This is a genomic window from Rhodobacter flavimaris (assembly GCF_021378075.1).
In the GTDB taxonomy this organism is placed as follows: Bacteria; Pseudomonadota; Alphaproteobacteria; order Rhodobacterales; family Rhodobacteraceae; genus Rhodobacter; species Rhodobacter flavimaris.
In genome coordinates, this window is the sequence record NZ_JAJUOS010000003.1 from 223,281 (window position 1) to 278,955 (window position 55,675).

Consider the following 55,675-nt stretch of genomic DNA (forward strand, 5'->3'; position numbering starts at 1 on the left):
GTGCGGGTCCACCGATCAGAACCGCTTCATCTGCCATGGCGACGTGGCGCGCCCGGAGATCGGCCTCGGAATAGACCGCCACAGTCGCCACGCCCATGCGGCGCGCGGTATCGATCACGCGGCAGGCAATCTCGCCACGGTTGGCGATCAGGATCTTGCGGAACATGGGCTCCTCCCTGTGTCCAATTTCGGAGGGGACGCTGCCCCCGCTCCTGCGGAGCCCCCTGAGGTATTTTCGCCAAGAAGAAACAGCCCTTTCTTCTTGGTCCAAATACCTCCGCCGGAGGCAAGAAATTTACATGCGGAACACGCCAAAGCGCGTCGGTTCGATCGGGGCGCAGAGACTTGCCGAAAGCGAAAGCGCCAGCACCTGCCGCGAGTGGCGGGGGTCGATGACGCCATCGTCCCACAGGCGCGCGGAGGCGTAGAGCGGATGGCTCTGGCGTTCGAACATCTCGATGGTGGGGCGCTTGAACTCGGCCTCTTCCGCGGCGGACCAGCTGCCGCCCTTGCGCTCGATCCCGTCGCGGCGCACGGTTGCCAGAACGCCCGCGGCCTGTTCGCCACCCATCACCGAGATGCGCGAGTTGGGCCAGGTCCAGAGGAAGCGGGGCGAATAGGCGCGGCCCGCCATACCGTAGTTGCCAGCCCCGAAGGAGCCGCCGACCAACATGGTAATCTTGGGCACCGAGGTCGTGGCCACGGCGGTCACCATCTTGGCGCCGTGGCGCGCGATGCCTTCGTTCTCGTATTTACGGCCCACCATGAACCCGGTGATGTTTTGCAAGAATACCAGCGGGATGGAGCGCTGCGAGCACAGCTCGATGAAATGCGCGGCCTTTTGCGCGGCCTCGGAGAAGAGCACGCCGTTATTGGCGATGATCCCGACGGGGCATCCCATCACATGGGCAAAGCCTGTGACGATTGTCTCGCCGAAGCGCGGCTTGAACTCATCAAAGCGCGAGCCATCGACGAGGCGGGCGATCACCTCGCGGATATCGTAGGGCGTGCGCAGGTCGGCCGGAACGACGCCGAGGATCTCTTCGGGGTCATAGGCCGGGTCTTCGGGCGACTGCCACTGCACCGTCGTGGGTTTGGCGCGGTTGAGATGGCTGACGGCACGGCGCGCGAGCGCAAGAGCATGAGCATCGTCTTCGGCCAGGTAATCGGCCACGCCTGAAAGGCGCGTGTGCACATCGCCACCGCCCAGATCCTCGGCCGTGACGACCTCGCCCGTGGCGGCCTTTACCAGCGGCGGACCAGCGAGGAAGATCGTCCCCTGTTCTTTGACGATGATCGTCACATCCGACATCGCGGGCACATAGGCGCCGCCCGCGGTGCAAGAGCCCATTACAACGGCGATCTGGGGAATGCCCTTCGCGCTCATCCGGGCCTGGTTGAAGAAGATACGGCCGAAATGGTCGCGATCGGGGAAAACCTCATCCTGGTTGGGCAGGTTCGCACCGCCCGAGTCTACAAGGTAGATGCAAGGCAGCGCGCATTCCTCGGCGATTTCCTGGGCGCGCAGGTGCTTTTTCACCGTCATCGGGTAATAGGTGCCCCCCTTCACGGTGGCATCGTTGGCGACGACCATCACCTCTTGCCCGTGCACACGACCGATCCCGGCGATCACGCCCGCGCAAGGGGCCGCGCCATCATACATGCCATGCGCGGCCGTCGCGCCGACCTCGAGGAAGGGTGAGCCGGGGTCGAGCAGACCTGCCACGCGCTCACGCGGGGCCATCTTGCCGCGTGACACATGGCGCGCGGTAGCCTCGGGGCCGCCACCGGCGGCGGCGCGCTCGGCCGCCTCGCGCACGGTGGACAGCATCGCCAGATGCGCCTCGCGGTTCTGCCGCGCCGCATCCGAACCGGCGACAAAGGATGATACGAGTTTCATGTTTGATCTCCGTCCCTTACCGGGCCTTCTCGTCAAGTCGCGCCATCAGTTCCAGCACCTGGAGGGCGGTCATGCGCATGGTGCAGGCCGATCCAGCCGGCCCCGCGCCCGAGCCTCCGCCCCATTGCGTCATCTCGTAAAAGCAGCTCGCATCGCGGAAGGCGATCCAGGCGCGCTGCATCTCTTGCAGCGCGGGCGCCATCGGCGCCGCGGCGCTGCCGATTTCCGCCATCTCGGCGTCCGCCGCCGTCTCGGCCGCCATCAGCTCCTGATAGGCGGTGTTCAGGCGGGCATCCCAGTCGGCCCGCTCGGCGCCATAGCAAAAGCCCATGCCCGCGTTAGAACTGCCGCCATCGCTGGTGAGCATGCAATGCGCGGCGCCCACGCCGATGCACTCGTCCCGAGACTCGGTCGATTTCGCGCTCAGGCAGGCCTCGATCACGGTGGGGTCATAGTCCACCGGCAAAGCCCCCTGCGCCAGGACCGGCGCAGGCAGCAAAAGCGCCAGGGCCAGCGCGCGCATCACGCGCCTGCCAGCAGTTCGCGGCCGATCAGCATCCGGCGGATCTCGCTGGTGCCTGCGCCGATCTCCATCAGCTTGGCATCGCGGAAGAGACGCGAGACCACGCTGTCTTGCAGGAAACCCGCACCGCCAAGCGCCTGAACCGCCTGATGCGCCTGCACCATCGCCTGCTCGGAGGCGTAAAGCACCGTCGCGGCTGCGTCCTGACGCGTCACGGCGCCGCGATCGCAGGCCTTGGCGACCTCGTAGGTATAGGCGCGGGCCGTGTTCATCGCGACATACATGTCGGCAATCTTGGCCTGCATCAGCTGGAAATTCCCGATTGGCTGGCCGAATTGCTGACGCTCTTGCGAATAGGGCACGACCTCGTCGAGGCAGGCCGCCATGATGCCAGTGCCGATGCCCGAAAGCACCACGCGTTCATAATCCAGACCCGACATCAGAACGCGCACGCCCTTGCCCTCGGCGCCCAGCACGTTTTCCTCGGGCACTTCGCAATTATCGAAGAACAGCTGCGCCGTGTTCGAGCCGCGCATCCCAAGCTTGTCGAAATGCTGGCTGGTCGAGAAGCCCTTGAACGATTTTTCGATAATGAAAGCGGTGATGCCTTTCGAGCCTGCCTCCGGGTTGGTCTTGGCATAGACGACCAGCGTATCGGCGTCGGGGCCGTTGGTGATCCAGTATTTATGGCCGTTCAGGACGTAGTAGCCGTCCTTCTTCTCGGCGCGAAGCTTCATGCCGACGACGTCCGAACCCGCACCCGATTCCGACATTGCGAGCGCGCCGACCTTCGCCCCCGACACGAGATCGGGCAGATACTTGGCCTTTTGCGCCGCGCTGCCGTTCAGCTTGAGCTGGTTGACGCACAGGTTGGAATGCGCCCCGTAGCTGAGCGAGATCGAGGCCGAGGCCCGCGCGATCTCTTCGGTGGCGATCACATGGGCCAGATAGCCCATGCCCGAGCCGCCGTATTCCTCGGCCACGGTGATGCCAAGCAGACCCAGCTCACCCATTTCGGCCCAAAGCTCATGTGGGAAAATGTTGTCGCGATCCACCTGCGCCGCGATCGGCTTGACCCGCTCCTGCGCCCAAGCGTGCACCATATCGCGCAGCGCATTCACATCTTCGCCCAGATCGAACGTCATAGAACCCGCGAACATAACCATCCTCCCCGTTATTGAACGCTTGTTCATTTAATGCCGCGATATCCGATTCGCGTCAAGCCCTGTTCGCAGGGCCTTGCACCGGCGGCGGCGATGCCCATGTTTGTTCGCAGATTGCAGGAGGCATTCATGCGCAAATTTCTGACCGCAGCCCTGATAGCCGCGCCGCTTCTGGCGACCGCCGCTGGCGCCGAGCTGGTTGGCGAGGTCGGCGTCGATTGGGTCGGCAACGATATCCTGATCGAGGCGATTGAAGACCCCAAGGTACAGGGCGTGACCTGCCACATTGCCTATTTCGACCGCTCGCTTTTTGATCGGCTCACCCAGGGAAACTGGTTCGAAGACCCCTCGAACGCCTCCATCGCCTGCCGCCAGACCGGGCCGATCAAGATCGGCGATATCGACCGCAGTCCGAGCGGCGAGAAGGTCTTCTCGGAAAGTCGATCGCTGATCTTCAAATCGCTCAAGGTCACCCGGATCTTCGACGAGGCGCACCAGACACTGATCTACCTGACCCACGCGACCGAGGTCACCCAGGGTTCGGCCAAGATGTCGATCTCGACCGTGCCGCTTTACGGCTCCGACTAAGATCGGGGGCTGACCGCCTGCCCTTCCCCGTGCATCATGGGGCCAAAGGGAGGCGCATATGAGCAAGACAATCGACGGCCCCGACGGGCGCCCGCGCTGCGCCTGGTGTGCGGCGGCGCCCGAGTTTTTCGACTACCACGACCGGGAATGGGGCTTTCCCGTGGGCGAGGACATCCGCCTGTTCGAAAAGCTCTGCCTCGAAAGTTTCCAGTCGGGCCTGAGCTGGCGCACCATCCTGGCCAAGCGCGAGGGGTTCCGCGCGGCCTTCGCGGGGTTCGACTTCCGCAAAGTCGCCACCTTCGGCCCCGAGGATGTCGAGCGCTTGCTGGCTGACGCCGCCATCGTGCGCCATCGCGGCAAGATCGAGGCCGTGATCAACAATGCCGCGCGCGCCTGCGAGATGGTCGCGGCCGAAGGCTCTCTGGCAGCCTTCCTATGGCGTTACGAGCCGCGCCCCGAGGGTCTGGCCACCCCGCAAAGCGCCTCGACCTCGGCGGCCTCGGTCGCGCTGTCGAAGGAGCTGAAGAAACGCGGCTGGAAATTCGTTGGGCCTACGACGGTCTATGCCTTCATGCAGGCGATGGGGCTGATCAACGACCATGCCGAGGGCTGCGCGCTGCGCCTCGAGGCCGAGGCCGCCCGCGCCCGCTTCCCCCGCCCCTAAACGCGGTTGCGCCGGAAGTGCGGCCAGAACATGGCCAGCGCCACCAGCAGCGTCACGGCGGCCGCGAAATAGGCCATATCGGGGCTACGGAACGGGGCCGCGTCCGACAGGAAATAGCCAAAGACCTGCGTGAAGAACAGCGTGCCCAGAAGCATCGCAAGGTTCATCGCGGCCGAGATCCCGCCTTGCAGCGCGCCCTGCTCATCCTCGGGCACCGCGCGCGACATCAGCGCGGCCAGCATCGGGTTCACGAACCCCTCGGGGCCGTGGAAGACCAATAGCGCCACCACCGCGACGATGCCATTGGCAAAGCCATAGCCCGCGCAGGCCAGCACCGCGACGATCAGGCCAACCATCGCCACCCGCCACTCACCCCAAAGCCGCACGGCGGGGCCGGTCAGCACGCCCTGGAACACCGCCCAGACGATGCCGAAAGCGGCCAGAGAGATGCCGACCATCGCCTCGGACCAGCCGAATTTGGCAATCCCCCAGAACGACCAGATCGCAGGATAGACCGCCGAGCCGAAGAAATAGACCGCCAGCACCGCGCCAAGCGGCAGCACGCCCTTGTGGCGGGCAAACACTGCTAGAACCCCAAGCGGGTTCGCCTCGCGCCAGCGGAAGGCACGGCGCTTTTCAGGCGGCAGAGTCTCGGGCAGGACAAAATAGCCATAGACGAGGTTCGCCAGCGAAATGGCGGCTGCCACCCAGAAGGGAACGCGCGGACCAAGCTCGCCCAACAGCCCGCCGATGGCTGGGCCAAGCACGAAGCCCATCCCGAAGGCTGCACCCAGCATCCCAAAGGCCTTGGCTCGGGCCTCGGGCGCGGTCACATCGGCCAGGAAGGCGTTGGCGATGACATAGGATGACCCGCAGGCCCCGGCGAGGATGCGCCCGACGAACAGCCACAGCACTGAGGGCGCAAGCGCGTGAAAGATGTAATCCGCCCCAAGCCCCGCAATCGCCAGAAGCAGCAATGGCCGCCGCCCGAACCGGTCCGACAGCGCCCCCGCCAGCGGCGAAAACGCAAATTGCGCAAGGCTGAAGGCCGCGAACATGCCGCCCCCGATGCGCGAGGCCTCGGCCAGGTTCATATGCCCCACCGTCTCGATCAGCTTGGGCAGAACGGGCAGGATCAGCCCAAGCCCGACCATGTCGAGAAAGACGACAAGCAGGACGAAGCTCACCGCGTGGCGGCCGGGGGCTTTGGTCATTGCAAACCTGAGGGCGAAAATCAGTCGGGCAGAAAGCGTCCCGCCAACGCGGGAAGATCACCGTAATGCTCCAACAGGGCCTCGGGTGCAAGGCGCTCGATCCCGCGCCCCTCGGGGCCGAAGGTCACCAACGCGCAGGGCACGCCTGCGGCGCGCGCGGTCTCTCGGTCGGTTACCGTGTCGCCGATCAGGATCGAACGCGCGGCATCGCCCCCCACCCCCGCCACGGCGGCGCGGTAAGGCGCGGGGTCGGGCTTGCGCACCGGAAGCGTGTCGGCCCCGATCAGCGCGCCAAACAACTCGGCCACACCCAGTTGAGCGACCAACTCGCGCGCCAGCCCCTCGGGTTTGTTGGTGCAGATGGCGGTGGCGTAACCCTGCCCGCGCAGCGCCTCGACCGCCTCGGCGGCACCGGGGTAAAGCCGCGTTTCGACGCAGATATGCGCGGCGTAATGGTCCAGCAGCGGGCGGTAATCGGCCTCGATCAGATCCTCCGCCCGTGCCTCATTGAGCCGCGCATAACCCGCGCGCAGCATCGCGCGCCCGCCATGAAAGGCGATCAGCGCATCGCCAACCGGGTCCAGAGGGCGCCCCAGCCCCCGCGCCTCGAAGCAGGCATTCGCCGCGGCGATCAGGTCAGCCGAGGTATCGGCCAGCGTGCCGTCGAGATCAAACACCACCGTGCGCATGGAATTCCCCTGTTACGAACCCGAAAGATAGCGTGAATGCGCGCCCCTTGCGGCCAGATATGGTATGGGTAAAACGGGTCCGAGCAGAAGAAAAGGCATTCCCATGACGATCGCGTTGATTGTTCTGGCCGCTGGCCAAGGCACCCGCATGAACTCGGACCTCCCCAAGGTGCTGCACCGCATCGGCGCGGCGCCGCTTGTGGCCCATGCTTTGGCGGCGGGCCGCGCGCTGGAACCCGAGCAGGTGATCGTCGTCGCGGGCCATGGCGCCGAGGCGGTTACCAAGGCCGTCGGCAAGATCGACCCCGAGGCCACCGTGGTCCTGCAAGCCGAGCAGCTTGGCACCGGCCATGCCGTCGCGCAGGCGCTGCCAACGCTGGAAGGTTTCGACGGTCGCGTGATCGTGCTGTATGGCGACACGCCCTTCATCCGCCCTGAAACCCTTGAAGGTCTGGCCGAAAGCACTGCCGCGGTCGCTGTTCTGGGCTTTGAGGCTGCCGATCCGGGCCGTTACGGGCGGCTGGTTGCGCAGGGCAACGCCCTCGACCGGATCGTCGAGTTCAAGGATGCGTCAGACGAAGAGCGCGCCATAACTCTCTGCAATTCCGGCGTTATCGCCTGCGATGCCGTGCTGCTGACCGAGCTGGTGGCGGGGCTCAACAATGACAACGCATCGGGCGAGTACTACCTGACAGACATCGTCGCCGCCGCCCGCGCCAAGGGCCTTAGCGCCGAGGTCGTGACCTGCCCCGAGGAGGAAACCCTCGGCATCAACACCCGCGCCGAGCTGGCCCGCGCCGAGGCCCTCTTTCAGGCCCGGATGCGCGCCGAAGCGATGGAGAACGGCGTGACCATGGTGGACCCGGACACCGTCTGGTTCGCGCTGGATACCTATATCGGGCGCGACGTGGTGGTCGGCCCGAACGTGGTCTTTGGCCCCGATGTCACCATCGAAAGCGGCGCGCAGATCGAGGCGTTTTGCCATCTCGAGGGCTGCCATATCTCGCGCGGCGCAACCGTCGGGCCGTTCGCGCGCCTGCGCCCCGGCGCCGAACTGGCCGAGGATGTACATATCGGCAACTTCGTCGAGGTGAAGAACTCGATCCTGGCCGAGGGCGTCAAGGTCGGTCACCTGACCTATCTGGGCGACGCGGACATCGGCGAGGGCACCAATATCGGCGCGGGCACGGTGACCTGCAACTATGACGGCGTATTCAAGCATCGCACCACCGTAGGCGCGAATGCGTTCATCGGCTCGGACACGATGCTGGTGGCGCCGGTCACGGTGGGCGACGGCGCGCTGACCGGCTCGGGTTCGGTCATCACCGAGGATGTTCCGGCGGGCGCCATCGCCCTTGGCCGCGCCAAGCAAATGAACCGCCCCGGCCTTGCCACGAAGCTGTTCGAGATGCTGCGCGCCAAGAAGGCAAACATGAAAAAGGGTTCGTAAATGTGCGGGATTATTGGGGTTCTTGGAAACCATGAAGTCGCACCCCTGCTTGTGGAAAGCCTCAAGCGGCTGGAATATCGCGGCTATGACTCGGCCGGGATCGCGACGATCAACAGCGGTCGGCTGGATCGCCGTCGCGCGGTCGGCAAGCTGGTGAACCTGTCTGATCTGCTGGTGCATGAGCCGCTGGCGGGCAAGTCGGGCATCGGTCACACCCGTTGGGCCACGCATGGCGCCGCGACGACCGTCAACGCCCACCCGCATATGTCGGGCAAGGTCGCCGTGGTCCACAACGGCATCATCGAAAACTTCCGCGAGCTGCGCGCCGAGCTGGCCGAGGCCGGGATCGCCCCGCAGACCCAGACCGACACCGAAACCGTCGCGCTGCTGACGCGCATGTTCATGGATCGCGGCATGACCCCGCGCGAGGCGGCCGTGGCGACACTGAAAAAGCTCGACGGGGCCTTCGCACTCTTGTGGCTGTTCGACGGCGAGATTGACCTGATGATCGCCGCCCGCAAGGGCTCGCCGCTCGCCATCGGCCATGGCGAGGGCGAGATGTTCGTGGGCTCGGACGCCATAGCGCTGGCGCCGATGACCGACCGGATCACCTATCTCGCCGAGGGCGACTATGCCTTTGTCACCCGCGCGGGCGCCGAGATCTTCGACGCCGAGGGCCGCCGCGCCAACCGTGACGAGCAGCGCATCGACCTCGGCGCCGCCCGGGTCGAGAAGGCGGGCTACAAGCACTTCATGGCCAAGGAAATCGCCGAACAGCCGGTGGTCTTGGGCGACGCGCTGCGCCACTACCTGCCGAACGGACAGTTGAACCTGCCCGAGGGCCTCGATTTCGCCGATCTCGACCGGCTGACGCTGGTCGCCTGCGGCACGGCCTTCTATGCCTGCTCGGTCGCGAAATACTGGTTCGAGCAACTCGCCGGCCTGCCCTGCGAGATCGACGTGGCCTCCGAGTTCCGCTACCGCGAGCCGCCGCTGCCCAAGCGCAGCTTTGCCATCTTCGTCAGCCAGTCGGGCGAGACCGCCGACACGCTGGCTGCCCTGCGCTACTGTCACGAAAAGGTCGCCAAGACCGTCGCCGTCGTAAACGTGCCGACATCCTCGATCGCGCGCGAATGCGACATTGCCCTGCCGATCCTGGCGGGGGTCGAGGTCGGCGTGGCCTCGACTAAGGCTTTCACCTGCCAGCTTCTGGTTCTGGCGGCGATGGCGCTCAAGGCCGGGGTCGACCGGGGCCATATCGCGCCTGCGGATCTGGACGAACACCTGACCACGTTGCGCGCGCTGCCGGGGCTGATGAATACGACGCTTGGCTGTTCCGAACAGATCGAGAAGCTGGCCGAGCGTCTGGCCGAGGCGCAGGATATTCTTTTCCTTGGTCGCGGACCGATGTTCCCGCTGGCCCTGGAAGGCGCACTCAAACTAAAGGAAATCAGCTACATACACGCCGAAGGTTATGCATCCGGCGAACTCAAGCACGGGCCGATCGCGCTGATTGACCGCTCGGTTCCGGTGATCGTTCTGGCGCCGCACGACCGGCTCTTCGACAAGACCGTGTCGAACATGCAAGAGGTCATGGCGCGCCATGGCGAGGTGCTTCTGATCTCGGACGGCAAGGGGCTCGCGGCGGCCTCCGAGGGCACCTGGGCCACGCTCAAGATGCCTGCCGTGGCTGAGCCCTGGGCGCCGATCCTTTATGCCGTGCCCGCGCAGCTGCTGGCCTATTACACCGCCGTGGCCAAGGGAACCGATGTGGACCAGCCGCGCAACCTCGCGAAATCGGTGACGGTCGAGTAATGGGTCGCAAGCGCAAATCCCGCACTATCGCCGCCGAGGATCGCCCGCTGACCGAGGAAGAGGCGCAGTTGGACGCCGAGGCGCGGGCCTACGCGGCCTCGGACGCGGCCTATGAGCAGTATCACGAGGGCGAGGACGACGACGATCTGGGCGCCCCACCCTCGGTCGCGGATGCCATCGCCGCGCTGGAAACCTGTGGTGACGCGGACAAGGCCGCCGGGGCCGAGGCCTATCACAAGGCCCCGCGCCGCTATCTGGGCGTGGCCGTTCCGCTGATCGAGGACATGGCGCGGCTTTGGCGGGCGCAATGCTCGCTTGACGAACGCATCGCTCTGGCCGCGGGCCTCTGGGATAGCGACATCCACGAGGCGATGATCGCCGCGACCAAGTTGCTGACGCAGGCAAGGATGCGCCCGGATGACGCGGCCTGGGATCTGATCGCCTCCTGGGTGCCGGGTTTTGATGCTTGGGCCATTGCCGATCACGCCTGCAATGCAGGCAGCCGGCGCCTTGTGGCCGACCCGACCCGCGTCGATCAGGTCGTGGGCTGGCTCGACGCCGACAACATGTGGACCCGCCGCGCGGCGCTGGTGATCACTCTGCCCTGGACCAAGCAAAACCACCCCACCGCCGAGGAAGCCGCGATCCGGGCGCGTGTGCTCGGCTGGTGCGTGCGTCTCTCCGAAGACCGCGACTGGTTCATCCAGAAGGCCATCGCCTGGTGGCTGCGCGAGTTGTCCAAGCACGACGCGCAGGCGGTGTGCGAATGGCTGGAGGCGCATGGGTCCGCGCTCAAGCCCTTCGCGCGCAAGGAAGCCGCGAAATACCTTCAGCCAAGCCAGGCGTCGTAATCACTGACCAGAAGGTGACGCGGGGCCTCGTCCTCCTCGATCTCGGCGAAGCGCCCGATAGGCTCACGGAAGATATTGTCGCGTAAATCGTCATTGACGGTCGAGACTTCGCCGATCAGCACATCGCCGCCCTCGCCCCAGAAAGCGTGCCAGTCGCCGGGGCGCAGGGTGATGCTTTCGCCGGGTTGCAGAACGATAACCTCACCCGGCGCGAAGATGCGCGGGACGCCATCGCAAAACACGATCCCGCCTGCCGTTTCGTCGAACGCCCCCGCGCGGTCTGATCCATAAAGCTGCACCGCCAGCCCGGCCCCGCCGCGGTTGATGATGTCCTCGGCCTTGACGATATGGCGGTGCATCGGGCTGATCTGGTCGCGGCGCGAGATCAGCAGCTTTTCGGCATAGGCCATGCCGCCGCCGCTGCGCAGATCCACCAGCTCGCCATTACGCAGGGTGAACAGGAAGAGCCCCAGCCGATCGAAATCGCCCTGCCCGTAATCGGTGATGTCCCACCCCATGCGGGCCGAGATCACCCGTCGCGCGCCGGGTAGGGCCGCGCGGAACTCATCCACGCTCCACCATGCGAAGGGCGGCAGGCGAAAGCCGAACTGCGCGATCATCTCCTCGGCCTCGGCCATGATGGCATTGACGCGAGAGCGCTTCATCTCAGACCGCCTTCGCCGCGGCCCATTGCCGGACCGCATCACCAAAGGCGTGGAAGAGCGGGCGCGATACCGGGTCATCCTCGGCATTCCATTCGGGGTGCCATTGCACCGAGAGCGTGAAGCCGGGCGCGTCCTTGACATAGATCGCCTCGGGCGTGCCGTCCTCGGCCCGGCCCTCGATCACGATACGCTCGCCCGGTGTGGCAATCCCCTGCCCGTGCAGCGTATTGGTCACCACCTCTTCGGCACCGAAAAGCGCGGCAAACCGCCCGCCGGGTTGCAAGATCACCTTGTGGCGCAGGGCGAATGCCTCTTCGAGCGTGCCCTCGGGGGGCATGCGGTGGTTCATCCGGCCGGGTAGCTCGCGGATCTCGGGGTGCAGCGTGCCGCCCATGGCGACGTTGACCTCTTGGAAGCCGCGGCAGATGCCAAAGAAGGGCTGACCCCGCTCGACGCAGGCGCGCACCAGCGGCAGGGTGATCGCGTCGCGCGCCCGGTCAAAGGTGCCGTGCTTGTCGGTTTCGATCTCGCCATATTCCTCGGGGTGGACGTTCGGGCGCCCGCCGGTCAGAAGGAAGCCGTCGCAGACCTCCATCAACTCCTCGATCGACAGGAACTCGGGATCGGCCGGGATCAGCAGGGGAATGCAGCCCGCGACATGGCTGACCGCGCAGGAGTTCATCTGCCCGCCCTCGTGGACGGGATAGCGGTCGTTCACCAATCCGCGGTTACCGATGATACCTACGACGGGTCTGGTCATTGCACGCTCCTTTCGGATCAAGCTAACCCTCTGCCATCGTGTTGAAAAGCTCGAAGAATGCGCAACCCCTGTGCGGAGGTGCGCCTGCCCGTGCTATAGGCGCTTAGCGCACAAGCGCCTTCACCTGTGCCCGGCGCTGATGCAGAACCGGCTCGGTATAGCCCGAGGGCTGCACACGCCCCAAGAAGACCAGATCGCAAGCCGCCTGGAAGGCAAGCCCGTCGTAGCCCGGCGCCATCGGGGTGTAGTTCCGGTCGCCCGCGTTCTGGCGATCCACCACCTTGGCCATCTTGCGCAGTGCCTCCATCACGCGGCCCTCGCTGACCACGCCATGATGCAGCCAGTTCGCCAACGCCTGCGAGCTGATCCGGCAGGTCGCGCGGTCCTCCATCAGGCCGACGTCGTGGATGTCGGGCACAGTCGAGCACCCCACCCCCTGATCGACCCACCGCACGACATAACCAAGAATGCCCTGTGCATTGTTTTCGATCTCGGCGGTGATATCGGCATCCGAGTAGTTGCGCCCCGCTGCCAGCGGGATCGTTAGCAGATCGTCTAGCCGCGAGGGGCGCTTCATCGCCGCGATCTCGCGCTGGCGGGCCTTCACATCGACCCGGTGGTAATGCGTGGCGTGCAACGTGGCCGCCGTGGGGCTGGGAACCCAGGCACAGTTCGCGCCGGCCATCGGATGAGCCAGCTTCTGCTCCAGCATGTCGGCCATGCGGTCGGGCATCGCCCACATCCCCTTGCCGATCTGCGCCTTGCCCGCCAGCCCGCATTTCAGGCCAATATCGACGTTGCGATCCTCATAGGCCTGGATCCAGGGCTGGGATTTCATCTCGCCCTTGCGCAGCATCGGCCCGGCCTCCATCGAGCTGTGGATCTCGTCGCCCGTGCGGTCGAGGAAGCCCGTGTTGATGAAGGCCACGCGGTGCTTGGCGGCACGGATGCATTCCTTGAGGTTGACCGAGGTCCGGCGCTCCTCATCCATGATGCCCAGCTTCACGGTATGGCGCGGCAGGCCAAGGCAGTCCTCGACCCGGTCGAATATCTCGCAGGCGAAGGCGACCTCTTCCGGGCCGTGCATCTTGGGCTTCACCACATAGACCGAACCGGTGACCGAGTTGCGCGCGCCCGCGTCCTTTTGCAGGTCGTGCAGCGCGCAAAGCGTGGTGACCATCGCATCCATCAGCCCCTCGAAGACCTCATCGCCATCGCGCGTCAGGATCGCGGGGTTGGTCATCAGGTGGCCCACATTGCGCACCAGCATCAGGGCACGGCCCTTCAACGTGACCTCGCCCCCCTCTGGGGCAGTGAAGCTCAGATCCGGGTTCAGCGCGCGAACAAAGCTGCACTCGCCCTTGCTGACAACTTCGGTCAGATCGCCGCGCATCAGGCCAAGCCAGTTGGAATAGGCCTGCACCTTGTCGTCCGCATCGACGCAGGCCACCGAATCCTCGCAATCCATGATCGACGAGAGCGCGGATTCAAGCCGCACATCGCTGATCCCCGCCGGATCGCCGCAGCCGATGGGGTGCTCGGGGTCGATGTCCACGATCACATGCAGCCCGTTGTTCTTCAGCACGACCGAGGTTGGCGCGACCGCCGCGCCGGCATAGCCCGCGAATTGAGCCGGATCGCGCAGGCCGGTTTCCTCCTCGCCCTCTGCGAAAAGCCCGCCATCCTGCACCCAAAGCCGCGTGACCGAGGCCCAGCTGCCCCCCACCAAGGGCGCGGCCTTGTCCAGAAACGCCTTCGCCCGCGCGATCACCCGCGCGCCACGCGCCGCATCGAACCCTGCCCCCTCAGCGCGGTCACCCAACGCATCGGTGCCGTAAAGCGCATCATAAAGGCTACCCCAGCGCGCATTGGCGGCGTTGAGCGCATAGCGCGCATTAGTGATCGGCACGACAAGCTGCGGCCCGCAAACATCGGCGAATTCAGGGTCGGTCGCAGGGGTCTCGATGTCGAAATCCGGCCCCTCGGGCAGCAGATAGCCGATCTCGACCAGAAATTCCTTGTAGGCGACCGGGTCATGCCCCTTGCCACGGTTATGCAGGTGCCAGTCGTCGATCCGCGCCTGAATCGCCTCGCGCTTGTCCAGCAGGGCCCGGTTCGTCGGCCCGAGGTCATGCAGCAGGGCCGACAGCCCCTTCCAGAACTTCGCGGTATCGACGCCCGTGCCAGGCAGCGCCCGTTCCTCGATGAAGGCAGCCAGTTCGGCTGCAACCTCAAGACCTTCGCGCTCCACTCGTTCCATCTTCTGCCTCCCCTGACATGCAGACCTAATCTTGGGCAGTCGTGCCGCCCTGTCCAGAGATTTGCAGCATTCTGATACAATTTTGGTGAGCCGCCCTAACCAATTTCGGCAATTTGAGCGATTTTCGGCCCAACATGTCCTGAAAAACCGGCACCCGCCTGCCAGCCTGCCTACGCCGCAAGCTGTGACCCGCCATCGGCTTGAACCCCCGCGAACCGCGCCCTAGGCTCCGCCCGAAAACGTTTGCAGGAGCAGTCATGGACGGCACCACCTACCTGGCCGATTACACCCCCCACCCGTTCAGCATCGACAAGGTCTCGCTCTGCTTCCGGCTGGCCCCGGGCGCGACGCGCGTTCAGACGCGCATCGAAATGACGCCGCTTTCCCCCGGTGCCGCCCTGCGCCTCGACGGCGAGCAACTGCGCCTGATCTCGGCGGCCATCGACGGGGTGGCGCTGACGCCGTCGGACTACCTCATCACCCCGAGCGGCATGACGATCCACCCCGCAGCCCTGCCCGAAGCGCCCTTTACCCTGGAGACCGAGGTCGAGATCGCCCCCGAGGGCAACACCGCGCTTGAGGGCCTATACATGTCCAACGGCATGTATTGCACCCAATGCGAGGCCGAGGGCTTTCGCAAGATCACCTATTACCCCGACCGCCCCGACGTGATGGCCCCCTTCCACGTGCGGATCGAGGGCGATCTGCCCGTCCTTCTGTCGAACGGCAACCCGGTCGCCTCGGGGCCCGGCTGGGCCGAATGGGACGACCCCTGGCCCAAACCCGCCTATCTCTTCGCCCTCGTCGCGGGCGATCTGGTCGCGCATTCGGGCAGCTTCACCACCGCCTCGGGCCGCGCGGTCGCGCTGAATATCTACGTGCGCCCGGGCGACGAGGACCGCTGCGCCTTCGCCCTTGGCGCGCTGCAACGCTCGATGAAATGGGACGAAGAGGCCTACGGGCGCGAATACGATCTCGACATCTTCAACATCGTTGCGGTCGATGACTTCAACATGGGCGCGATGGAGAACAAGGGGCTGAATATCTTCAACTCCAAGCTGGTGCTGGCGTCGCCCGAGACCGCGACGGACACCGATTACGAGCGGATCGAGGCGGTCATCGCGCATGAGTATTTCCACAACTGGACCGGCAACCGCATCACCTGCCGCGACTGGTTCCAGCTGTGCCTGAAAGAGGGGCTGACCGTCTTCCGCGACCAGTCCTTCACCGCCGACATGCGCCTTGGCCCGGTCAAGCGGATCGAGGATGTAATCGCCCTGCGCGCCCGCCAGTTCCGCGAGGATCAAGGCCCGCTCGCCCATCCCCCGCGCCCCGACCACTACCGCGAGATCAACAATTTTTACACCGCGACCGTCTATGAAAAAGGGGCCGAGGTTGTGGGAATGCTGCGCACGCTGGTGGGCGATGACGGCTACCGCAAGGCGCTCGACCTATATTTCGACCGCCACGACGGGCAGGCCTGCACGATTGAGGACTGGATTGCGGTGTTTCAGGACAGCTCGGGCCGCGATCTGAGCCAGTTCAAGCACTGGTACACCGACGCGGGCACCCCGCGCCTGAGCGTGACCGACGATTACGCCGATGGCAACTACACCCTGACTTTCGAGCAACACACCCCCCCTACCCCCGGCCAGCCGCTGAAGGCCTCCCGCCATATGCCGATCGCCGTGGGGCTGCTGTCGCCCAACGGCGACGAGGTGGTGCCGACGACCGTCCTTGAGATGACCGAGGCACGGCAGAGCTTTACCTTCCCCGGCCTCTCCTCGCGCCCGGTGCCCTCGATCCTGCGCAACTTCTCTGCCCCCGTCGTGCTGGAGCGCGCCGCAAGCCCCGCCGAACAGGCCTTTCTGCTGGCGCATGACACCGACCCCTTCAACCGGTGGGAGGCCGCCCGCAGCCTCGCCCGCCAAACCCTCATGGATATGACCAAGGGCGCCCCGCCCAAGGCCGAATATCTTGACGCCATCGGCCGCCTTCTGACCGATGACAGCGCCGACCCGGCCTTCCGCGCCCTGATCCTTCGCCTACCCGGCGAGGATGAGATTGCTCAGGCCCTCCACGCAAGCGGCACCACCCCCGACCCGGAGGCGATCCACACCGCCCGGGGCGCGCTGATGACCACGCTGGCCCACCGCCACGAGGCCGCGCTGAGCGCAACCTACGAAGCCATGGCCGTCCCCGGCGCCTATACCCCCGACGCCGCCCCGGCGGGTCGCCGCGCCCTGCGCCTTGCGGCACTGGCGCTGTTGACGCAAATCGACGGCGCCAGACGAGCAGCAGCCCTCTTTGCATCGGCCGACAACATGACCGAAAGCCTCGGCGCCCTGTCGAATCTGATTACCGCAGGCAAAGCCGAAGACGCGCTCGAACAGTTCCGCAGCCGCTGGCAAGATGTGCGGCTGGTGATGGACAAGTGGTTCCTGGTGCAAGCCTCACTCTGCCCGCCCGAAACCGCCGCCGAGCGCGTCACTGCCCTCGCAGCCGACCCGGCATTCGAGTGGAAAAACCCCAATCGTTTCCGAAGCTTGCTCGGCGGCTTCTCCGCCAACCACGCGGGCTTCCATCGGGCGGATGGCGCGGGCTACCGTTTCTATGGCGACTGGCTGCTCCGCCTCGACCCGCTCAACCCGCAAACGGCAGCGCGCATGTCCACGGCCTTCGAAACCTGGCCGCGCTATGACAAGACGCGCCAAACGCTGGTCCGCGCGGAACTCGAACGCATCGCCTCGACCGAAGGCCTCAGCCGAGACCTGTCGGAAATGACTGCGCGGCTTCTGGGGTAACCGGCAAGAAGGGGGCAGCGCCCCCTTCTGCCTCCGCCGCCAGCGCAGCAAGGCTTGCCCCTCGCGCGCCCCTGTCCTAGAAGGCAGGTAACCTACGGATGACGGAAGCGGACCATGCTCGACCACCTTTCCTATAAAGCCCCCGAACCCAAAGTCATTGCTGGCGCGAAATCCGACTGGGAGCTGGTGATCGGCCTTGAGGTTCACGCCCAGGTCAGCTCGAACGCCAAGCTCTTCTCGGGCGCCTCGACGACCTTCGGAGCGGAACCCAACTCGAACGTGGCCTTCGTGGACGCGGCAATGCCGGGGATGCTTCCGGTGATCAACGAGTTCTGCGTGGCCCAAGCCGTGCGCACCGGGCTTGGCCTGAAGGCCGAGATAAACCTGCGTTCCGCCTTCGACCGCAAGAACTACTTCTACCCGGACCTCCCGCAGGGCTACCAGATCAGCCAGCTTTACCACCCCATCGTGGGTGAGGGTGAGATCATCGTCGACATGGGGCCGGGCGTTGCCCGCCGCGTGCGGATTGAGCGCATCCACCTTGAACAGGACGCTGGTAAGTCGATCCACGACATGGACCCGAACATGTCCTTCGTCGATCTCAATCGCACCGGCGTCGCGCTGATGGAAATAGTCTCGCGCCCCGACATCCGCGGACCCGAGGAAGCAGCCGCCTATGTCGGCAAGCTGCGCCAGATCCTGCGTTACCTAGGCACCTGCGACGGCAACATGCAAAACGGCAACCTGCGCTGCGACGTGAACGTCTCGGTCTGCAAGCCGGGCGCCTATGAGAAATTCCAGGAAGGCGGCGATTTCTCGCATCTTGGCACGCGCTGCGAGATCAAGAACATGAACTCGATGCGCTTCATTCAGCAGGCCATCGAATTCGAGGCCCGCCGCCAGATCGCCATCGTCGAGGATGGCGGCAAGGTCGTACAGGAAACCCGCCTGTATGATCCGGACAAGGGCGAGACGCGCTCGATGCGTTCCAAGGAAGAGGCGCATGACTATCGCTACTTCCCCTGCCCCGACCTGCTGCCGCTGGAAATCGAGCAGGGCTGGGTGGACGACATCGCCGCAACCATGCCGGAATTGCCCGATGAGAAGAAGGCACGTTTCGTCACGGATCTCGGCCTGTCGGAATACGACGCCTCGGTGCTGACTGCCGAGGTCGAGAACGCGGATTACTTCGAGGCAGTGGTAGCCGAGGCGGGCGACGGCAAGCTGGCGGCCAACTGGGTCATCAACGAGCTTTTCGGTCGCCTCAAGAAGGAAGGGCACGAGATCACCGACAGCCCGGTCAACCCGGCGCAGCTTGGCGGCATCATCAAGCTGATCAAGGCGGGCGACATCTCGGGCAAGATCGGCAAGGACGTGTTCGAGATCGTCTACACCGAGGGCGGCGACCCGGCACAGATCGTCGAGGCGCGCGGCATGAAGCAGGTCACCGACCTCGGCGCGATCGAGAAGGCGGTGGACGAGATCATCGCCGCCAACCCGGCGCAGGTCGAGAAGGCCCAGCAGAACCCGAAGCTTGCGGGCTGGTTCACCGGACAGGTCATCAAGGCCTCGGGCGGCAAGGCAAACCCGGCGGCGGTGAACGAGATCGTGGCGAAGAAACTCGGCCTCTGATACAACTAAAAAGGGCGCCTGCGGGCGCCCTTTGCAGTTCCGGCCGGCCCTTAGGCTAGCGTCACATCCAGGAACATCATCAGGATCAGGCCGAACAGCATGCCCGCCGTTGCGCGGTTCTGATGCCCGTTGCGGTGCGTCTCGGGCAGGATCTCGTGGCTGATGATATAGAGCATCGCGCCCGCCGCGAAGGTCAGCCCCCACGGCAACAGCGTGCCCGAGATCGACACGGCCGTCGCTCCGACCAGCGAGCCGACCGGCTCGACAAGTCCGGTCAGCATGGTGACGAAGAAGGCGCGGGTTCGGGTGTAGCCCTGCCCCACCAGTGCGACCGCGACAGCCAGCCCCTCGGGGATGTCTTGCAGTGATATGCCGGTCATCACCGAAAGCCCCTTGGCGCGATCGGCGCCGAAGGCCACGCCGATCGACAGGCCTTCGGGTATATTGTGGATGGTAATCGCCAGCACAAACAGCCAGATCCGCGCTAGGCGCGCGGCATCCGCACCTTCACGCCCCGAGGTGAAATGCTCATGCGGCAGGATATGGTTGAGCCATGCCACGAAACCCGCCCCAAGCGCGATTCCGACCGCCGCCACCGCTGCCGCGATCCAGACCGCGCCGAACATCTGCTCGGCCACCGCGATGCCAGGCAGGATCAGCGAGAAATAGGAGGCCGAGAGCATCACCCCCGCCGCGAACCCCAGCATCGTGTCGGCCGTGCGCTGCGACATTGACTTGCCGATCAGAGCCGGAATGGCCCCCGCCGTGGTTGCCGCGGCCGCCACGAGGCCGCCCGCCACCCCGTAAAGAATATTGTCCATCGCATGCTCCGTTTGGGGGCAATCCACCCGAGCCTCCCGCAAAGTGCAAGATGCTAAAGTTCAGGATTGCCTCAAACGCGCAAAATTGGTAAACCCAACTAACCAATCAGCGGAGGGACCATGCCAGTCATCACCTGCATCGACGACCTGAAGCGCCTGCACAAGCGCCGCACCCCCAAGATGTTTTACGATTACGCGGAAAGCGGATCGTATTCCGAACAGACCTTCCGCGAAAATACCTCTGATTTCGCGCAGATCCGCCTGCGCCAGAAAGTGGCCGTGGATATGTCGGGGCGCTCGACCGAAAGCGCGATGGTCGGGCAGAAGGTGGCCATGCCGGTGGCGCTGGCGCCGGTCGGGCTGACGGGGATGCAGCGCGCCGATGGCGAGATAAAGGCCGCGCGCGCCGCCGCCAAGTTCGGGGTTCCCTTCACCCTTTCGACCATGTCGATCTGCTCGATCGAGGACGTGGCCGAGGCGACGCAGGCGCCCTTCTGGTTCCAGATCTACACGCTCAACGACGACAAGTTTAACCGCGACGTGCTGAACCGCGCCAAGGCGGCGGGCTGTTCGGCGCTGGTGATCACGGTTGACCTGCAAATCCTTGGCCAGCGCCACAAAGACCTCAAGAACGGCCTGACCGCGCCGCCGAAATTCACCCTGCCCGTGCTGATGGACCTGGCCACCAAGTGGCAATGGGGCCTTGAGATGCTGGGCACCAAGCGGCGCTTCTTCGGCAATATCGTGGGCCATGTCGAGGGCGTCTCCGACCCCTCTTCGCTGTCCACCTGGACGGCCGAGAAATTCGACCCGACGCTGAACTGGGACAAGATCAAGAAGCTGATGGATATGTGGGGCGGCAAGGTCATCCTGAAGGGCATTTTGGACGTCGAGGATGCCGAGATGGCGGCCTCGGTGGGCGCCGATGCCATCGTGGTGTCGAACCATGGCGGGCGTCAGCTCGATGGCGCGCTGTCCTCGATCCGCGTGCTGCCCGAGATCGTCTCGGCAGTCGGCAACAAGACCGAGGTCTGGCTTGATAGCGGCATCCGCTCGGGTCAGGACGTACTCAAGGCGCTGGCGCTTGGTGCGAAGGGCACAATGATCGGGCGCGCCTTCGTCTATGGACTTGGCGCCATGGGCGAGCCGGGCGTGACCAAGGCGCTCGAGGTGATCCAGAAGGAACTCGACATCTCGATGGCACTATGCGGCGAGCGCAACGTGCATGACCTCAAGCGCGAGAACCTGCTGATCCCGCACGGGTTCCTGAACGCCTATAGCTGAGCGGCGCGGGCCTCGGGCTGCCTCAGCGGCCCGAGTGCCAGCACGATACTGCCCATCAGCACCGCGATCAGGCCAAAGCCCCAATACAGCCCCACGGTCTGGGCAATCAGCCCCATGACCACTGGCCCGATGAAGAAGCCGGTGAAGCCCACCATCCAGGTCAGCGAGATCGCGCGCGCCCGTGCCTGCGGCGGGGCCGCATGCCCGATCAGCGACGAGGCCGACGGCACCACCACCGCAGCCCCCAGCCCGATCAGCGCCACGCCCAAGATCGAGAGGCCAAGCGCGCCGCTCAGCGCCACGATCAGCGCGCCAAAGACACCCAACCCCGCCGACAGAATCAAGAGCCGCACAGAACCCAGCACCCGTGCCAGCGCCTGCCCAAAGAGCCGCCCCACCCCCATCATGAAGGCAAACATCGCCGGGCCAAAGGCGCCCTCGCCCGGTGCCGCGCCCAGGTTGCGCTCGAAATGGAACGTGGCCCAGGTCTCGACCGAGTTCTCGGCCACGAAGGCCGCAAACAAAACCGTGCCGCCCGCGATCACCAGCGCCAGCGGAACGAAACCGCCGCGCGGTCGGGCCTCCTCGCCCGCTGACGCCTGATGGACCGCGTCGCGCGGGCCAAGGAAGATAACCGCCATAACCGCCAGCACAACCGCAACGACCGGCAAGGCCAGTTCGGGCGGCGCCCCGGCCCGCCGCGCCAACCCGTTACCCACCGCCGAAACCGCGAAGGCCAGCGAGAACAGCGCGTGGTTGAGGTTCATCAGGTGCAGCCCCTCGCGCTCTTCCGCCTCGGAGACATGCACATTCGCTGCGATATCGAGCGAGGACATCGCCGCCCCCATCGCCAAGAGCGCCGCCACCATCCCCCATGGTCCGCCGACCGCCAGCGGTAACAGATGCGCCAACGCCAGCACGAGCCCCAGCGGCAGCATCGCCCGCCCGCCAAGCCGCGCCTCAAGCCAGCGCCCCACACGCGGCGCCACCGCCATCGCCAGCATCCCGCCCGCCGCCGAGGCCAGCAGGATCTGCCCCAGAACGGCGTCACTCACACCCATCCGCGCCTTGTATTCCGGCAGCCAGGGAACAAACCCGCCCCAATAGGCGCCCAGCATCGCCAGCGCCGCACCCGTGGCCCGGCTTGCGCGTATCTCGGCCGCAAAGCTCATCCGTATCCCCTTCTCACTTGCGTTGGCGCTACCACGACCGACACGCCCCCGAAAGCCCCGCCCAAGGCCCGATTGGCAAAGCCCCGCGCAAGCTGTTACCAAAGCGTGATGAAACACGGCCCCGCGCAACAAATGCGCCGCGCCCCCTTGCCATCCAAGCCATTTGCGCGTATGCGCGCACGCTCATGGGCCCACACCCTTGGAGGGGGCCTGAAACGCCAATTGGAGAATTGCAAAATGGCTAAAGAGATCGAAACGATCGAAGCCGTCGTGCGCACGGGGACGGGCAAGGGGGCCGCTCGCGCAGCACGTCGTGAGGGCTATGTGCCCGGCATCGTCTATGGTGACGGCAAAGACCCGCTCGCCATCAACCTCGACTACAACAAGCTGCTGACCCGCCTGCGCAAGGGCCGCTTCATGTCGACCCTGTTCAACCTTCAGGTTGCCGGTCAGGACGACGTGCGCGTGATCTGCCGCGGCGTGCAGAAAGACGTGGTCAAGGACCTGCCGACGCATATCGACTTCATGCGTACCCACCGCGCCTCGCGCATCAACCTGTTCATCCACGTGACCTTCGAGAACCACGAAGCGGCGCCCGGCCTCAAGCGCGGCGGCACCCTGACCGTGGTTCGCCCGGAAGTCGAACTGGAAGTTCAGGCCGGTGACATTCCGGACCACATCACCGTGGACCTGACCGGCAAGCAGATCGGCGACGTCATCCACATCAACGACATCGCCCTGCCGGAAGGCTGCAAGCCGACCATCGATCGCAACTTCGTCATCGCCAACATCGCTGCCCCCTCGGGCCTGCGCTCGTCGGACAACGAAGAAGAATCTGCCGAAGAGTAATTCGTTACTCTCCGAAATGCGAAACGCCGGGCCTTGGCCCGGCGTTTTTCTTTGTGTCGCACGGTGTCAGGCGCCGTGGGCAAATGCGTAGCCCTCGAATTCCCAGCCCATGATGCCGCCCAGCATGATTTTCACGGGCCGCGCCAACTTGGCCAGCGCGAGCGCCGCCTGTTCTGCCGCGTTGCAATGCGGCCCCGAGCAATAGACCACGAACAGCGTCCCTTCGGGCCACTCGGCCATACGCTCTTCGGTGATGAAGCGATGCGGCAAGAAGACCGACTTGGGCACATGGCGGCGCGCATAGGTCTCGGGCGTGCCCATCGTGTGCAGCAGCACGAACCCCGGATCGCCCCCCGCCGCGAAGACGGCATGGACATCCGAGCAATCGGTATGCAGCGCGCATTGCACCTCAAGCGGCGCGATAATTGCTTCGGCGCCGGGCGCGGGGCGTTTCAGGACGGCATTCATTGGTCTCTCCATTGCTTCGATGGACCTATCTTGCCGCAGCAGGGAAACCCGCGTAAGCTGGCATAATGACAACGAACGAAAACATTCTGCCATTTCTCGATTTGCCGCCGATCCCCAACAACCGGGTCGTGGCGCTGGCCTATGACGGGCTCTGCACCTTCGAGTTCGGCATCGTGGCCGAGATCTTCGGCCTCTCCCGCCCCGAGATGGGACCGAACTGGTATCGCTTCGCCACCGCCGCAATCGAACCCGGCCCGCTACGCGCGCAAGGCGGCCTCAGCGTCACGGCGAACGGAGGAACAGAGCTCTTGGCCGACGCAGGCCTGATCGTCGTTCCCGGCTGGAAAGGCGCTGAATCCCCGGTGCCGCCCGAACTCACCCAGGCCCTGCGCGCGGCCCATGCCCGCGGCGCCCGCCTCGCCTCGATCTGCTCGGGCGCCTTCGTCCTGGCGGCCACGGGGCTGCTCGATCACCGCGCCGCCACCACCCATTGGCGCTACGCCGAGGCCTTCTCCCGCCGCCACCCCAACGTCGATCTGCGCCCCGAGGTGCTCTATATCGACGAAGGCCAGATCCTGACCTCGGCCGGCTCCGCCGCAGGCATGGACCTCGGCCTCCACATCATCCGCCGCGACTTCGGCGCCGAGGCCGCCAATTCCGTCGCCCGCCGCCTCGTCATGCCCGCCCACCGCGAGGGCGGCCAGGCCCAGTTCCTACCCCGCCCCGTCCCCCGCAATCACGAGGCTGCCCGCCTCTCCCCCCTGATCGAGAGCATCCGCACTAACCTCACCGAAACCCCCTCGGTCAAGTCGCTGGCCACCCGCGCGGGCCTCTCCGAACGCACCTTCCTGCGCCGCTTCAACGAGGCCACCGGCACCACCCCCATCCGCTTCCTGGCAGAGGCCCGCCTGACCCGCGCCGCCGAACTCCTCGAAAGCGGCACCGACAGCATCGACGCCGTGGCCGAGGCCTCGGGCTTTTCTTCCGCAGCCCTCTTGCGCCACCATTTCCACGCCCGCTACGGCCTCTCCCCCTCGGCCTGGCGCCGCCGCTTCTCCCGCTCCAGCGCCTGACCCTTCTTCTTGGATAAAATACCTCGGGGGTGAATTTGCGCGGCACGCGCAAAGAGGGGGCTGGCCCCCTGCCCCCGCCACCGCTAAAACCCGGACGAAAGGAGATGCGCCATGCAGCTTTGGGTCGGCCTCGGGAATCCGGGCGCGAAATACGCCGCCAACCGGCACAATATCGGCTTCATGGCGCTCGATCGCATCGCCGCCGATCACGGCTTCGGCCCCTGGCGCAAGGCCTTCCAGGGCCTCGTCTCCGAGGGACGCTTCGGCTCCGCCCGCATCATCCTGCTCAAACCCGAAACCTTCATGAACCTCTCGGGTCAGTCGGTGCGCGCCGCCGCCGATTTCTACAAGATCCCACCCGAGGCCATCACCGTCTTCCATGACGAGCTGGACCTCGCCCCCGGCAAGATCCGCCTGAAATCGGGCGGCGGACACGCGGGTCACAACGGGCTGCGCTCGATCCACCAGCACTTGGGAGAGACTTACGCGCGCGTCCGCCTCGGTATCGGTCACCCCGGCCACAAGGACCGCGTCGCGCCCTATGTGCTCTCGGATTTCGCCAAGGCCGACCAGAACTGGCTCGATGACCTGCTGCGCGGCATCTCGGACGGCGCCGCCGCGCTCGCCGCAGGCGACGGGCCGCGCTTTCTCAACGCCGTCAGCCTGCGCACCGCGCCACCGCGCACCTCGACCGGCACCAAACCGCCCGAGCCGAAACCCGCCGCCCCCACGCAAACGGCGCCCGAGGATACCCGGACGCCGCTGCAAAAACTCGCGGATCGCTTCAAGCCCTGATCACCAGTGGCCGGTGTTCTCCATGCTGACCCAAGGCTCGGCCGGGGCAAGCGCCCCACCCGCCTGCAGCAGCTCGATCGAGACATTGTCCGGCGAGCGCACAAAGGCCATGCGCCCGTCGCGCGGCGGGCGGTTGATCGTCACGCCATTGTCCATCAGGTGCTGGCACATCGCGTAAATGTCCTCGACCTCATAGGCCAGATGCCCGAAGTGACGGCTGTCAGAGGGCAAGCCCGCATCGCCATCCCAGTTCCAGGTCAGCTCGACCGGGCAGTCCTCCTGCCCCTCCGGCGCCATGAAAATTAGCGTGAAGCGGCCCTGCTCGCTCTCGTAGCGCCGCGTCTCCTTCAGCCCCAAGAGCGCGTAAAACGCCATGCTCTTGTCCAGGTCGAGAACCCGGACCATCGTGTGCAGATATCTGATTTTCATCGCAGCCTCCTTCGCCTGATCCGAACCTAGCCCGACCAGTCAGGGACGCAAGGCTCAGAAGTTCGAGCGCAGCCCCACAGCCAGGGACATTTCCGAGCGCGTGAAGCGGCTGACATTACTGTCCACCCGCAGCGCCTGCACGCGCAACTCCGGGGTGAACCCCGCATAGCCGTAGTCAGGCGCCCACATCCCGACCTCGCCAAAGACGGTCTGATCCTGTCGTCCGCCATCGGGATGCATCCACAGCACGCTGTAATCGGGATAGACCGTGCGCCCGATCCCCGCACTCAGCGCATAGGCCAACGGCCCAAGCCGCGCCTCGGGCTCATACCGCAACGATCCCGACACCGACCACGACCGCGCCTGCCCGTTGTTCGAGGCAACATCGAGTAGCCGCATCGACCCGCTAAGATCGCCACCCGGCACGGACCGCGTCAGTCCAAAGGTCAAATCGCGTCGCGTGTCGCTCTGCACCGAGTCATTCCACTCGCGCCGCTCGACACCCAGCCCCAGACTTAGCCGCGTCGCGTCCGGGGCGCCGCCCAGCCTGCGATCGCCGCGCAGATGAACTCCGGCATAACCATATCCCGGTTCGCCGCCGTCCCACAGCTGCCCGGCCTCGACCGTCCCCGACAGCTGCGTCAGCGGATCGAGCATGTAGCGCTGTTTGAGGCTCACCCCAAGCGCTGCCATCGAATAGTCCGAGTTTGAAATCTCGACCGGGTCAGGCACCGGGTCGCCCGGCAGATAAGAGGGGGTCATCGTGGGTGAACCGGACAACTCCACTCCGCGCAGGTAGAAACTGCCGCCCAGACGGGTCTCGGCCCGCGCGCTGCCGGCGATCCGGTAGCTCGCGTCAAAATTCAGCGTCCCCACCAACCCCGACAAGGCCAGCGCATCGTCGCTCAGGACACCGACCGCGTCGTAGCCGTCGATCACGTTCAGACGACTGTCCGCCCCGCCATTGACATTGCTTGAGGGGCGCAGCCCAAGCCGGAGCGACCAGTTCAACGGGCTTTCACCGCGCAAGCGGTAATAGTCCTGCACAGCGACATCCTTGAGCGCGGCGTCGGGGGCATATTGGATCGAATGGCGCGCCCAATATTGCGCTGAAATCCAGCGCTTGTCTGTCACCGCGACCTTGGCAGCCAAGACAGCAGCCTCATAGCGCTGCCGGTCGGTGCCCGCCCCCGCAAAGCTGCGCGCAGCAGCTTCGCGGGCGATGTCGGTCTTGCCCTCCGCCAGCATTTCGCGCGCGACGATAAAATGCGCCAAAGCGTTTTCCGGATCGCGCAGCAGTATCTTTTCGGCAAGCGAAAGGGCTTCGTACCGGTGACCTACCTGCGCCATCGCCGCAGCAGCGACCTCAAGCTGCGCGACGGGCGCTTGCGCGACAGGCACGGCCCCGGCGACTTCAGCACTCGCCGCCCGCCCTATCAAGAGCAAGAGGGCGACGAGAGCCAGTCGCAGGCGATGCGAAGGCATCTCTTACGGCACGCCGCAGCCCGGCGTGAGCGGCTCGCACTGACCGATCGCGAAGATACCGTGCTCCTGCTCGTTCTCGACACCTTCGATATGCTCTTGAAGATGCACCGCACCGGCGACCGAGCTGGAACCCGTCCCGCCGAAGATACCACCATAGGAACCGATGACGGTCTGATCCGGGTCTTCGGCCGCTCCGGCAAAGGTGCCATCCGTAGCGATGTCCGTCGAAACTAGGATCACGTCACCGATCGACACCGGGGTGTCGGTCACATCAAGCAGCACGCGGTCGTAGATCGCGCCGTTCACGAGGTTGTCGCTAAAGTTCGCATCGAGGAAAATCTTGCCCTCGATGCGCGCCGCCTGCCTGGGCCAAAGTGCCGGATCCGCCGCGCCAGGATCAATCAACTTGTTCGTTGGCAAGCTCGGATCGGCCGAAATATTGGTCACGGCGGCATAGGACCCAGCATACGAGACCTGACCCGAGGCCGGATCGTAATCCCCGTCTCGTCCGTAGATGCCGCCTGCGAAATACTTGTTGAATTGGCCACCATCGGCCACGGTAACGGCCGTCACCGCACCATCATCCGAGGTCTTCGCCAGCGCAATGAACAACCGGTCCAGCGCATCCTCCTGGACGCGATAGGCCTCGTAGCCCGCAACATCCAGATCAGGGTCGCGCACATAGGGCACCAGCGAGGGCGAGGAATCGAGACCGACGATCTCAACCTGCAGCGTCTCGTTCGACGGATCGTAAGTCACCGACTTTAGGTTCACCAGCAGATCGGTCGGGGTATCCAGATCCGCGCCGTTCAACGTGCCGCCATCGCCCGAGCTATCCGTCGAACCATCCGGAGCCGAACCGTCCGCCGCATCGACGATCGCCGGCCCGCTGCACGCCGCCAGCGCCAGCACTGCCACCAAGGGGAAAAGATGCTTGCTCATTATGTTTTCTTTCTGTGTTCCTGCCTTAAGGGCAAGGGTGCCGAAACCGCCTTCAAAAGTCAATTCTTCAACACTTTTGCGCGAGGGCCGTGCCCCTGCTGCGACACCTCGCGCGCGAGCCACAGCATCTCGCGGTTTCGTGAAGCGCATATCGCATATATAGTCGTCCCGATTCTATTCGCCGGAGGACCCCCATGTCGCTTACCCCCGAACAGCGCGCCGAGATCGAGGCCCAGCGGGCCCAGCCCCACACCACGCTGCGCGCCACCTCGCCCGGCATGGAGGCCCGCCTCTACACCGCCCATGAGGTGCTCGACCACGGCCTCGTGCGGGTCATCGACTACATGGGCGACGACGCCGCCATCTGCCAGGCCGCCCGCGTCTCCTACGGCCGCGGCACCAAGGCCGTGTCCGACGACAAGGGCCTGATCCGCTACCTCATGCGGCACTGGCACTCGACCCCGTTCGAGATGTGCGAGGTCAAGTTCCACATCAAGCTCCCGGTTTTCGTGGCCCGCCAGTGGATCCGCCACCGCACCGCCAACGTCAACGAATACTCGGCCCGCTACTCGATCCTCGACCGCGAGTTCTACATCCCCGCCCCCGAAGCCCTCGCCGCCCAGTCGAAGGTCAACAACCAGGGCCGCGGCCAGGTGCTTGAGGGCGCCGAGGCCGCCCGCGTCCTCGACCTGCTGCGCGAGGACGCGATGCGCAGCTATGACCATTACGAGGACATGCTCACCCCCGACGAGGACACCGGCAAGCTCGGCCTCGCGCGCGAACTCGCGCGCATGAACCTGCCCGCCAACATCTACACCCAGTGGTACTGGAAGATCGACCTGCACAACCTCTTCCACTTCCTGCGCCTGCGCGCCGACAGCCACGCCCAATACGAGATCCGCGTCTATGCCGAGACGATGTGCGACATCGTCCGCGACTGGGTGCCCCAGGCCTACGCGGCCTTCGAGGACTACCGCCTCGGCGGGGTGAACCTGTCAGGCAAGGCCGTCGAAGTGCTCAAGCGCCGTCTGGGTGGCGAGGCCGTCACGCAGGAAACCTCGGGCATGTCCAAGGGCGAGTGGCGGGAGTTTGTGGAGGTTTGGGGGTGAGCCCCCCCCAAGAAACAAATAATACAACGACGAGTGTTCACTTGAACGACAATATTGAGATTCAGAAATTCTCTGAAACGCTACTGCCTGAAGTAAGTTATTTATATTATCGCGCTGCTCATGAAGTTAAGGAGTTCGATGAGGGTCTTCCTGCCGGAGGAATATCTGCGAAAGAGGTGCTGCGGGCGCATTTCTGCGTAGTTGACTACTTTCTAAGGGAAGGTGAAGGGGAGGGTGTCGGCGGATTTGGCCCCAAGAACATTGGGCTACTGCTCTCTGCAGTAGCACGACCGCATACCGAATTCTCGGGCGAGGCAAAATGGAAAACAGTCCCAGAAAAAGCGGCGACCCTGCTTTACGGTCTAATTATGAATCATCCATTTCATGACGCAAATAAGCGCACCGCATACCTAAGCACTGTGCACTATCTTGTGACTAGTGGCTACCATATCACGGCTACAGCGAATGAACTGGAAGATCTTACGGTTCTCGTCGCAGAAAAGAGCCTCTCTAAATTTCCGAGATACCGCGAATTACGAAAGACGAGTAGTGATCCTGAGATTGAGTATCTCGCGTGGTATCTTAGAAAAAACACACACCTCATTGATCGCACACAGTATCTAGTTACTTACCGTGAACTTGAGAAAATACTAAAACGTTACAATGTGATGATGCTAAACCCCGACAATGGCTCTATTGACATCATGAGATGGGAAGATGTCGAAGCGCCCAGACGGACCCTATTCTCGCCTAGAAAAAAGACCCCGGAATTACGAAAAGTCTGCTCTCTAGGGTTCCCCGGCTGGTCTAAAGTGGTTGGCAAGGGGCGCGTGCGTCATCTTCGCGAACAGTTAGGACTGATGCCAAGCGACGGCGTTGTCTCCAAGGCGTTCTTTCAAGACGTCGATGATATGCGTGTTTTGATTGGTATTTACGAAGATGCTCTTCGGCGTCTCGCTTATCGGTGAATCCGAAATCGCTTACTGTTAGCAACTTCTTATCTCGAACTCTCGCCCGTAGCTTCGAATTAATGACCCAACGCTTCCACGCCCCCCAGACCAGAGACTACCCGCTCGCCCTGCGCGAACTTCGGCAGGGGCGCAAGCTGACGCATTGGATCTGGTGGATCTTCCCGCAACTGGCCTCGCTTGGGCGCAGTGCGCGGGCGGTGGAATACGGGCTGCGTGATCTGGATGAGGCGCGCGACTATCTGGCCGACCCGCTCCTGCGCGCCCGGCTGATCGAGGCGGCGCAGGCCGTCCTTTCCCACCCCGGCACGCCCATTGAGCAGATCATGGGCCCCGTCGATGCGCTCAAGCTGCGCTCCTGCGCGACGCTGTTCGAGGCAGCCAGCCCCGACGCCGCCACCCGCGTGCCCTTCACCGCACTGATCGACACCTTCTACGGCGGCACCCGCTGCCCCCTGACCCTGGCCGAGATCGCCCGGTCAGAGGGCTGACGCGCATATGCATGACTTCTGCATGCTTTCTGCATGGGTTCTGCATCGCGGTTTCGGGCGCCTCAGGCCGCGATCATCTCCAGCCAGCGCGTGATCGCCGCAACCGCCTCTGGCTCGTCAAGGAACGGCACATGCGCCCGGTCCGGCACCTCGGCAAAGATCATGTCGGGCCGCCGCGCGCGCATGTCCAGCGCCGCCGCGTGGCTCAGAAGGTCGGAATTCTGCCCTCGGATCAGGCACAGCGGCAGATCCGCGCAGGCATCGAACAGTGGCCAGGCCTCAGGCAGCGCATCGCCTTGGAACGCCGCAAGGAAAGACTCGCGCAGTTCCGGGTCGTAGTTGATCTTCACCCCGTCCTCGACTTGGAGATAGTGGTGCGAGACCTCCTCGGCCCAACGGCTGGGGGGCACATTGGCAAAGCCCGGCATCACCTTCGGCAGCTTTTCCGCCAGTTCCGCCAGGGACTTGGCAAACGGGTTGCGGCCGACGTAGTCAAAGATCCGCTCCAGCCCGCCCCGCTCCAGCACCGGCCCGACGTCATTGAGACACACCCCCAACAGCCGGTCCTTCGCCACCGCCGCCAGGAACATCCCGATCAACCCGCCGCGCGAGGTTCCCAGAATCGCAACCTTTTCCAGTCCAAGGTGATCCAGCAACCGCAGCGCATCCCCGCCCTCCTGCGGCACCGTATAGGTCTGCGCTCCGGTCCACTGGCTTTCGCCGCGACCCCGGTAATCCATTCTGATAAAACGATAATTCATCAGGAAGGGCGCGACGTAGTCGAAATCCCGACCCGTCCGGGTCAACCCCGCCAGCGCCAGAACCGGCAGCCCCTCGCCCTCGTCGCGATAGGCGATCTGCGCCCCGTCTTCCGCCGTAAAATATTGGATCTCCGACATTTTCCCCTCTTGGAACCAAGCTGTTTGCGGCTACCTTAGCGACAAAGACGGAGGTCGTCATGTCCGACACGCTGGAAAAGCTACAGGCCCGGCTGGCCGAGTTGGAAACGCAAATCGAGCAGGAATGGGACGCCCGGCGCGAGCAGATGCGCTACCATATGGAGCGCGGGAAAATCGTTTTCGAAGAAGGCGTTAGGGACGCGCACCGCAGGGCACGCGTGCGTCTGTGGCTGTTCCTGCGCTACTCGCGTCCGCTGGTGATCCTGACGGTGCCGGTAATCTATTCCGTCGCCATTCCGTTTGCTCTGCTGGATCTCTTCGTAACCATCTACCAGTGGCTTTGCTTTCCGGTTTATGGAATCGAGAAGGTACGCCGTCGCGATCACATAGTCATCGACCGCCAGCACCTCGGCTATCTGAATGCGATTCAGAAGCTGAACTGCATGTATTGCGGCTATGGCAATGGGGTCATCTCCTACGCCCGCGAGATTTCGGCCCGCACCGAGAAATACTGGTGCCCGATTAAACACGCCCGCCGGGTAAAGGGCGCACATGCCTATTACGGCGAGTTCTGCGACTTCGGCGATGCGGAGGGGTTCGAGCAGAACTCCCCCCGCTTCCGGCGCGAGTTGCGCAAGGTCACGAAAAAGGACTGATAAGGTCGGGAACCCCACTCAGATCCTTGAGCATGTCGGCGGGCTTCCAGGGTAGCCGCTCGCGCGGGAAACCGGCGCGGTTGACCCAGGCCACCCGGAACCCGGCCCGCGCGGCGCCAGCTGCATCCCAGCCGTTGGACGAGACGAACAGAACCTCATGCGGTCGCACGCCCATCTGCTCCTCGACAAGGTCATAGACCGCCTGCGCGGGCTTGAACCGGCGGATGCTGTCGACCGAGAGTACCTCGTCGATCAGTCCCTCGATCCCTGCCGCCTGGACCGCGGCGTCCAGCATCGCAGGCGTGCCGTTCGACAAGATCGCCCGCCCCACCCCGCGCGCCTTGAGCGCCGCGAGCATCGCGGGCACTTCCTTATAGGCGGGCAGTTCACGATAAAGCGCCATTAGCGCTTCGGCCAGATCGGCGTCCTGCACGCTTTGCGCGGCCATCGCCCAGTCGAGCCCGTCGCGTGTGAGCTGCCAGAAATCGACATATTCACCCATTACCTCGCGCAGCCAGCTGTATTCCAATTGCTTGCGGCGCCAGTCGAAGGCAAGCTGCGGCCAGATCGGCGTCAGCCTCGGATCGCGCATGGCCAGCTCTCGCGCGGCGGCATCCACGTCGAATAGCGTTCCATAGGCATCGAAAACGGCAAGCTTGATGGTCATGGCAGTTCCTCCCTGCACTGATGCTGGCATGAAAAAAGGGGCCTCGAAAGGCCCCTTTGCTGCATCTTCGTGCTTGCGTCAGATGTTCTCGGACTGGGGCATGCCCAAGACGTGGTAGCCGCTGTCCACCATGATGATATCACCGGTGGTGCAGGCCCCGTAGTCTGAGCACAGGAACACGGCCGCGCCACCGACCGATTCCAGCGTCGCATTGTGGCGCAGGGGCGCGTTCGCCTCGGTGTGGCGGTAGGTCTTGCGCGCGCCGCCGATGGCCGCACCCGCCAGCGTCTTCATCGGACCGGGCGAGACCGCATTCACGCGGATGCCCTGCGGCCCCAGATCGTTCGCCAGATAGCGCACGGCGCTTTCCAGCGCAGCCTTGGCCACGCCCATCACGTTGTAGAACGGCGTCACCCGGTTCGAGCCGCCATAGGTCAGCGTGATCAGCGAGCCGCCCTCGGGCATCAGCTCGGAGGCACGACGTGCTACGTCGATGAACGAGTAGCACGAGATCGCCAGCGAGTTCTTGAAGTTGTCGCGCGAGGTATTGATGAAACGCCCGGCCAGCTCGTTCTTGTCGGAATAGGCGATGGCATGGACCACGAAATCGAGGCTGCCCCATTCGTCCTTGATCCGCGCAAAGGCCGCATCCATCGAGGCGTCGTCATTCACGTCCACATCGACCAGGAAGGACGAGCCGACCGAGGCCGCCAGCGGCTCGACGCGCTTGCCGAAGGCCTCACCCTGGTAGGAAAACGCCAGTTCCGCGCCCTCTGCGGCCAGCGCCGAGGCGATGCCCCAGGCGATGGAACGCTCGTTGGCGACGCCCATGACCAGCCCGCGCTTGCCCTTCATCAGATCGGCCATCGCCTCAGTCCTTCAGCTTGCTCATGACCAGGGTGGCGTTGGTGCCACCGAAGCCGAAGCTGTTCGACAGGATCGAGTCGAACTCGACATTCTCGCGCAGCGTGGTGGCGATTTCCTCGGGGTTGATCGCCGGATCAAGCTGGGTGACGTTGGCCGAGGCCGCGATGAAGCGGTTCTCCATCATCAGGAGCGAATAGATCGCCTCATGCACGCCGGTCGCGCCGAGCGAGTGGCCGGTGAGCGACTTGGTGGACGAGATCGGCGGCACGTTGCCCTCGCCGAAGACGCGGCGGACGGCCTGCACCTCGGTCACGTCGCCTGCGGGGGTCGAGGTGCCGTGGGCGTTGATGTAGCTGATCTTGCGGCCTTCGGGCAGCGTGGACAGCGCCAGACGCATCGACCGCTCGCCGCCCTCACCGGAGGGGGCAACCATGTCGTAGCCATCCGAGGTTGCGCCGTAGCCGGTCAGTTCGGCATAGATCTTGGCGCCGCGGGCCTTGGCGTGCTCGTATTCCTCGAGCACGACGACACCACCACCACCGGCGATAACGAAGCCATCGCGGGTCGCATCGAACGCACGCGAGGCCGTGGTCGGCGCGTCGTTGTATTTCGAGCTCATGGCGCCCATCGCGTCGAACAGGCACGACAGCGTCCAGTCCAGTTCCTCGCCGCCGCCGGCGAAGACGATGTCCTGCTTACCCATCTGGATCAGTTCCGCGCCGTTGCCGATGCAATGCGCCGAGGTCGAGCAGGCCGAGGTGATCGAGTAGTTCACGCCCTTGATCTTGAACGGCGTGGCAAGGCAGGCCGAGTTGGTCGAGGACATGCAGCGCGTCACCATGAACGGGCCCATGCGCTTGGGGCTGCCCTTTTCCAGAACGATCCGGTGCGCCTCGAAGACGTTATGGGTGGACGGACCGCCCGAACCCATCACGAGGCCCGTGCGCGGGTTCGAGATATCGCCCTCCTCAAGGCCAGAGTCGGCGATCGCCTGCTCCATGGCGAGGAAGTTATAGGCCGCGCCCGCACCCATGAAGCGCAGGTTGCGCTTGTCGATATGGTCTTCCAGCACGATCTGCGGCATGCCGTGGACCTGGCTGCGGAAGCCATGCTCGGCGTATTCGGGGGCGAAAACGATGCCCGAGCGGCCCGCGCGCAGGCTGTCGGTGACTTCGGCGGCATTGTTGCCGATGGGCGAGACGATCCCCAGCCCGGTAATGACGACGCGGCGCATGTGCGGCCTCCTGTAGTAAGAAAGGGATCAGCTCTCGGAGAGAGCCACCTTCATGTCCTTGACCTGGTAGATAACCTCGCCATCGGCTTCGACGATGCCGTCGGCCACGCCCATGGTCAGGCGGCGGGTCTGAATGGCCTTGGTGAAATCGACCTTGTAGGTCAGCATCTTGCGGTCGGGGCGCACCATGCCGGTCAGCTTGACCTCCCCCACGCCGAGCGCATAGCCGCGCCCCTGCCATCCACGCCAGCCGAGGTTGAAGCCGGTCAGCTGCCACAGGCCGTCAAGACCAAGGCAGCCGGGCATGATCGGGTTGCCGGGGAAATGGCACTCGAAAAACCACAGGTCGGGGGTGATGTCGAACTCGGCCACGACGTGACCCTTGCCATGCAGACCGCCATCGCCCGAGATCTCGGTGATACGGTCCATCATCAGCATCGGCGGCGCGGGAAGCTGGGCATTACCCGGCCCGAACAACTCGCCGCGCGCGCATTTCAAAAGGTCTTCTTTACCGAAGCTTGTCGGAAAGCCTGTCATCGGCTTTTTCCCCCCATTGCTCTTTCCTCATCCCTCTAGCACCCGCAAAGCTGCGCGCGCAAGGGCCGTGGACGCGCAGCGATAACGCTCACATAACGAAAAGTCATTGAAATAAGGGCGCGTGGCAACATATAAACCGGCAAGGGAGACATGACCTTGATGACGACAATCGCGATGCAACGTGGCCAGAAATGGCTGACCGAAGGCGGGCTGCGCCCGACACGCCAGCGCCTGTCGCTTGCCTCACTTCTGGTGGGCGATGGCCATGACCGCCACGTCACCGCCGAGGGCCTTTATGCCGCGGCCCTCGAGTCCGGAGAGAAGGTGTCGCTTGCCACGGTCTACAACACGCTGCGCGCCTTCTGTGACGCCGGGTTGATGCATGAAATCACCGTGGACGGCACGCGTTCCTACTTCGACACGCGCATGGACGACCATCCGCATTTCTTCTGGGAAGACGAGAACCTGCTCTCGGACGCCCCGGCGGAGGAACTGGAACTGGCCCGCATCCCGGCCCCGCCCGCGGGCGCCGAGATCACCCGCGTCGATGTGATCATCCGCGTCCGCAAGGCCTGACGCCCCCCAACACCCTCAGTAAATGTGCTGGATCGCCGCGAGTTTCGCGACGGCCTTCGCCGGACCTTCGACATAGGCCCTGTGCGCGGGACTGGCGAGGTAGCGGCGAAACGCTGCCTCATCTTCGAAATCAGCGACCATAACGAAATCGTGGTGGTTCGGGCCGCTGCCGACATTCTCGCCGCAGATCAGCGACCGCACCTCGGGCACCTGGGTCGCGAACCCGCGCACGGCATCCATGACCGCTGCACGCTCTTCATCACTTGCCTCGGGTTTGAAACAAACCATCACGACATGACGGAACAAGGGCGCCTCCTGCAATTCATGCCTCGGCCGATATTAACACCCCGCGCCGGGCGCGGTCTGCTATCTTCGGCGCTGAAATGAAAAAGGCGCCCAAGCGGGCGCCTTCCCAATGCGATACTGCGCGCGGATCAGTCTTTCGCGCGCTCGACATAAGAGTTGTCGGTCGTGTTGATCACGATGCGGGTGCCCACGCCGATATGCGGCGGAACCATGACGCGGATGCCGCCCGTGCAGGTGGCCGGCTTGTAGGACGACGAGGCGGTCTGCCCCTTGACGACCGGCTCGGTTTCTTCGACTTCGACGGTGACTTTCTGCGGCAGTTCGATCGACAGCGCCACGCCTTCATGGGTCAGCATCCACACGCGGATACCGTCGCGCAGGTGAACCTTGGCGTCGCCCACCACGTCTTCCGACACGGTGATCTGGTCGTAGGTCTCGGGGTTCATGAAGTGGTAGCCTTCGCCATCCTCGTAAAGGAAGTCGAATTCGTTCTCGTCCACATGGGCCTTCTCGACCGAGTCAACGGTGCGCCAACGCTCCGAGACCTTCACGCCGTCCGAAATGCGACGCATCTCGACCTGGGTCACCGAGTTGCCTTTGCCCGGATGGACGTTTTCAGCGGTGAGAACGATGTAGAGAACGCCATCCATGTCGATGACGTTGCCCTTGCGGATCGAGGAGGCGATCACTTTTGCCATGGGTAGTGTCCTTGATGAGTTTAGACAGGCTCTGGCGCCCGGATGGCGAAGCGCCTAAACCATCCCGGACCAGATTTCCAGCGAAAAGCCTGTTTCATGAGCCAGACCCCGTGGTGGAGCCCTGAACGTCACGCCGACCGCCGCCCGGCGCTGTTGGCGCGCAACCGTATCCAGAACGCGATCCGGGGCTGGTTGGCGCAGCAGGACTTCCTTGAGGTCGACCCCGTCGCGCTGCAAATCAGCCCCGGCAACGAGGCGCACCTGCATGGCTTCGAGACCCGCGCCATCGGCAATGACGGCGTCGCCCATCCGATGTATCTGCACACCAGCCCCGAATTCGCGATGAAAAAGCTGCTGGCCGCGGGCGAGCAGCGCATCTTCGCCTTCACCCATGTCTGGCGCAACCGCGAGCGTGGCGCGCTGCACAGCCCCGAGTTCGCCATGCTCGAATGGTATCGCGTGGGCGAGGATTACACCGTTCTGATGCAGGACTGCGCGGCGATGCTGCGACTGGCAGCGCAGGCGGCGGGCAGCACCGTCCTGCGCTTTCGCGGCATCGAATGCGACCCTTTCGCCGAACCCGAGCGGCTAAGCGTGGCCGAGGCGTTCGCGCGCTACGCGGGCCTCGACCTGCTGGCGACCTGCGACGGCGCCGAGACCGATGCCGCAGCCCTGCGCGCGCAATGCCGCGCGGCGGGTATCAAGGTGCGTGAGGATGACACCTGGTCTTTCCTGCTCGCGAAGGTTCTGGTCGGGAAGGTCGAGCCGCATCTGGGCCATGGCCGCCCGACCGTGCTTGACCGCTACCCCGCCGCCGAGGCCGCGCTGGCCCGCCCTGCCCCCGATGATGCCCGCGTGGCCGAACGGTTCGAACTTTACGCCTGCGGGGTCGAGCTCGCGAACGGCTTTGGCGAGCTGACCAACCCCGTTGAACAACGCCGCCGCTTCGCGCTGGAGATGGACGAGAAGCAGGCGATCTATGGCGAGCGTTACCCGATCGACGAGGATTTCCTGTCCGCGCTGGCGCTGATGCCACCCGCCTCGGGGATCGCGCTTGGATTTGACCGGTTGGCGATGCTGGCGACCTCGGCGCCGAAGATCGACGATGTGATCTGGACCCCGGTGGCCGAGCCTCAGTCGAAGGGCGACAGCAGCCGGTAAAGCTGCAACACCTCAAGCGGCACGACCTCGAGCGTGCGGCGATGCGTGGCCTCCAGTAAGACCTGGGGCGCGCAGCCCTCGTCATGCGCCTCGAGGAACCGGCCCGCGCAGAGGCACCAGCGATCGCCGGGTTTCAGCCCTGGAAAGGCGAACTCGGGGCGTGGGGTGGTCAGGTCATTGCCGACATAGCTCGACCAGGCCAGGAACTCCGGGTTCACCACCACGCAGACGGTATGCGCGCCAGCATCCTCCCAACAGGTGTTGCAGTGGCCGTCGCGGAAAAAGCCGGTGCGCGGCTCCATCGAGCAGGGCTCGAGCGGGCCACCCAGCACGTTCACCGAAGGCTCCATTTCCATCCGCACACCCCGTCTGGCTTCCTTGCCCGAGCGTCTCGCCCCGCTCCGGCAAAGTCAACGCTCAGTTCACCCCGGCAATGCGGCGGAACATGGCGAGGTTTTCGGCATCCGCGCCGGAATCCTCGAAATTGCGATCCGCCATATTGACGGCGATGACAACGCGGGCGGCCGGATTGACGTAGATATGCTGGCCATAAATCCCGCGCGCCATGTAGTCGTTGCCGTGCGCGGCATTATCCACCGGCACCCACCACTGATAGCCATAGCCCGCCCCACCCGGAGCCTGATGCGCGGTCGAAGCCCGTACCCAGTCGGCGGGCACGATCTGCCGACCGTTCCAGAACCCCTCTTGCAGGAACATCTGCCCAACCCGCGCATAATCCCGCGTGCGCAGGTTCAGCCCGCCCAACACGAAGGCCGTGCCCTCGCCATCGGTCAGCATCTCGGGCGCGGCCTCCAACCCCATCGGGCGGATGATGCGCTCGACCATCAGATCGGTCGGGTCGCGCCCGGTCGCCCCCGCGATCACCATCCCCAGCACATGCGTGTCGATCGAGACGTAATGCATCCGCGCGCCGGGCGCCGCGGCCCGCACCGCCAGTGACGCCGCGAATTCGTTCATCGAGCCGCCAAGCGCAAGAACGCGCCCCATCCGGTTGATATCGCTGTTGAAGTCCAGATAATCCTCGTCGAAGGCCACGCCCGAGGACATGGTCAGCACATCGCGGATCGTCGCGCCATCATAGGCCGAACCCTTCAGCGAGGGCACGTAATCCACCACCTGCCGATCCAGATCGGGGATCGTGCCATCGGCCTGCAAGGTGCCAAACACCGCCGAAAGCACCGATTTCGCCATCGACCAGCTGATCCGCAGATCCTCGGGCGCGGTGCTGCGATGATAGCTTTCATGCACCATGCGCCCGTCGCGCAAAACGACCAGAGCGGTGACCCATCGCCGCTCGATCCAGTCGCCCGCATCGGACGGCAGCGCCTCGGGGGTGCCCGGTTCAAGCGCCGACACGGGCCCGTCGCCGCGATCCAGCACGCGGTAATGGAACAGCTGATCCATATGCGAGAAATTCTGAACGATGCGCTCCGCCTCGAACAGGCTGTTCACCGCCATGAGCCGCGCGATCTCTTCGCGTTTCCAGACGGCCATCGCGGCGGTCAAAGCCACGACAACCACGATGACCTTTAGCCCGATCCGCAGAACCCGCCGCATCTGTCCCTCCCCCATGCGCTATGCCGCAAGGCAACCACGCCAAGGCCGCGTCGGGCAAGCAAAACGCAGGGTCACGCGCCGCTAATAGATGTAGCGGATCTGCTCGGACCAGTAGCGCTCCATCCGGCGCAGAGTGCGGTTCATATCGGTCATCGCCTCGGCGGTGATGACGGATTGATCCTGCATCCCGGTCGCGTGGCGCTCGAACAGATCGCCCACCGCCGCGCGCATCTCGCGCCCCTTCTCGGTCAGCCGCACCCGGACCGAGCGGCGGTCGATCTCGCTGCGCTGGTGATGCATGTAGCCCGCATCGACCAGCTTCTTGAGGTTATAGGAGACGTTCGAGCCCTGATAGTAACCGCGCGTCTTAAGCTCGCCCGCCGTCACCTCGTTGTCGCCGATGTTGAACAGCAAGAGCGCCTGAACCGGGTTGATCTCCAGCAGGTTCAACCGCTCGAATTCGTCCTTAATCACGTCGAGCAGCAAGCGATGCAGCCGCTCGACCAGCGCGAGGCTGTCTAGGTAGCCCGCCACCAGGCCCGGCGCGACGGGCAAAGGGGTCTGAAATGTCATGCGTTTCTCCGCCAGTCTCGGAAGCTGGACCGAGACTGGACGAAAAACGCAAATGATCGGTTAAGCGTTCCCGACCGGCGTGTGGCGCGTCTTGGCGAAACCCGCAATCTCAGTCAGCAGGTCGAGATATTGCGGCGGGCAAGGCTGCGCGCCCGACACCCAAGGGTAAAGATCCTGATCGTTCTCTTCGAGCAGCGCATCGTAAAGTTCGAGCGTGGCAGCATCCATCCCGGCCAGCTTCTCGTCCGCCCAGGGGCCGAGGATCAGGTCCATCTCCTTGGTGCCGCGGCGCCAGCTCCGCATCCGCATCCGCTTGAGACGCGCCTCTGCCGTTTCGCTCATTCCAGCTCTCCCGCTGCCAGTTTCCGCTCAAGCCGCCCCAGACGCGCATCGAGTTCCTCGATGACATCGCGGATAGCGCGGATTTCGCGCACAAGCGCGCGTTCCTGCCCTGCCTCTGCCATTGCCTCGGGCGGGCCGTCAAGCCCATCTCCCTCACCCGTCAACAACCACATCAGCGAGACATTCAGCATCCCCGCCAGCATCTGCAGCCGGTTGGCGCGTGGATCGGCCGCGTCATCCTCCCAGCTTTGCAGCGTTTCGTGGCGCACGCCAAGGCGCGCGGCCAGTTGCTCGACACTCATGCCGGCGGCTTCGCGCGCGCCTGCCAGCCGGTCGCCAAACGTCGCATGTTCGGCCCCATACCAATCGTCGCTCATCTCGCCTCCTGTTTCGCTTGAACGGCTTCGGGCGCAAGCGTAAGACATGCACCCGGCAGATACAAACCGGAGTTCCCCTCATGGCCTTCCTTTCCGACACGCTGGCGCGCGTCAAACCCTCGCCCACCATCGCGGTGACCAACAAGGCGCGTGAACTCAAGGAGGCAGGGCGCGATGTGATCGGTCTAGGCGCGGGCGAGCCCGATTTCGACACGCCCGAGAACATCAAGGCCGCCGCCATCGCCGCGATCAACTCGGGCAAGACCAAATACACCGCCGTGGACGGCATCCCCGAACTGAAGAAAGCCATCTGCGCCAAGTTCGAGCGCGAGAACGGCCTGAAATACAGCCCCTCGCAGATCACCGTGGGGTCGGGCGGCAAGCAGGTGCTTTACAACGCGCTGGTGGCCACGCTGAACCCCGGCGACGAGGTCATCATCCCCGCGCCCTACTGGGTCAGCTATCCCGACATGGTGCTGCTGGCAGGCGGCACGCCGGTCTTCGTGACCGGCCCGATGGAGACCGGCTACAAGATCACCGCCGAACAGCTTGAGGCGGCGATCACCCCAAAAACCAAGTGGTTCATCTTCAACTCGCCCTCGAACCCTTCGGGCGCGGGCTACAGCCATGACGAACTGAAGGCGCTGACCGACGTGCTGATGCGCCACCCGCAGGTCTGGATCATGTCCGACGACATGTATGAGCACCTCGTCTTCGGCGACTTCAAATTCGTCACCCCGGCGCAGGTCGAGCCCGGCCTTTACGACCGCACGCTGACCTGCAACGGCGTGTCGAAGGCCTATGCGATGACCGGCTGGCGCATCGGCTATGCCGGCGGCCCCGAGTCGATCATCAAGGCAATCGGCAAGGTGCAGTCGCAATCGACGTCGAACCCCTGCTCGGTCAGCCAATATGCGGCGGTCGAGGCGCTGAACGGCCCGCAGGACTACATCCGCGACAGCCGCGTGGCCTTCGAGCGTCGCCGCGACCTGGTGGTCAAGGCGCTGAACGAATGCCCTGGCATCAACTGCCCGACGCCCGAGGGCGCGTTCTACGTTTATCCCTCGATCGCAGGCTGCATCGGCAAGACCTCGGCGGGCGGCGCGGCAATCGCCGATGACGAGGCCTTCGCCACGGCGCTTCTGGAAGAGACCGGCGTGGCCGTCGTCTTCGGCTCGGCCTTCGGCCTCTCGCCCAACTTCCGCATCAGCTACGCGACCTCGGACGCGCAACTGGCCGAGGCCTGCGCGCGCATCAAGACCTTCTGCGAAGGCCTGAAATAAGTTCAGATACTGGAACAGGAAAGGCGCGCAACCGGTTGGTTGCGCGCCATTTTCATGAGATCAGCGACAGGAAGGCCTCGATCTCGGCCTCGGTCGTGGCCCAGGAACAGACCAGCCGGGCGGCCAGCGGTTCCTCGCCCGGGCCATCGAGCGGCTGATCGAAGGGCCAGAGGTAATAGGCCGCCCCGCCCGCCTGCGCGCGCACATGGGCCGCACGCGGGAAGGCGGCGAAAACGGCGTTCGCCTCCGTCGGATGGACAAGCTTTGCCCCCGGCGCGGCCTGCACCCCTTCGGAGAGCTTCGCCGCCATCACGTTGGCGTGGCGGGCAAGGTGCAGCCACAGATCGCCCTCAAGATAGGCCTGCATTTGTGCAGCCAGGAAACGGTGCTTCGAGAACAGATGCCCACCGCGCTTGCGGCGCAGTTCGAACTCCTGCGCGCGGGCTGGATCGAAGATCACGACAGCCTCGACGCCCATGCAGCCATTCTTGGTGCCGCCAAAGCTGAGCACATCGACACCCGCGCGCCATGTCATCTCGGCAGGCGTGCAACCGGCGGCAACGAGCGCATTGGCGAAACGCGCCCCATCCATATGCACCGGCAGGTGAAAATCGCGCGCAACATCGCAGAGCGCCTTGACCTCGGCGGGGGTATAGACCGCCCCTGCCTCGGTCGCATTGGTGATCGAGACCATCCCGCGCTGCACGTTATGCACGCCGCCCCGCCCGGTATGCGCAACGGTGCGGCGCAACGCCTGCGGCTCCATCCTGGCATGGGCGCCATCGACCAGGACGAGTTTCGATCCGCCGGTGTAGAACTCGGGCGCGCCGCATTCATCCTCTTCGATATGGGCGTTGCGGTGGCAGAACACCGCGCCCCAAGGATCGGTCAGGATCGCGCAGGACAGCGCATTGGCGGCGGTACCCGTGGCGACCAGATAGACACGGGCCTCGGGTGCCTCGAAAATATCGCGAATCCGGGCCTCGACCGCGCGGGTCAGCGGGTCATTTCCGTAAGACGGCTGATGCCCCCCATTCGCGCGAGCCAGCGCCGCCATGATCTGCGGAGCCGCGCCGGAAGTATTGTCAGAGGCGAAATTCATCCCAGATCCTCGATCACGTATTGGTCCCACTCATCCTCGGGCACCGAGGATTCCGAGACAACCCAGCCGCGCACGCTGATGCCCGCCTCGTGCACAGTCTCGCGCGAGCCCGAGATCAGGTAGTGCCACGGCTCCAGCGGCTTACCCTCGTAGCGCAGGCGATAGGCGCAGGTGCGCGGCATCCAATAGGCGATCTTCTTGATCGACTTGGGCGTCAGTTGCACGCATTCGGGCACGAAATCGCGGCGATTCTCGTAGGACATGCAGCGGCAGCTGTCACCGTCGAGCAGGCGGCAGGACACGCGGGTGAACTCCAGCTCGCCCGTATCCTCGTATTCGAGCTTGTTGAGGCAACACTTGCCGCAGCCATCGCACAGCGCCTCCCATTCGTCGGGGGTCAGCTTGGCCAGAGGCAGGGTCCAGAATTCGGGGCGCAGGTCGGTCATCGGCGCAAATTGGCGCAACGGCGCGCCAATGGGAAGGGGCGTAGCATCACGCCCGCGCGAGAATATCGCGGGCGCGGGTGCAATCCTCGGCCATCTGCACCATCAGCGCATCGAGCCCGTCGAATTTCATCTCGGAACGCAGGTATTCGACCAGCGCGACCGACAGGTGCTTGCCGTAAAGATCGCCCTCGAAATCGAAGATGAATGTCTCGAGGTTCGGCATGTTGTCCCCGAACATCGGGCGCACGCCAAGGCTGGCCGCGCCATGATAGCTGCCGGCCTGCGTGCCGCTGAGCACATCCACCTTGACCGCATAGACGCCAAGGCGCGGCAGGTGCAGCCCGCTTACGCTCATATTCGCGGTGGGATAGCCAAGCGCGCGACCGCGCTTTTCGCCGTGGATCACCTCGCCCTCAATCCGGTGCAGGTGGCCCAACATGGCGGCGGCATCGCCGGGGCGCCCCTCGGCCAGTGCCTTGCGGATCGCGGTCGAGGAGACCTCGAGCCCGTCGATATGCAAAAGCGGCGCGATGGTCACGTCGAAGCCGTGCTCGCGGCCCAGATCGGCCAGCATCTGTGCGTCGCCCTTGCGCCCCTTGCCAAAACGGAAATCGCCGCCGACCGCGACATGGGCCACGCCCAGACCCGCGACCAGCACGTCGCGCACGAAGACCTCGGCCTCCATCCCCGACAGCTCGCCCAGGAAGGGCAGCTCAAACAGCCGCTCGACGCCCAGCTTTTGCAAACGGTGGCTGCGCGCCTCGGCATTCATCAGCCGGAAGGGCGGCGCATCGGGGGCGAAGAACTCGCGCGGATGGGGCTCAAAAGTCACAACGCCAAGCGGACCCTTGCCGCGCGCCAGGTCGATCACCGACTGATGCCCCAGGTGGACGCCGTCAAAATTGCCCATGGCGACAGAGGCGCCACGGGCCGTTTCCGGCAAACCCGTCCAGTGGGTGTATTTCTGCATCGTCCCCGCCTCTCCGGCGAGGTCGCCGGTCAGTCGTTGCCGCGCGAGGGTGCCAGAACCAGCGCCTCGCCCTTGATGACCACCGTATCGCCCACCAGACACCGGGTTTCAAGGGTCACCCGACGCCGTGCGTGATCAATCGAGACCACCTTGACCTCGGCGCAGACCTCTTCGCCCGGGCGCACCGGGGCGGTAAACTTGAGCGACTGGCCCAGGTAGATCGTGCCATGGCCCGGAAGCTGCTCGCCGATCACCGCCGAGATCAGGCCCGCGCTGAGCATCCCATGCGCGATACGGCCCTTGAACATGGTCGCATTGGCGTATTCGTCATTCAGGTGGACCGGGTTGTGGTCAGTCGAGACCTCGGCGAACATCTCGATGTCGCGGTCGGTGATGACCTTGCGCGCCGTGCGGGTCATGCCGATCTCCAGATCCTCAAGATAGATCGTGCCGCGGGTGATGGTTTCGGTGCTCATCGGTCCAGCCCTCAGAAAAAATGTTGCACTGCGGCATAGCACGGCCGCAGCAAGAAACACAAGCACCCACGCAACTTATTTGCCGATACGGCGTGCCATTCGAAAGAATGTTGCCGGACAGCCTCAGCGTAGGGTGCTGATAGTGTAAGTCGGATCCTGCTGGCGCGCGGCAAGCCATGCGGTCAGCAGTTCCGGCGACGGGTTGCGGTGGTCCGGGCCGAACTGATCGACCGCAAGCCCGCCCGTGACAAACAGCACGTCGATCCCCTCGCCCGCAGCACCCATGACATCGGTATTGATCCCGTCGCCGATCGCCAGAATCCCCGCGTCCTCGGGCAGGCCAATGGCGGCCAGCTTGCGCCGCGCGAGGTCATAGATCGGTGGATGCGGCTTGCCGAAGTAAAGCGCCGTGCCGCCCATCTCTTCGTAAAGCGCCGCAAGCGCGCCAGCGCAGTAGATCCGCTTGTCGCCCAGATCGACGACGATATCGGGGTTGGCGCAAAGCATCGGCAGACCGCGCACCTTGGCCATCAGGAATTTCGGGCGGTAATCCTCGGGCACTTCGTTCAGCTCATCGAAGGGGCCGGTGCAAACGATGCCCTCGGCCTCTTCGAAGGGCACACGCTCGATGCTGCTCTGTCCCCGCCACTCTGGCGGAACCTCGGTGAAAAAGCCGTCGTCCTTCTCGGGGCCGAGATGCCAGACCTTGCTGCCGATCGCCCCGGCGAACATCGCATCCTGCGCCGCATCGCCCGAGCTGACGACCAGATCATAGGCATCTTTCGGCACGCCCATGCGATCGAGCGTCGCGAGCACGTATTTCGCCGGGCGCGGTGCGTTGGTCAGCAAAACGACCTTGCCGCCCTTGGCGCGAAAGGCCTGAAGGGCCGCGACCGCCTCGGGGAAGGGTGCGACGCCATTGTGCAGACAACCCCACAGATCGCAAAACAGTGCATCATAGGATGCCGAAATTTCGGCAAGCGATTGGACGATCCGGGTCATCTGGGCCTCAAGTTCTTGAATCGGCGGGGTTCCGGGCGGAACTCCGCGCCATGTTTCCTACCCGCGATATATGACACGCGGGCAACGAAAGGCAAAGCCCGCGCCCTGCCCCTTTGCGCAATGAAAAAGGCGGGGGAAATCCCCCGCCCTTTCAATCCGGCTTCAGCGATCTCAGACCTTGAGTGCCGGGATGATCTGCTTTTTGCGCGACATGACGCCGGGCAGGACGACCGTGTCGCCCGAGACGGTGCAGCCGAACGAGGCCTCGGCGATCTTCTTGACCAGATCGTTCGGAACCAGCAGCGTGGCCTCTTCGTTCAGGATGTCCACGACGAACAGCAGCACCTGGTCGGCGCCATCTTCCTTGGCCACATCGACCATCGAGGCCATCAGGCTGTCCTTGCGGTCAAGGATCAGCTTGGGCGCGGTGGTCTCAAGGACCGAAACGCGCAGTTCGGTGCCGTCGACGTTGTATTCCTTCGAGTCCATGCGAAGCAGCGCGGCGTCCGAGAAGGACGAGACGTCCGACTTGGCTTCGAACATGGCGGTGGCCAGTTCGTTCATGCTGACGCCCAGATCGGCGGCCAGCGCCGCGCAGACGGCCTTGTCATGCGCCGTGGTGGTGGGCGAGCGGAACTCGAGCGTGTCCGACAGGATGCACGAGAGCATCGCACCCTTGATCCCGCGCGGAGCCTTGGCCAGATCGCCGCCAATCAGGTCGTACATGATGGTCGCGGTGCAGGCGAGCGGGCGGATCGTGATGTCGATCGGGCCCTTGGTTTCCAGCCCGCCGACCAGCTTGTGGTGGTCGATGATCGCGGTGATGTCGGTCTTGTTGATGCCCTCGGGCAGCTCGGCGGGGTTGTTGGTGTCGACGATGACGACCTTCTCGCCCTCGGCCACGCCCTCGATGATCGCGGGCTTCGGCAGATCCCAGTGCTTGAGCACGAAGGCCGCTTCGGTGTTGGGTTCGCCCAGCAGCACCGGCTCGGCGGCGACGCCTTTGACTTCGTTCAGATACCAGGCCCAGATGATGGGCGAGCCGGTCGAGTCGGTGTCGGGGGCCTTGTGGCCGAAAACCTTGGTGGTCATGGAATCCCTCGGGTATGAACGGTTTCGCGCGCCTTATATGCGGTGCAGCAATGCTTGTCATCAAGTTGGCGCTAACGCCTAGTCGAGACGCTCAACGGTGAAGCCGCGCTGCTCAAGCAGGTGCAGAACCCCCTCTTCGCCCGACAGATGCATGGCGCCAACCGCAGCGATCACGGGGCCTTTTGCAAGAGCTTCCTCGATCACCGGCACCCAGTTCTGGTTGCGCTGCGTGATCAGCAGGCGCTCTGACATTTCTAGCTGGCGCGAGACGGTCTCTGCGCTCATGCCGCCTTGCAGCGACAACTCGCGCGAGAATTCCCAGACCAGGCGTGGCTCGCGGGCGAAATACAGCTCGCCCAGGGTCACGGCGGTATCGTCGGCCTGCTCGGCACCGATGACGGCGCTGCGCAGAAGGTCTTCCGTTTCGCTGTCGGGGATCTGCTCAAAAACACGGAAGATGGTGTCGAAGGGCTCAAGCGCCTGCACCGGGACGTTGCGCGCGTCAGCCTCGGCGATCAGTTGCTTGTCGAGGCCCAGATTGCCCGCCGCAATATCCGCCGTCGCGCAGGGCGGCATTGCCAGCGTCGTCGCCAGGAAGGCGGGCCGCATCTTGGCCAGCAGCACCGAAGGCACCCCGCGGCTGGAGCCAAGCGCCATCACCTCTTGCCACAGCTCCTCGGGCAGCACCTCGGGCAGGGTCGGCCCGTCCGAGAACATCAGCATCGGGTTGCGCACCATCTCGGCTTGCAGGGCCTCTTCCTCGGCGGGGCCCGCCTCGACCAGAAGCGCGGAGGCGGTATCGAGCGCCGGGCGCACCTCGGCCAGAAGGGGTTCATGGCGCGGATCGGGCAGGTGATAGGTGCCCAGCAGGGTCACCACCTCATCGCCCCGCGTCGCACGGAACAGCAACCCTTGCGCGTGGGGCGCGGCATGGGCCGCCTCGCGCAGGGCCTCCTGACGCGCCTCGGGCAAGGCGGCGAAAAGGTCTTGCCCGGTGCAGGCCGCCTGCACCGATGCCCCGGCGCAAAAGGTTGAAACCACGAACGCGAAAAGGCCAAGGGAGCGCATGAACCATCCTTCAATCAAATCTTCGGCGCGAGGGTGCCATGCCGATCCGCCAAGTCCAAGACGTAATGTCGCAGGGTCATTGCCTCAAGCCCGCGCGGGGCGCACAATGGGGTTTAGCGCGAACTGATCACCAGGAGGATCGGATGAGACGCCGTGGCAACACCCTCTTGCGGAGCCTTTGCATCGCCGCAGCTTTCGGGGTCGCCGCCGGGATAGCGCAGGCGGATGACCTTGATCTGGCAGCCCTTCGCACCCAGGCAACGGCTGGCAATGCCGAGGCCGGCCGCGCCTTGGGCGAGGCGCTTCTCTACGGCATTTCGGGCGCCAAGCAGGATATCCCCGCAGGCATCGCCTTGCTACGACAGGCCGCCGAGGTGGGCGATGTCGCCGCGCAAGCGACACTCGGCAAGGTGCTGCTCGATGGCTATTACATCCGGCCCGAGCCTGATCGCGCATTCGTTCTGCTGGAAACCGCGGCGGACGCAGGCAGTACCCGCGCCCAGATCACCTTGGCCGAGGCGCTCTTGTGGGGGTTCCACACCGAGGCTGACCCGGAACGCGCCAAGGCCCTCTTTATGAAGGCACGCGAGGCAGGTGACCCGGATGCACGGCGCATCCTGGGTGAACAGCTCGTGGCCGGATGGGCGCTGGAGCGCGATCTCGATCAGGGCCGTGCACTACTTGAGGAAGCCATCGCCGAAGGTGACGACAAGGCAAAGGTCATTTTGGCCTCGTTCTATCTCTATGGTATCGGCGTCCCCCGCGACCGGGCGCGCGCCCTGATGCTGTCGGAAAGCGCTGCGGAAACCGGTAACGGCGCGGGCCTTAAGGACTATGGCACAATGCTGATGTGGAGCCTGCGCGACCGCGCGGGTTCGGAAACCATTCTCAAGCGCGCAGGCGAACTTGGCGAGGGCGCGGCGTGGAGCACCTTGGCCGAGGGCGCAATGTATGGCTACCTCGCGGGCCGCTCGCGCGCCAAGTTCGACGATTTCGCCGAGAAAGCCGTCGAGGCCGGGGAAACCCGCATCGCCGTCTTGCAGGCCGAGCGTCAGATGTGGGGCATCAGCATGCGCGCCAGTGGCCCGGCCACGCTTGCCGGGCTGGAAGCCGCCGCCGACGAGGGCAACAAGGACGCGCTGCATTTCCTCATTCCTCTGGTGCGCGACGGCAACCACCTCAATATCCGCAAAGACCCAGAGCGCGCGCGTGGCTACCTAGAGCGTTACGCAGCCCTTCTCAGCCCCGATGAGATCGCGCAATACACGCTCAGCATCGACGCCGCGAAGGTGCGCATCGTCTCGGCCTACCCTGCCCTGCGGGAGCGTTTCCTCGCGCATCCGGAACTGAAATCGAGCTGGTTCGGCGAGCAGCTCTACAAGGCCAACCCGAACTTCGCGATCTACCTGCTGCAATACGCAATGAAGGCCGATGGCAGCTATTTCGGGAAGCTCGACGGGCTGGCCACGCGCACCACGATCAACGCCCTGTGGCGCGCCTGCGAGGCGACGCGTCACTTTAGCGATTGCGCCAATGACGTGCTGCAACCCAAGGTCATTGGCGCCCTTCTGGCGCGCTAATCCCCGCCAGGGTGGCGCCTCGCGCGCCCTATGGCACAGGATGACCTGACTCTTTCCCAGATCATGCCGCCGTTTTGCCCCTTTTGGCCCGCAGCCTGACTGACAGGCCGCTCTGTCCGTGCCGTGCCGGTGCCCACGCAGGCTCCCCGCGCCGGTCAGAGCATAACCAGTGGGCGCAAGATGACCGACACCACTTTCCGCGCGAACCTTAGACGAGCCCTTTCGGGCGCGATCCTTGCCGGCCTGAGCTTCGGGCTGCTGATCACCCCGCAAAGTGCCGACGCCATCATGAGCACCGCCTTCCTTCAGTCGAAGGGCGCGGCCCCTGCCCCGTCGGGCGCCCGCGCGCTGTGCCAACAATATGACTGGGCCTGCGCCACAAGCCAGGGCCCCGCGCACCGCATCGCCGACGAGTTTCGCCTGATCAAGGCGGTTAACAGCCAGATCAACCGTGCAGTCCGCTCGATCGATGATAAGCGGCAATATGGCGTGGCCGAGAACTGGGCGCTGCCCACCAAGCGCGGCGGCGATTGCGAAGACTTCGCGCTGCTGAAGAAATATGAGCTGATCCGCCGAGGCGTCGATCCGCAGCGCCTGCTGATCGCAACCGCGCTTGACCGCAACCGGAATTCCCACGCCGTGCTGATCTATCGTTCGGACCAGGGCGACTACGTGCTCGACAATCTGACCAGCCAGGTCAAGACGTGGAAAGGCACACGCTACTTCTTCCTGCGAATGCAGGATCCGGCCACGCCCTCCCGCTGGATGAACGTCTTCCGCGGGGCATAATCCAAAGAAAAAGCGCGCCGATCCGGCGCGCTTTTGAATTCTCGCGGTTTGTGCGCAACAGCAGCCCAAACAGCATGTACGTCGGGCCAACTTAGTCGTCCTGACCCGCGCGCTTGCCGCGACCGCGGCCGGGGGTGCAGCCATCAGCACCGTTACCGCTGCCGTTGTTGCAGCCTTTGCCGCCCGAGCCACCGTCGGTCGAGCCACCATCGGTCGAGCCACCATCGGTCGAGCCACCATCGGTCGAGCCACCATCGGTCGAGCCACCATCGGTCGAGCCACCGTCGGTCGAGCCACCATCGGTCGAGCCACCGTCGGTCGAGCCACCATCGGTCGAGCCACCGTCGGTCGAGCCACCATCGGTCGAGCCACCATCGGTCGAGCCACCGTCGGTCGAGCCACCATCGGTCGAGCCACCGTCGGTCGAGCCACCGTCGGTCGAGCCACCACCATTCGAACCGCCACCGTTCGAGCCACCTCCGTTGTTGCCCTCAGTGTTACCACCGCCGTTGGTCCCGTTCGGATTACCGCCGATCGACGCCGTCGGCTGGTCAGCCAGCACTGCAGCGAAACCAGGGCAACGATCCGAGGTAGCCTCTAGCACTTCGGCGAACAGTTCATGGCCTTGAATATAGCTAAGCATATCGCGAGTAACGACGTCGCATCCGCAAAGGGTATCTGCCGAGAGCGAGCGCATCGCGGTTGCGCGGTCACAAGTGGTCTGCGTCGCGGCCGAACCCGACGAAACTGCGAACGCCAAAGCGGCGCCCGAAATCGTCATCAAGAACAAGATCTTCTTTTTCATAATCTTCCCCACCGCAGCGCTTTGGACGGTTACGCCCCCATCGCGCCGCTTTCTGAACCAATTTACCCCACAATCATGACATGATTTCGCCTTAATTGGAACAGCCGACCAACATCGCCTAACCCCATCAAACCAGGACGTGCGATGTAACGGCCGCCATCAGGTGACCGCACGCAAGTCTATATTTTTAATGGTTTTTCAGAATTTTCCGGCATCTAGGAAGCGAAAGCAGCGCCGCGCCGAACAATTAGTTCCCATTCCGAGAACAATAAGTCGGCGCACACAAAAGCTGTCGGATCGGTCAGGAATCAGCCAGTTCCAGACCAATTGCGGCAAAGCCAAGGCAAGCGCATGGCCTTAGAAACTTTCGAGAAGAAGCTGCGCGTTGATATGCTCTCTGCGCAAGGCTCAAGCCCGAAATTGGCTTAGCCTTCCGGCGCAGTTCACGGCAGGGTTTCACGACCAAAGGCCGAAATTCGTCGGCTCCCGCAGCCGACGCGCGGCTTCGGGAGCACAGATCGATCAGAACCGCAGTTGCAGAAGCGAACGCAGCGTCATTGCCTCAAGCGTATCGTCTCCGCCAAAGCCGTCATAGCGCAGCGAGACCTCGCCACTCCAATCCGCACCCGGCAGCGTGCGCGCGCCGATCTCGACAGCGCCCGCCACTTCGTTGCGATCCTCAGAAGAGGTCGAGGTGGTGCGCGTCCAGTTCAACTCGGGCTCGACGAAAACCGCCCACCCGGACCCGGTTTGCGAGATCGGGTATTCCCACTCGGTCGAAGCCGATAGGCGCGTGCGCTTGCTCACACCGTTCGGAACCTCGGTCGCACCCTCCGGGCCGCTGATGCTAAAGGCATCCATCGATTCCCGCAGGTGCTGCAGCTTGAGCAGAGGCGTCAGCACGGCTTCACCGGCCTGATACTTCCCGTAAAGCGACACGGTCGAGTAGAAGCGCGAGGTATCGAACTCGCCCGTGTAGATGTCGCCCTGACCGAACACATCAAGCGCCGCGTCGTTGGACGATTGCCCCCAGGAAAGGCGCGCGCTCATGAACAGGTTGCGCGACAATTCGGTCGAGAGATAGGGGCCGAACAGCCAGCCCTTGCCCGAGATGTCGAACGCATCGGCTGCGGTCTCATCCGAGCTGTCGAACTGCGCCATAAGGCCAAGCGACAGCCGCTCGCTCGCCAGGAAGTCCGCACCGAAGGAGATCAGGCCGAATTCGCCATCACGCGTGCCATAGCTGCCGCTTTCATCCTCGTAGACCGACCAGATACCTTCGCTCCAGACATACCAGTCGCGATCTTCCGAGACGTTGCTGGCGCTGAACCGGACGCCAGAGGTTTCCGACGGCGTGATCGAGAAGCGCGGATTGTTCTCGGCATTGCGCCGACGATCGAGCAGGTAGGCGCTCGGCTCGTTCGCCATGAGGCGTTCGATGCGCCGCTCGATGAACTGCTCGGTCGCCTCGCCGAAGGCCTGTTGGGCGATGCCATCGTCGAACTTGGCCGGGGCTACGGTAATCACCACGGTATCGGGCGCCGAGTCATTGCCCTGATCATCCGAGACGATCAACTGAAAGGTCAGCTCCGCCACCGGATCGTTCATCGCGACATCCGGCGCGGTAAAGCCGGGCTGTGCGGTGGAGGCCGAGCTGAGCGTGACCGTCGGCCCTCCGGTCTGGGTCCAGGCATAACTCAGCGGATCGTTCTCGGGATCGCTGGAGCCCCTGCCGTCGAGCAGAACACCTGCGCCCGACTCCACAAACTGGTCATCCCCCGCATTCGCCGTCGGCGCTGTGTTCGCGGGCGGATTGACCGTCACCGTCACGCTCGACGCCGTCGAGTAGGCGTAGCCATCGTAGACAACCAGTTCGAACACCAGATCCTCGGCGCTGTCGGACCACATCAGAACCGGCGCCGTGAAGCTCGGCGTCGTCGTGTCCGCACCGCTCAGGCTGACCGTCGTCCCGCTCGCCTGCGTCCACGTATAGCTCAGCGTTTGGCCGACGTCAGGATCGCTCCCCCCGCCACTCAGGTTGACCGAAGCCCCCGAAGCGACCGACTGGCTCGTCCCCGCGCTGGCTGTGGGAACCGTGTTCGCGGGAGGGTTCACCGTCACCGTCACACTCGCCTCGGACGAAAACTCGCCATCGCTCACCGTCAGTTTGAACACCAGCGTCGCGGGGCTGTCCGACCACAGAAGCGTCGGCGCCGTGAAGCTCGGCGTCGCCGTAGTCGCGCCGCTCAGACTGACGGTCGTGCCGCTCGTCTGTGTCCAGCTGTAGCTCAGCGTGTCATCCTCGGGGTCGCTCGAACCGCTGCCGTTCAAGCCGCTCGAAGCGCCCGAGGCCACCGAGAAATCGGTCCCCGCATCCGCCGTCGGCGCCGTGTTCGGACGCGCCGGCGGGTTCACCGTCACCGTCACGCTCGCCTCGGACGAAAACTCGCCATCGCTCACCGTCAGTTTGAACACCAGCGTCGCGGGGCTGTCCGACCACAGAAGCGTCGGCGCCGTGAAGCTCGGCGTCGCCGTAGTCGCGCCGCTCAGACTGACACTCGTGCCGCTCGTCTGTGTCCAGCTGTAGCTCAGCGTGTCATCCTCGGGGTCGCTCGAACCGCTGCCGTTCAAGCCGCTCGAAGCGCCCGAGGCCACCGAGAAATCGGTCCCCGCATTCGCCGTCGGCGCCGTGTTCACAGGGGGAGGCGCAGCGGCACGCGTGAGCGTTACCGGAGCAACCGCCGAGGGAATCGAAAATAGACCGCTTGCGGATACCGTCGCTGCGGCCTGGATCTGATAGGATGCATCCGGACTAGCAGGCGCCGTCCAAGCCGTCGTACAGGTTGCGTTCAGCACGCCGTTATGTCCATTGGGGACAGTGAGGTTCACTGAACAAGTCGGGGCGGGCAGAACGCTCGGCGTACTGCTGGTTTGAATATTGATCGTGATCGGGGTTGGGCACTTACCGCCGGGTCCACTCCCATCGGATTTCACCTGATATGCCATAGCGAATTCGAGCGGTATCGACGGGCTGCCCCCAGCATAGGGGTATTCGTTACCGCTGGGCGTACTGATCGTAAGCGACTTGCTGCTGACCGTACATTCGGCCAATGCCGCGCCGGCATAGCCCAATGCAAAGGCAAGCCCCGCGACAATGGGAACCGCCCGACGCGCCATATGCAGCAGGTTATCTCTCGACGCAGAGTCACCAATAATCCACTTAAAATTCATATGCCCTGAACCTCAGGCCGAACAATTCGGCTTGGCAGAGTAAATGGTTAACAAATTATTAACGCAATGACTCGTTGCTTGGCGCCACTCGAGCCTTGCGAGTGAGACAGCGCCGCCACGAAGGAAGGCCATTCAAGGGGGGTGTTGGCGCTCAAACGCCTCGGCCGAACCAACCCTGCCCAACCGATCCTCAGCACGCTCCGACCTAACGGCATCACGACAGAAAGCAGCTGCCGTGAAAGCCTGCGGGCCGCATTTTCCTTCAAAGGACCGACCTTGCTGAACCCCGTCAACAGCCACCAAGCCTTCGCGATGCGAACACGCATCAGCGCTGCAAGAGCGCAGCATCGCAGGCCGCCACTGACAGAGCAGCCAACGCGATCATAGACCATCTACGCATATAAATATTTCATTATTGTTTACTATTAAACACTTACAAATTTTTTCAATTTTTGGAACTCACCTTGCATCTACATCTTGCATCGACGCGACCCAT

At 64.3% G+C, this 55,675-nt stretch carries 56 protein-coding genes (1 of these 56 running past the window's edge); 20 read left to right on the forward strand and 36 right to left on the reverse strand.

The window, feature by feature from the left end:
* The 4 genes from LZA78_RS05820 to LZA78_RS05835 all read right to left on the reverse strand — a co-directional run.
* Positions 1–166 carry the 5' portion of an acetyl/propionyl/methylcrotonyl-CoA carboxylase subunit alpha gene (locus tag LZA78_RS05820; protein WP_233675986.1) on the reverse strand. It extends 1,760 nt beyond the left edge of the window, so only the first 166 of its 1,926 coding nucleotides appear in the window; it begins with the start codon at positions 164–166; its stop codon lies off the left edge, out of view.
* A 129-nt stretch (positions 167–295) separates the two neighbouring features.
* Positions 296–1,900 (reverse strand): carboxyl transferase domain-containing protein, encoded by a 1,605-nt coding sequence (locus tag LZA78_RS05825; RefSeq protein WP_233675987.1) that lies wholly within the window; start codon positions 1,898–1,900, stop codon positions 296–298.
* Between the two features lie 16 nt (positions 1,901–1,916).
* A complete protein-coding gene (locus LZA78_RS05830) occupies positions 1,917–2,423 on the reverse strand; it encodes a lysozyme inhibitor LprI family protein (RefSeq protein ID WP_233675988.1) in 507 nt (168 codons plus the stop codon).
* Complete coding sequence (locus tag LZA78_RS05835; RefSeq protein WP_233675989.1) at positions 2,423–3,583, reverse strand: acyl-CoA dehydrogenase family protein; 1,161 nt, start codon at positions 3,581–3,583, stop codon at positions 2,423–2,425. The genes LZA78_RS05830 and LZA78_RS05835 overlap by 1 nt, the downstream gene beginning before the upstream one ends.
* Positions 3,584–3,715: 132 nt before the next feature.
* On the opposite strand from LZA78_RS05835, the gene LZA78_RS05840 reads away from it, so the two are divergent.
* Together LZA78_RS05840 and LZA78_RS05845 are read left to right on the forward strand one after the other, a co-directional pair.
* Positions 3,716–4,174, forward strand: coding sequence for a CreA family protein (locus LZA78_RS05840; protein WP_233675990.1), 459 nt, complete (start codon positions 3,716–3,718; stop codon positions 4,172–4,174).
* Positions 4,175–4,232: 58 nt separating this feature from the next.
* Positions 4,233–4,838: a DNA-3-methyladenine glycosylase I gene (locus LZA78_RS05845; protein WP_233675991.1), complete on the forward strand. Its 606-nt coding sequence runs from the start codon at positions 4,233–4,235 to the stop codon at positions 4,836–4,838.
* Here the strand turns inward: LZA78_RS05845 and LZA78_RS05850 are convergent.
* Positions 4,835–6,052 (reverse strand): TCR/Tet family MFS transporter, encoded by a 1,218-nt coding sequence (locus LZA78_RS05850; RefSeq protein WP_233675992.1) that lies wholly within the window; start codon positions 6,050–6,052, stop codon positions 4,835–4,837. The two genes, LZA78_RS05845 and LZA78_RS05850, sit on opposite strands and share 4 nt — an antisense overlap.
* Positions 6,053–6,072: 20 nt before the next feature.
* Positions 6,073–6,741, reverse strand: coding sequence for an HAD-IA family hydrolase (locus LZA78_RS05855; RefSeq protein ID WP_233675993.1), 669 nt, complete (start codon positions 6,739–6,741; stop codon positions 6,073–6,075).
* A 103-nt stretch (positions 6,742–6,844) separates the two neighbouring features.
* Between LZA78_RS05855 and glmU the strand changes: the two genes are divergently transcribed.
* From glmU to LZA78_RS05870, 3 genes are read left to right on the forward strand one after another with little or no spacing between them, the layout of a single operon-like run.
* A complete protein-coding gene (glmU, locus tag LZA78_RS05860) occupies positions 6,845–8,191 on the forward strand; it encodes a bifunctional UDP-N-acetylglucosamine diphosphorylase/glucosamine-1-phosphate N-acetyltransferase GlmU (RefSeq protein WP_233675994.1) in 1,347 nt (448 codons plus the stop codon).
* Positions 8,192–10,006 carry a glutamine--fructose-6-phosphate transaminase (isomerizing) gene (gene glmS / locus LZA78_RS05865; RefSeq protein WP_233675995.1) on the forward strand — a complete coding sequence of 605 codons (1,815 nt, stop codon included), beginning with the start codon at positions 8,192–8,194 and terminating at the stop codon, positions 10,004–10,006.
* Positions 10,006–10,857: a DNA alkylation repair protein gene (locus LZA78_RS05870; RefSeq protein ID WP_233675996.1), complete on the forward strand. Its 852-nt coding sequence runs from the start codon at positions 10,006–10,008 to the stop codon at positions 10,855–10,857. The genes glmS and LZA78_RS05870 overlap by 1 nt, the downstream gene beginning before the upstream one ends.
* On the opposite strand, the gene LZA78_RS05875 is transcribed toward LZA78_RS05870, so the two are convergent.
* The 3 genes from LZA78_RS05875 to LZA78_RS05885 all read right to left on the reverse strand — a co-directional run bounded on the left by LZA78_RS05875 (position 10,836) and on the right by LZA78_RS05885 (position 14,542).
* The gene (locus LZA78_RS05875) at positions 10,836–11,522 is read right to left on the reverse strand and encodes a D-lyxose/D-mannose family sugar isomerase (protein WP_233675997.1); all 687 of its coding nucleotides are present in this window, start codon (positions 11,520–11,522) and stop codon (positions 10,836–10,838) included. The genes LZA78_RS05870 and LZA78_RS05875 overlap by 22 nt on opposite strands.
* A gap of 1 nt (position 11,523) precedes the next feature.
* On the reverse strand, positions 11,524–12,282 hold the full coding sequence (locus LZA78_RS05880; RefSeq protein WP_233675998.1) for a gamma-glutamyl-gamma-aminobutyrate hydrolase family protein: 759 nt from the start codon (positions 12,280–12,282) through the stop codon (positions 11,524–11,526).
* A 103-nt stretch (positions 12,283–12,385) separates the two neighbouring features.
* Complete coding sequence (locus LZA78_RS05885) at positions 12,386–14,542, reverse strand: malate synthase G (protein ID WP_233675999.1); 2,157 nt, start codon at positions 14,540–14,542, stop codon at positions 12,386–12,388.
* Positions 14,543–14,799: 257 nt separating this feature from the next.
* Between LZA78_RS05885 and pepN the strand changes: the two genes are divergently transcribed.
* Both pepN and gatB read left to right on the forward strand, forming a co-directional pair.
* The gene (pepN, locus tag LZA78_RS05890; RefSeq protein WP_233676000.1) at positions 14,800–17,346 is read left to right on the forward strand and encodes an aminopeptidase N; all 2,547 of its coding nucleotides are present in this window, start codon (positions 14,800–14,802) and stop codon (positions 17,344–17,346) included.
* A gap of 114 nt (positions 17,347–17,460) precedes the next feature.
* A complete protein-coding gene (gene gatB / locus LZA78_RS05895; protein WP_233676001.1) occupies positions 17,461–18,978 on the forward strand; it encodes an Asp-tRNA(Asn)/Glu-tRNA(Gln) amidotransferase subunit GatB in 1,518 nt (505 codons plus the stop codon).
* A gap of 50 nt (positions 18,979–19,028) precedes the next feature.
* Here gatB and LZA78_RS05900 read toward each other — a convergent pair whose 3' ends face one another.
* Positions 19,029–19,799, reverse strand: a complete 771-nt coding sequence (locus LZA78_RS05900) for a ZIP family metal transporter (protein ID WP_233676002.1) — start codon at positions 19,797–19,799, stop codon at positions 19,029–19,031.
* A 120-nt stretch (positions 19,800–19,919) separates the two neighbouring features.
* Between LZA78_RS05900 and LZA78_RS05905 the strand changes: the two genes are divergently transcribed.
* Positions 19,920–21,083 carry an alpha-hydroxy acid oxidase gene (locus LZA78_RS05905; RefSeq protein WP_233676003.1) on the forward strand — a complete coding sequence of 388 codons (1,164 nt, stop codon included), beginning with the start codon at positions 19,920–19,922 and terminating at the stop codon, positions 21,081–21,083.
* On the opposite strand, the gene LZA78_RS05910 is transcribed toward LZA78_RS05905, so the two are convergent.
* Positions 21,074–22,255: an MFS transporter gene (locus tag LZA78_RS05910; protein WP_233676004.1), complete on the reverse strand. Its 1,182-nt coding sequence runs from the start codon at positions 22,253–22,255 to the stop codon at positions 21,074–21,076. The genes LZA78_RS05905 and LZA78_RS05910 overlap by 10 nt on opposite strands.
* A 237-nt stretch (positions 22,256–22,492) precedes the next feature.
* Here LZA78_RS05910 and LZA78_RS05915 point away from each other — a divergent pair, with 237 nt between their 5' ends.
* Positions 22,493–23,104, forward strand: a complete 612-nt coding sequence (locus LZA78_RS05915; RefSeq protein ID WP_233676005.1) for a 50S ribosomal protein L25/general stress protein Ctc — start codon at positions 22,493–22,495, stop codon at positions 23,102–23,104.
* 66 nt (positions 23,105–23,170) lie between these two features.
* On the opposite strand, the gene LZA78_RS05920 is transcribed toward LZA78_RS05915, so the two are convergent.
* Positions 23,171–23,572 (reverse strand): rhodanese-like domain-containing protein, encoded by a 402-nt coding sequence (locus tag LZA78_RS05920; RefSeq protein WP_233676006.1) that lies wholly within the window; start codon positions 23,570–23,572, stop codon positions 23,171–23,173.
* Between the two features lie 65 nt (positions 23,573–23,637).
* Here LZA78_RS05920 and ftrA point away from each other — a divergent pair, with 65 nt between their 5' ends.
* Together ftrA and pth are read left to right on the forward strand one after the other, a co-directional pair.
* Entirely contained in the window at positions 23,638–24,645 is a 1,008-nt protein-coding gene (gene ftrA / locus LZA78_RS05925; protein WP_233676007.1) for a transcriptional regulator FtrA, read from the forward strand.
* 111 nt (positions 24,646–24,756) lie between these two features.
* The gene (gene pth, locus LZA78_RS05930) at positions 24,757–25,440 is read left to right on the forward strand and encodes an aminoacyl-tRNA hydrolase (protein WP_233676008.1); all 684 of its coding nucleotides are present in this window, start codon (positions 24,757–24,759) and stop codon (positions 25,438–25,440) included.
* Here pth and LZA78_RS05935 read toward each other — a convergent pair whose 3' ends face one another.
* The 3 genes from LZA78_RS05935 to LZA78_RS05945 form a co-directional block, all read right to left on the reverse strand.
* Entirely contained in the window at positions 25,441–25,869 is a 429-nt protein-coding gene (locus LZA78_RS05935) for a VOC family protein (protein WP_233676009.1), read from the reverse strand.
* A gap of 54 nt (positions 25,870–25,923) precedes the next feature.
* Complete coding sequence (locus tag LZA78_RS05940; protein ID WP_233676010.1) at positions 25,924–27,270, reverse strand: hypothetical protein; 1,347 nt, start codon at positions 27,268–27,270, stop codon at positions 25,924–25,926.
* 87 nt (positions 27,271–27,357) lie between these two features.
* Positions 27,358–28,296 (reverse strand): thymidylate synthase, encoded by a 939-nt coding sequence (locus LZA78_RS05945; RefSeq protein WP_233676011.1) that lies wholly within the window; start codon positions 28,294–28,296, stop codon positions 27,358–27,360.
* 194 nt (positions 28,297–28,490) lie between these two features.
* Between LZA78_RS05945 and thyX the strand changes: the two genes are divergently transcribed.
* From thyX to LZA78_RS05960, 3 genes are all read left to right on the forward strand, one after another.
* Complete coding sequence (gene thyX / locus LZA78_RS05950; RefSeq protein ID WP_233676012.1) at positions 28,491–29,405, forward strand: FAD-dependent thymidylate synthase; 915 nt, start codon at positions 28,491–28,493, stop codon at positions 29,403–29,405.
* A gap of 41 nt (positions 29,406–29,446) precedes the next feature.
* Entirely contained in the window at positions 29,447–30,373 is a 927-nt protein-coding gene (locus LZA78_RS05955; RefSeq protein ID WP_233676013.1) for a type II toxin-antitoxin system death-on-curing family toxin, read from the forward strand.
* A 62-nt stretch (positions 30,374–30,435) separates the two neighbouring features.
* Entirely contained in the window at positions 30,436–30,864 is a 429-nt protein-coding gene (locus tag LZA78_RS05960; RefSeq protein ID WP_233676014.1) for a DUF1810 domain-containing protein, read from the forward strand.
* 62 nt (positions 30,865–30,926) lie between these two features.
* On the opposite strand, the gene LZA78_RS05965 is transcribed toward LZA78_RS05960, so the two are convergent.
* Complete coding sequence (locus LZA78_RS05965) at positions 30,927–31,763, reverse strand: alpha/beta fold hydrolase (RefSeq protein WP_233676015.1); 837 nt, start codon at positions 31,761–31,763, stop codon at positions 30,927–30,929.
* 59 nt (positions 31,764–31,822) lie between these two features.
* Between LZA78_RS05965 and LZA78_RS05970 the strand changes: the two genes are divergently transcribed.
* Positions 31,823–32,419 carry a hypothetical protein gene (locus LZA78_RS05970; RefSeq protein ID WP_233676016.1) on the forward strand — a complete coding sequence of 199 codons (597 nt, stop codon included), beginning with the start codon at positions 31,823–31,825 and terminating at the stop codon, positions 32,417–32,419.
* Here the strand turns inward: LZA78_RS05970 and LZA78_RS05975 are convergent.
* The 4 genes from LZA78_RS05975 to fabA all read right to left on the reverse strand — a co-directional run bounded on the left by LZA78_RS05975 (position 32,403) and on the right by fabA (position 35,724).
* A complete protein-coding gene (locus LZA78_RS05975) occupies positions 32,403–33,086 on the reverse strand; it encodes a haloacid dehalogenase type II (RefSeq protein ID WP_233676017.1) in 684 nt (227 codons plus the stop codon). The two genes, LZA78_RS05970 and LZA78_RS05975, sit on opposite strands and share 17 nt — an antisense overlap.
* Positions 33,087–33,164: 78 nt before the next feature.
* Complete coding sequence (locus LZA78_RS05980; protein ID WP_233676018.1) at positions 33,165–33,953, reverse strand: enoyl-ACP reductase FabI; 789 nt, start codon at positions 33,951–33,953, stop codon at positions 33,165–33,167.
* A 4-nt stretch (positions 33,954–33,957) separates the two neighbouring features.
* A complete protein-coding gene (fabB, locus tag LZA78_RS05985; protein WP_233676019.1) occupies positions 33,958–35,187 on the reverse strand; it encodes a beta-ketoacyl-ACP synthase I in 1,230 nt (409 codons plus the stop codon).
* Positions 35,188–35,214: 27 nt separating this feature from the next.
* The gene (gene fabA / locus LZA78_RS05990; protein WP_218629614.1) at positions 35,215–35,724 is read right to left on the reverse strand and encodes a bifunctional 3-hydroxydecanoyl-ACP dehydratase/trans-2-decenoyl-ACP isomerase; all 510 of its coding nucleotides are present in this window, start codon (positions 35,722–35,724) and stop codon (positions 35,215–35,217) included.
* 159 nt (positions 35,725–35,883) lie between these two features.
* Between fabA and irrA the strand changes: the two genes are divergently transcribed.
* Entirely contained in the window at positions 35,884–36,300 is a 417-nt protein-coding gene (gene irrA / locus LZA78_RS05995) for an iron response transcriptional regulator IrrA (protein WP_233676020.1), read from the forward strand.
* A 15-nt stretch (positions 36,301–36,315) separates the two neighbouring features.
* Here irrA and LZA78_RS06000 read toward each other — a convergent pair whose 3' ends face one another.
* Positions 36,316–36,606 (reverse strand): Dabb family protein, encoded by a 291-nt coding sequence (locus tag LZA78_RS06000; protein WP_233676021.1) that lies wholly within the window; start codon positions 36,604–36,606, stop codon positions 36,316–36,318.
* Positions 36,607–36,734: 128 nt separating this feature from the next.
* On the reverse strand, positions 36,735–37,304 hold the full coding sequence (gene efp, locus LZA78_RS06005) for an elongation factor P (RefSeq protein ID WP_233676022.1): 570 nt from the start codon (positions 37,302–37,304) through the stop codon (positions 36,735–36,737).
* Between the two features lie 96 nt (positions 37,305–37,400).
* On the opposite strand from efp, the gene epmA reads away from it, so the two are divergent.
* A complete protein-coding gene (gene epmA, locus LZA78_RS06010; RefSeq protein WP_233676023.1) occupies positions 37,401–38,465 on the forward strand; it encodes an EF-P lysine aminoacylase EpmA in 1,065 nt (354 codons plus the stop codon).
* On the opposite strand, the gene LZA78_RS06015 is transcribed toward epmA, so the two are convergent.
* The 5 genes from LZA78_RS06015 to LZA78_RS06035 all read right to left on the reverse strand — a co-directional run bounded on the left by LZA78_RS06015 (position 38,438) and on the right by LZA78_RS06035 (position 41,335).
* On the reverse strand, positions 38,438–38,821 hold the full coding sequence (locus LZA78_RS06015; RefSeq protein WP_233676024.1) for a DUF2237 family protein: 384 nt from the start codon (positions 38,819–38,821) through the stop codon (positions 38,438–38,440). The two genes, epmA and LZA78_RS06015, sit on opposite strands and share 28 nt — an antisense overlap.
* A 61-nt stretch (positions 38,822–38,882) precedes the next feature.
* Positions 38,883–40,043 carry a serine hydrolase domain-containing protein gene (locus tag LZA78_RS06020; protein WP_233676025.1) on the reverse strand — a complete coding sequence of 387 codons (1,161 nt, stop codon included), beginning with the start codon at positions 40,041–40,043 and terminating at the stop codon, positions 38,883–38,885.
* Between the two features lie 81 nt (positions 40,044–40,124).
* Complete coding sequence (locus tag LZA78_RS06025) at positions 40,125–40,616, reverse strand: MarR family winged helix-turn-helix transcriptional regulator (protein ID WP_233676026.1); 492 nt, start codon at positions 40,614–40,616, stop codon at positions 40,125–40,127.
* Between the two features lie 60 nt (positions 40,617–40,676).
* The gene (locus tag LZA78_RS06030; RefSeq protein ID WP_233676027.1) at positions 40,677–40,958 is read right to left on the reverse strand and encodes an FAD assembly factor SdhE; all 282 of its coding nucleotides are present in this window, start codon (positions 40,956–40,958) and stop codon (positions 40,677–40,679) included.
* Positions 40,955–41,335: a helix-turn-helix domain-containing protein gene (locus LZA78_RS06035; protein WP_233676028.1), complete on the reverse strand. Its 381-nt coding sequence runs from the start codon at positions 41,333–41,335 to the stop codon at positions 40,955–40,957. Before LZA78_RS06035 ends, LZA78_RS06030 begins: the two co-directional genes overlap by 4 nt.
* Positions 41,336–41,415: 80 nt before the next feature.
* Here LZA78_RS06035 and LZA78_RS06040 point away from each other — a divergent pair, with 80 nt between their 5' ends.
* Positions 41,416–42,618, forward strand: coding sequence for a pyridoxal phosphate-dependent aminotransferase (locus LZA78_RS06040; RefSeq protein ID WP_233676029.1), 1,203 nt, complete (start codon positions 41,416–41,418; stop codon positions 42,616–42,618).
* A 52-nt stretch (positions 42,619–42,670) separates the two neighbouring features.
* Here LZA78_RS06040 and LZA78_RS06045 read toward each other — a convergent pair whose 3' ends face one another.
* From LZA78_RS06045 to LZA78_RS06075, 7 genes are all read right to left on the reverse strand, one after another.
* Positions 42,671–43,720 carry a threonine aldolase family protein gene (locus LZA78_RS06045; RefSeq protein ID WP_233676030.1) on the reverse strand — a complete coding sequence of 350 codons (1,050 nt, stop codon included), beginning with the start codon at positions 43,718–43,720 and terminating at the stop codon, positions 42,671–42,673.
* Complete coding sequence (locus tag LZA78_RS06050; protein ID WP_233676031.1) at positions 43,717–44,166, reverse strand: YcgN family cysteine cluster protein; 450 nt, start codon at positions 44,164–44,166, stop codon at positions 43,717–43,719. Before LZA78_RS06050 ends, LZA78_RS06045 begins: the two co-directional genes overlap by 4 nt.
* Before the next feature lie 46 nt (positions 44,167–44,212).
* Positions 44,213–45,136: a bifunctional riboflavin kinase/FAD synthetase gene (locus tag LZA78_RS06055; protein WP_233676032.1), complete on the reverse strand. Its 924-nt coding sequence runs from the start codon at positions 45,134–45,136 to the stop codon at positions 44,213–44,215.
* A 29-nt stretch (positions 45,137–45,165) separates the two neighbouring features.
* Positions 45,166–45,612 (reverse strand): MaoC family dehydratase, encoded by a 447-nt coding sequence (locus LZA78_RS06060; RefSeq protein WP_233676033.1) that lies wholly within the window; start codon positions 45,610–45,612, stop codon positions 45,166–45,168.
* Between the two features lie 123 nt (positions 45,613–45,735).
* On the reverse strand, positions 45,736–46,614 hold the full coding sequence (locus LZA78_RS06065; protein ID WP_233676034.1) for a TIGR01459 family HAD-type hydrolase: 879 nt from the start codon (positions 46,612–46,614) through the stop codon (positions 45,736–45,738).
* Between the two features lie 171 nt (positions 46,615–46,785).
* Entirely contained in the window at positions 46,786–47,706 is a 921-nt protein-coding gene (locus tag LZA78_RS06070; RefSeq protein WP_233676035.1) for a manganese-dependent inorganic pyrophosphatase, read from the reverse strand.
* Positions 47,707–47,784: 78 nt separating this feature from the next.
* The gene (locus LZA78_RS06075; RefSeq protein ID WP_233676036.1) at positions 47,785–48,774 is read right to left on the reverse strand and encodes a TraB/GumN family protein; all 990 of its coding nucleotides are present in this window, start codon (positions 48,772–48,774) and stop codon (positions 47,785–47,787) included.
* 143 nt (positions 48,775–48,917) lie between these two features.
* Between LZA78_RS06075 and LZA78_RS06080 the strand changes: the two genes are divergently transcribed.
* Complete coding sequence (locus tag LZA78_RS06080) at positions 48,918–50,354, forward strand: tetratricopeptide repeat protein (protein ID WP_233676037.1); 1,437 nt, start codon at positions 48,918–48,920, stop codon at positions 50,352–50,354.
* 180 nt (positions 50,355–50,534) lie between these two features.
* On the forward strand, positions 50,535–51,143 hold the full coding sequence (locus LZA78_RS06085; RefSeq protein ID WP_233676038.1) for a transglutaminase-like cysteine peptidase: 609 nt from the start codon (positions 50,535–50,537) through the stop codon (positions 51,141–51,143).
* Positions 51,144–51,234: 91 nt separating this feature from the next.
* Here the strand turns inward: LZA78_RS06085 and LZA78_RS06090 are convergent, their stop codons facing one another.
* Both LZA78_RS06090 and LZA78_RS17840 read right to left on the reverse strand, forming a co-directional pair.
* The gene (locus LZA78_RS06090) at positions 51,235–51,948 is read right to left on the reverse strand and encodes a hypothetical protein (RefSeq protein ID WP_233676039.1); all 714 of its coding nucleotides are present in this window, start codon (positions 51,946–51,948) and stop codon (positions 51,235–51,237) included.
* A gap of 522 nt (positions 51,949–52,470) precedes the next feature.
* Positions 52,471–54,645 (reverse strand): PKD domain-containing protein, encoded by a 2,175-nt coding sequence (locus tag LZA78_RS17840; protein ID WP_233676040.1) that lies wholly within the window; start codon positions 54,643–54,645, stop codon positions 52,471–52,473.
* Positions 54,646–55,675 lie beyond the last annotated feature (1,030 nt).

Coding starts and splice junctions, on each gene's coding strand:
- LZA78_RS06015 (WP_233676024.1), bottom strand. CDS start 38,821: ATGGAAATGGAGCCTTCGGTGAACGTGCTGGGTGGCCCGCTCGAGCCC.
- LZA78_RS06045 (WP_233676030.1), bottom strand. CDS start 43,720: ATGAATTTCGCCTCTGACAATACTTCCGGCGCGGCTCCGCAGATCATG.
- LZA78_RS05835 (WP_233675989.1), bottom strand. CDS start 3,583: ATGTTCGCGGGTTCTATGACGTTCGATCTGGGCGAAGATGTGAATGCG.
- LZA78_RS06060 (WP_233676033.1), bottom strand. CDS start 45,612: ATGAGCACCGAAACCATCACCCGCGGCACGATCTATCTTGAGGATCTG.
- LZA78_RS06090 (WP_233676039.1), bottom strand. CDS start 51,948: ATGAAAAAGAAGATCTTGTTCTTGATGACGATTTCGGGCGCCGCTTTG.
- fabA (WP_218629614.1), bottom strand. CDS start 35,724: ATGACAGGCTTTCCGACAAGCTTCGGTAAAGAAGACCTTTTGAAATGC.
- LZA78_RS06025 (WP_233676026.1), bottom strand. CDS start 40,616: ATGACATTTCAGACCCCTTTGCCCGTCGCGCCGGGCCTGGTGGCGGGC.
- LZA78_RS05915 (WP_233676005.1), top strand. CDS start 22,493: ATGGCTAAAGAGATCGAAACGATCGAAGCCGTCGTGCGCACGGGGACG.
- LZA78_RS05875 (WP_233675997.1), bottom strand. CDS start 11,522: ATGAAGCGCTCTCGCGTCAATGCCATCATGGCCGAGGCCGAGGAGATG.
- epmA (WP_233676023.1), top strand. CDS start 37,401: ATGAGCCAGACCCCGTGGTGGAGCCCTGAACGTCACGCCGACCGCCGC.
- LZA78_RS05935 (WP_233676009.1), bottom strand. CDS start 25,869: ATGAAAATCAGATATCTGCACACGATGGTCCGGGTTCTCGACCTGGAC.
- LZA78_RS06020 (WP_233676025.1), bottom strand. CDS start 40,043: ATGCGGCGGGTTCTGCGGATCGGGCTAAAGGTCATCGTGGTTGTCGTG.
- LZA78_RS06055 (WP_233676032.1), bottom strand. CDS start 45,136: ATGCAGAAATACACCCACTGGACGGGTTTGCCGGAAACGGCCCGTGGC.
- efp (WP_233676022.1), bottom strand. CDS start 37,304: ATGGCAAAAGTGATCGCCTCCTCGATCCGCAAGGGCAACGTCATCGAC.
- LZA78_RS06075 (WP_233676036.1), bottom strand. CDS start 48,774: ATGCGCTCCCTTGGCCTTTTCGCGTTCGTGGTTTCAACCTTTTGCGCC.
- LZA78_RS05975 (WP_233676017.1), bottom strand. CDS start 33,086: ATGACCATCAAGCTTGCCGTTTTCGATGCCTATGGAACGCTATTCGAC.
- LZA78_RS05850 (WP_233675992.1), bottom strand. CDS start 6,052: ATGACCAAAGCCCCCGGCCGCCACGCGGTGAGCTTCGTCCTGCTTGTC.
- LZA78_RS05900 (WP_233676002.1), bottom strand. CDS start 19,799: ATGGACAATATTCTTTACGGGGTGGCGGGCGGCCTCGTGGCGGCCGCG.
- LZA78_RS06065 (WP_233676034.1), bottom strand. CDS start 46,614: ATGACCCGGATCGTCCAATCGCTTGCCGAAATTTCGGCATCCTATGAT.
- LZA78_RS05885 (WP_233675999.1), bottom strand. CDS start 14,542: ATGGAACGAGTGGAGCGCGAAGGTCTTGAGGTTGCAGCCGAACTGGCT.
- pth (WP_233676008.1), top strand. CDS start 24,757: ATGCAGCTTTGGGTCGGCCTCGGGAATCCGGGCGCGAAATACGCCGCC.
- LZA78_RS05905 (WP_233676003.1), top strand. CDS start 19,920: ATGCCAGTCATCACCTGCATCGACGACCTGAAGCGCCTGCACAAGCGC.
- LZA78_RS06050 (WP_233676031.1), bottom strand. CDS start 44,166: ATGACCGACCTGCGCCCCGAATTCTGGACCCTGCCTCTGGCCAAGCTG.
- gatB (WP_233676001.1), top strand. CDS start 17,461: ATGCTCGACCACCTTTCCTATAAAGCCCCCGAACCCAAAGTCATTGCT.
- LZA78_RS06030 (WP_233676027.1), bottom strand. CDS start 40,958: ATGAGCGAAACGGCAGAGGCGCGTCTCAAGCGGATGCGGATGCGGAGC.
- irrA (WP_233676020.1), top strand. CDS start 35,884: ATGACGACAATCGCGATGCAACGTGGCCAGAAATGGCTGACCGAAGGC.
- LZA78_RS05920 (WP_233676006.1), bottom strand. CDS start 23,572: ATGAATGCCGTCCTGAAACGCCCCGCGCCCGGCGCCGAAGCAATTATC.
- glmU (WP_233675994.1), top strand. CDS start 6,845: ATGACGATCGCGTTGATTGTTCTGGCCGCTGGCCAAGGCACCCGCATG.
- LZA78_RS05840 (WP_233675990.1), top strand. CDS start 3,716: ATGCGCAAATTTCTGACCGCAGCCCTGATAGCCGCGCCGCTTCTGGCG.
- fabB (WP_233676019.1), bottom strand. CDS start 35,187: ATGCGCCGCGTCGTCATTACCGGGCTGGGGATCGTCTCGCCCATCGGC.
- LZA78_RS05965 (WP_233676015.1), bottom strand. CDS start 31,763: ATGTCGGAGATCCAATATTTTACGGCGGAAGACGGGGCGCAGATCGCC.
- LZA78_RS06080 (WP_233676037.1), top strand. CDS start 48,918: ATGAGACGCCGTGGCAACACCCTCTTGCGGAGCCTTTGCATCGCCGCA.
- LZA78_RS05960 (WP_233676014.1), top strand. CDS start 30,436: ATGACCCAACGCTTCCACGCCCCCCAGACCAGAGACTACCCGCTCGCC.
- thyX (WP_233676012.1), top strand. CDS start 28,491: ATGTCGCTTACCCCCGAACAGCGCGCCGAGATCGAGGCCCAGCGGGCC.
- LZA78_RS05970 (WP_233676016.1), top strand. CDS start 31,823: ATGTCCGACACGCTGGAAAAGCTACAGGCCCGGCTGGCCGAGTTGGAA.
- pepN (WP_233676000.1), top strand. CDS start 14,800: ATGGACGGCACCACCTACCTGGCCGATTACACCCCCCACCCGTTCAGC.
- LZA78_RS05855 (WP_233675993.1), bottom strand. CDS start 6,741: ATGCGCACGGTGGTGTTTGATCTCGACGGCACGCTGGCCGATACCTCG.
- LZA78_RS05870 (WP_233675996.1), top strand. CDS start 10,006: ATGGGTCGCAAGCGCAAATCCCGCACTATCGCCGCCGAGGATCGCCCG.
- LZA78_RS05830 (WP_233675988.1), bottom strand. CDS start 2,423: ATGCGCGCGCTGGCCCTGGCGCTTTTGCTGCCTGCGCCGGTCCTGGCG.
- LZA78_RS05945 (WP_233676011.1), bottom strand. CDS start 28,296: ATGAGCAAGCATCTTTTCCCCTTGGTGGCAGTGCTGGCGCTGGCGGCG.
- glmS (WP_233675995.1), top strand. CDS start 8,192: ATGTGCGGGATTATTGGGGTTCTTGGAAACCATGAAGTCGCACCCCTG.
- ftrA (WP_233676007.1), top strand. CDS start 23,638: ATGACAACGAACGAAAACATTCTGCCATTTCTCGATTTGCCGCCGATC.
- LZA78_RS05825 (WP_233675987.1), bottom strand. CDS start 1,900: ATGAAACTCGTATCATCCTTTGTCGCCGGTTCGGATGCGGCGCGGCAG.
- LZA78_RS05880 (WP_233675998.1), bottom strand. CDS start 12,282: ATGACCAGACCCGTCGTAGGTATCATCGGTAACCGCGGATTGGTGAAC.
- LZA78_RS06035 (WP_233676028.1), bottom strand. CDS start 41,335: ATGAGCGACGATTGGTATGGGGCCGAACATGCGACGTTTGGCGACCGG.
- LZA78_RS06040 (WP_233676029.1), top strand. CDS start 41,416: ATGGCCTTCCTTTCCGACACGCTGGCGCGCGTCAAACCCTCGCCCACC.
- LZA78_RS05845 (WP_233675991.1), top strand. CDS start 4,233: ATGAGCAAGACAATCGACGGCCCCGACGGGCGCCCGCGCTGCGCCTGG.
- LZA78_RS05910 (WP_233676004.1), bottom strand. CDS start 22,255: ATGAGCTTTGCGGCCGAGATACGCGCAAGCCGGGCCACGGGTGCGGCG.
- LZA78_RS06085 (WP_233676038.1), top strand. CDS start 50,535: ATGACCGACACCACTTTCCGCGCGAACCTTAGACGAGCCCTTTCGGGC.
- LZA78_RS06070 (WP_233676035.1), bottom strand. CDS start 47,706: ATGACCACCAAGGTTTTCGGCCACAAGGCCCCCGACACCGACTCGACC.
- LZA78_RS05980 (WP_233676018.1), bottom strand. CDS start 33,953: ATGGCCGATCTGATGAAGGGCAAGCGCGGGCTGGTCATGGGCGTCGCC.